At 41.6% G+C, this 57,671-nt stretch carries 54 protein-coding genes, 13 tRNA genes and 4 pseudogenes (1 of these 71 running past the window's edge); 66 read left to right on the forward strand and 5 right to left on the reverse strand.

Translation table 11 applies throughout. The features are described 5' to 3' along the window. From WMO43_RS05785 to WMO43_RS05900, 24 genes are all read left to right on the forward strand, one after another. Positions 1–72 (forward strand) — tRNA-Thr (locus WMO43_RS05785). A gap of 4 nt (positions 73–76) precedes the next feature. Continuing rightward, positions 77–150 (forward strand) — tRNA-Ile (locus tag WMO43_RS05790). Positions 151–169: 19 nt separating this feature from the next. After that, a tRNA-Asp gene (locus WMO43_RS05795) sits at positions 170–243 on the forward strand. A 26-nt stretch (positions 244–269) separates the two neighbouring features. Then, positions 270–342, forward strand: a tRNA-Val gene (locus WMO43_RS05800). Positions 343–361: 19 nt separating this feature from the next. After that, positions 362–445 (forward strand) — tRNA-Leu (locus WMO43_RS05805). Between the two features lie 15 nt (positions 446–460). Continuing rightward, a tRNA-Arg gene (locus WMO43_RS05810) sits at positions 461–534 on the forward strand. A gap of 76 nt (positions 535–610) precedes the next feature. Then, positions 611–1,543, forward strand: a complete 933-nt coding sequence (locus tag WMO43_RS05815) for an AEC family transporter (protein ID WP_353530536.1) — start codon at positions 611–613, stop codon at positions 1,541–1,543. A gap of 145 nt (positions 1,544–1,688) precedes the next feature. Continuing rightward, positions 1,689–3,995 carry a DUF8509 domain-containing protein gene (locus WMO43_RS05820; protein ID WP_353530538.1) on the forward strand — a complete coding sequence of 769 codons (2,307 nt, stop codon included), beginning with the start codon at positions 1,689–1,691 and terminating at the stop codon, positions 3,993–3,995. Between the two features lie 305 nt (positions 3,996–4,300). Continuing rightward, on the forward strand, positions 4,301–4,462 hold the full coding sequence (locus WMO43_RS05825; protein WP_353530540.1) for a hypothetical protein: 162 nt from the start codon (positions 4,301–4,303) through the stop codon (positions 4,460–4,462). Positions 4,463–4,624: 162 nt separating this feature from the next. Next, positions 4,625–4,936, forward strand: a complete 312-nt coding sequence (locus tag WMO43_RS05830) for a rhodanese-like domain-containing protein (protein WP_353530542.1) — start codon at positions 4,625–4,627, stop codon at positions 4,934–4,936. Between the two features lie 81 nt (positions 4,937–5,017). Then, positions 5,018–6,181, forward strand: a complete 1,164-nt coding sequence (locus tag WMO43_RS05835) for a THUMP domain-containing class I SAM-dependent RNA methyltransferase (protein ID WP_353530544.1) — start codon at positions 5,018–5,020, stop codon at positions 6,179–6,181. Beyond that, on the forward strand, positions 6,178–7,836 hold the full coding sequence (locus WMO43_RS05840; protein WP_353530546.1) for a lectin like domain-containing protein: 1,659 nt from the start codon (positions 6,178–6,180) through the stop codon (positions 7,834–7,836). Before WMO43_RS05835 ends, WMO43_RS05840 begins: the two co-directional genes overlap by 4 nt. Positions 7,837–7,843: 7 nt before the next feature. Further along, complete coding sequence (locus tag WMO43_RS05845) at positions 7,844–8,890, forward strand: N-acetylmuramoyl-L-alanine amidase family protein (RefSeq protein ID WP_177963822.1); 1,047 nt, start codon at positions 7,844–7,846, stop codon at positions 8,888–8,890. 2 nt (positions 8,891–8,892) lie between these two features. After that, a complete protein-coding gene (locus tag WMO43_RS05850; protein WP_353530548.1) occupies positions 8,893–9,489 on the forward strand; it encodes an XTP/dITP diphosphatase in 597 nt (198 codons plus the stop codon). A 3-nt stretch (positions 9,490–9,492) separates the two neighbouring features. Next, a complete protein-coding gene (locus WMO43_RS05855; protein WP_177963824.1) occupies positions 9,493–9,975 on the forward strand; it encodes a metallophosphoesterase family protein in 483 nt (160 codons plus the stop codon). A 155-nt stretch (positions 9,976–10,130) separates the two neighbouring features. After that, positions 10,131–10,205, forward strand: a tRNA-Pro gene (locus WMO43_RS05860). A 4-nt stretch (positions 10,206–10,209) separates the two neighbouring features. Further along, positions 10,210–10,280, forward strand: a tRNA-Gly gene (locus tag WMO43_RS05865). Between the two features lie 25 nt (positions 10,281–10,305). Continuing rightward, a tRNA-Arg gene (locus WMO43_RS05870) sits at positions 10,306–10,379 on the forward strand. Between the two features lie 5 nt (positions 10,380–10,384). Beyond that, positions 10,385–10,458 (forward strand) — tRNA-His (locus WMO43_RS05875). Positions 10,459–10,492: 34 nt separating this feature from the next. Further along, positions 10,493–10,564 (forward strand) — tRNA-Gln (locus WMO43_RS05880). A gap of 18 nt (positions 10,565–10,582) precedes the next feature. Continuing rightward, positions 10,583–10,655 (forward strand) — tRNA-Lys (locus tag WMO43_RS05885). A gap of 163 nt (positions 10,656–10,818) precedes the next feature. Then, positions 10,819–11,265, forward strand: coding sequence for a zinc dependent phospholipase C family protein (locus WMO43_RS05890; protein ID WP_353530550.1), 447 nt, complete (start codon positions 10,819–10,821; stop codon positions 11,263–11,265). A gap of 67 nt (positions 11,266–11,332) precedes the next feature. After that, positions 11,333–11,755: a hypothetical protein gene (locus WMO43_RS05895; RefSeq protein WP_353530552.1), complete on the forward strand. Its 423-nt coding sequence runs from the start codon at positions 11,333–11,335 to the stop codon at positions 11,753–11,755. A gap of 55 nt (positions 11,756–11,810) precedes the next feature. Next, complete coding sequence (locus WMO43_RS05900) at positions 11,811–12,851, forward strand: GNAT family N-acetyltransferase (RefSeq protein WP_353530554.1); 1,041 nt, start codon at positions 11,811–11,813, stop codon at positions 12,849–12,851. Here the strand turns inward: WMO43_RS05900 and WMO43_RS05905 are convergent. Continuing rightward, entirely contained in the window at positions 12,848–13,246 is a 399-nt protein-coding gene (locus tag WMO43_RS05905) for a CBS domain-containing protein (protein WP_177963827.1), read from the reverse strand. The genes WMO43_RS05900 and WMO43_RS05905 overlap by 4 nt on opposite strands. Positions 13,247–13,425: 179 nt before the next feature. Here WMO43_RS05905 and WMO43_RS05910 point away from each other — a divergent pair. From WMO43_RS05910 to WMO43_RS05970, 13 genes are all read left to right on the forward strand, one after another. After that, positions 13,426–13,505, forward strand: a tRNA-Leu gene (locus WMO43_RS05910). A gap of 345 nt (positions 13,506–13,850) precedes the next feature. Beyond that, positions 13,851–14,762: an ABC transporter permease gene (locus tag WMO43_RS05915; protein WP_353530556.1), complete on the forward strand. Its 912-nt coding sequence runs from the start codon at positions 13,851–13,853 to the stop codon at positions 14,760–14,762. A gap of 16 nt (positions 14,763–14,778) precedes the next feature. After that, positions 14,779–15,867 carry an ABC transporter permease gene (locus tag WMO43_RS05920; RefSeq protein ID WP_353530558.1) on the forward strand — a complete coding sequence of 363 codons (1,089 nt, stop codon included), beginning with the start codon at positions 14,779–14,781 and terminating at the stop codon, positions 15,865–15,867. Between the two features lie 12 nt (positions 15,868–15,879). Next, the gene (locus tag WMO43_RS05925) at positions 15,880–16,902 is read left to right on the forward strand and encodes an ABC transporter ATP-binding protein (RefSeq protein ID WP_353530560.1); all 1,023 of its coding nucleotides are present in this window, start codon (positions 15,880–15,882) and stop codon (positions 16,900–16,902) included. Further along, complete coding sequence (locus tag WMO43_RS05930) at positions 16,895–17,935, forward strand: ABC transporter ATP-binding protein (RefSeq protein WP_353530562.1); 1,041 nt, start codon at positions 16,895–16,897, stop codon at positions 17,933–17,935. Before WMO43_RS05925 ends, WMO43_RS05930 begins: the two co-directional genes overlap by 8 nt. Positions 17,936–18,003: 68 nt before the next feature. Beyond that, on the forward strand, positions 18,004–19,713 hold the full coding sequence (locus tag WMO43_RS05935) for a peptide ABC transporter substrate-binding protein (RefSeq protein ID WP_353530564.1): 1,710 nt from the start codon (positions 18,004–18,006) through the stop codon (positions 19,711–19,713). A 501-nt stretch (positions 19,714–20,214) separates the two neighbouring features. Continuing rightward, positions 20,215–21,330, forward strand: coding sequence for an ABC transporter substrate-binding protein (locus WMO43_RS05940; RefSeq protein WP_434784171.1), 1,116 nt, complete (start codon positions 20,215–20,217; stop codon positions 21,328–21,330). Positions 21,331–21,535: 205 nt separating this feature from the next. Further along, positions 21,536–22,417, forward strand: coding sequence for a branched-chain amino acid ABC transporter permease (locus WMO43_RS05945; RefSeq protein ID WP_353530568.1), 882 nt, complete (start codon positions 21,536–21,538; stop codon positions 22,415–22,417). A 9-nt stretch (positions 22,418–22,426) separates the two neighbouring features. After that, the gene (locus WMO43_RS05950) at positions 22,427–23,500 is read left to right on the forward strand and encodes a branched-chain amino acid ABC transporter permease (RefSeq protein WP_353530569.1); all 1,074 of its coding nucleotides are present in this window, start codon (positions 22,427–22,429) and stop codon (positions 23,498–23,500) included. Between the two features lies 1 nt (position 23,501). Further along, complete coding sequence (locus tag WMO43_RS05955; protein ID WP_353530571.1) at positions 23,502–24,260, forward strand: ABC transporter ATP-binding protein; 759 nt, start codon at positions 23,502–23,504, stop codon at positions 24,258–24,260. 13 nt (positions 24,261–24,273) lie between these two features. Continuing rightward, positions 24,274–24,984, forward strand: coding sequence for an ABC transporter ATP-binding protein (locus WMO43_RS05960; protein ID WP_353530573.1), 711 nt, complete (start codon positions 24,274–24,276; stop codon positions 24,982–24,984). Between the two features lie 8 nt (positions 24,985–24,992). After that, complete coding sequence (locus WMO43_RS05965) at positions 24,993–25,613, forward strand: cytidylate kinase-like family protein (protein ID WP_353530575.1); 621 nt, start codon at positions 24,993–24,995, stop codon at positions 25,611–25,613. Positions 25,614–25,615: 2 nt separating this feature from the next. Continuing rightward, on the forward strand, positions 25,616–26,080 hold the full coding sequence (locus WMO43_RS05970; protein WP_353530577.1) for a CYTH domain-containing protein: 465 nt from the start codon (positions 25,616–25,618) through the stop codon (positions 26,078–26,080). Positions 26,081–26,095: 15 nt separating this feature from the next. Here WMO43_RS05970 and WMO43_RS05975 read toward each other — a convergent pair whose 3' ends face one another. After that, the gene (locus WMO43_RS05975) at positions 26,096–26,647 is read right to left on the reverse strand and encodes a DUF1653 domain-containing protein (RefSeq protein WP_353530579.1); all 552 of its coding nucleotides are present in this window, start codon (positions 26,645–26,647) and stop codon (positions 26,096–26,098) included. Between the two features lie 24 nt (positions 26,648–26,671). Further along, positions 26,672–27,181 (reverse strand): hypothetical protein, encoded by a 510-nt coding sequence (locus WMO43_RS05980; RefSeq protein ID WP_353530581.1) that lies wholly within the window; start codon positions 27,179–27,181, stop codon positions 26,672–26,674. 165 nt (positions 27,182–27,346) lie between these two features. Here WMO43_RS05980 and WMO43_RS05985 point away from each other — a divergent pair, with 165 nt between their 5' ends. From WMO43_RS05985 to WMO43_RS06035, 11 genes and pseudogenes are all read left to right on the forward strand, one after another. Beyond that, the gene (locus WMO43_RS05985; RefSeq protein WP_353530582.1) at positions 27,347–27,892 is read left to right on the forward strand and encodes a DJ-1 family glyoxalase III; all 546 of its coding nucleotides are present in this window, start codon (positions 27,347–27,349) and stop codon (positions 27,890–27,892) included. A gap of 116 nt (positions 27,893–28,008) precedes the next feature. Further along, positions 28,009–28,230, forward strand: a complete 222-nt coding sequence (locus WMO43_RS05990) for an alpha/beta-type small acid-soluble spore protein (protein WP_353530584.1) — start codon at positions 28,009–28,011, stop codon at positions 28,228–28,230. Between the two features lie 604 nt (positions 28,231–28,834). Beyond that, a pseudogene (locus WMO43_RS14195) lies at positions 28,835–29,764 on the forward strand (methyl-accepting chemotaxis protein); the annotation flags it as partial. 51 nt (positions 29,765–29,815) lie between these two features. Then, positions 29,816–30,607 (forward strand): annotated as a pseudogene (clpX, locus tag WMO43_RS06000) (ATP-dependent protease ATP-binding subunit ClpX); the annotation flags it as partial. Between the two features lie 17 nt (positions 30,608–30,624). Further along, positions 30,625–32,943: an endopeptidase La gene (gene lon / locus WMO43_RS06005; protein WP_353530586.1), complete on the forward strand. Its 2,319-nt coding sequence runs from the start codon at positions 30,625–30,627 to the stop codon at positions 32,941–32,943. Positions 32,944–32,974: 31 nt separating this feature from the next. Then, entirely contained in the window at positions 32,975–33,586 is a 612-nt protein-coding gene (gene yihA / locus WMO43_RS06010; protein ID WP_353530588.1) for a ribosome biogenesis GTP-binding protein YihA/YsxC, read from the forward strand. Further along, positions 33,579–34,469: a metal ABC transporter substrate-binding protein gene (locus tag WMO43_RS06015; RefSeq protein WP_353530590.1), complete on the forward strand. Its 891-nt coding sequence runs from the start codon at positions 33,579–33,581 to the stop codon at positions 34,467–34,469. The genes yihA and WMO43_RS06015 overlap by 8 nt, the downstream gene beginning before the upstream one ends. Further along, entirely contained in the window at positions 34,469–35,212 is a 744-nt protein-coding gene (locus WMO43_RS06020) for a metal ABC transporter ATP-binding protein (protein WP_353530592.1), read from the forward strand. Before WMO43_RS06015 ends, WMO43_RS06020 begins: the two co-directional genes overlap by 1 nt. Beyond that, entirely contained in the window at positions 35,212–36,027 is an 816-nt protein-coding gene (locus WMO43_RS06025) for a metal ABC transporter permease (RefSeq protein ID WP_353530665.1), read from the forward strand. The genes WMO43_RS06020 and WMO43_RS06025 overlap by 1 nt, the downstream gene beginning before the upstream one ends. Then, complete coding sequence (locus WMO43_RS06030; RefSeq protein WP_353530594.1) at positions 36,027–36,176, forward strand: hypothetical protein; 150 nt, start codon at positions 36,027–36,029, stop codon at positions 36,174–36,176. The genes WMO43_RS06025 and WMO43_RS06030 overlap by 1 nt, the downstream gene beginning before the upstream one ends. Positions 36,177–36,331: 155 nt before the next feature. Next, positions 36,332–36,721 carry a hypothetical protein gene (locus WMO43_RS06035; protein WP_353530595.1) on the forward strand — a complete coding sequence of 130 codons (390 nt, stop codon included), beginning with the start codon at positions 36,332–36,334 and terminating at the stop codon, positions 36,719–36,721. A 79-nt stretch (positions 36,722–36,800) separates the two neighbouring features. On the opposite strand, the gene WMO43_RS06040 is transcribed toward WMO43_RS06035, so the two are convergent. Further along, positions 36,801–37,595: an enoyl-CoA hydratase-related protein gene (locus WMO43_RS06040; protein WP_353530597.1), complete on the reverse strand. Its 795-nt coding sequence runs from the start codon at positions 37,593–37,595 to the stop codon at positions 36,801–36,803. Positions 37,596–37,756: 161 nt separating this feature from the next. Between WMO43_RS06040 and mutY the strand changes: the two genes are divergently transcribed. The 6 genes from mutY (at position 37,757) to WMO43_RS06070 (ending at position 43,463) form a co-directional block, all read left to right on the forward strand. Beyond that, positions 37,757–38,821, forward strand: a complete 1,065-nt coding sequence (gene mutY / locus WMO43_RS06045; RefSeq protein ID WP_353530599.1) for an A/G-specific adenine glycosylase — start codon at positions 37,757–37,759, stop codon at positions 38,819–38,821. Positions 38,822–39,486: 665 nt separating this feature from the next. Further along, positions 39,487–40,638, forward strand: a complete 1,152-nt coding sequence (glf, locus tag WMO43_RS06050) for a UDP-galactopyranose mutase (protein WP_353530601.1) — start codon at positions 39,487–39,489, stop codon at positions 40,636–40,638. Between the two features lie 11 nt (positions 40,639–40,649). Continuing rightward, on the forward strand, positions 40,650–41,666 hold the full coding sequence (locus WMO43_RS06055) for a glycosyltransferase family 2 protein (RefSeq protein WP_177962979.1): 1,017 nt from the start codon (positions 40,650–40,652) through the stop codon (positions 41,664–41,666). 133 nt (positions 41,667–41,799) lie between these two features. After that, positions 41,800–41,931 carry a hypothetical protein gene (locus tag WMO43_RS06060; RefSeq protein WP_353530603.1) on the forward strand — a complete coding sequence of 44 codons (132 nt, stop codon included), beginning with the start codon at positions 41,800–41,802 and terminating at the stop codon, positions 41,929–41,931. 216 nt (positions 41,932–42,147) lie between these two features. Further along, positions 42,148–42,918 carry a phosphopantothenoylcysteine decarboxylase domain-containing protein gene (locus WMO43_RS06065; protein ID WP_353530605.1) on the forward strand — a complete coding sequence of 257 codons (771 nt, stop codon included), beginning with the start codon at positions 42,148–42,150 and terminating at the stop codon, positions 42,916–42,918. Further along, a complete protein-coding gene (locus WMO43_RS06070) occupies positions 42,915–43,463 on the forward strand; it encodes a flavoprotein (protein ID WP_353530606.1) in 549 nt (182 codons plus the stop codon). The genes WMO43_RS06065 and WMO43_RS06070 overlap by 4 nt, the downstream gene beginning before the upstream one ends. Before the next feature lie 198 nt (positions 43,464–43,661). On the opposite strand, the gene WMO43_RS06075 is transcribed toward WMO43_RS06070, so the two are convergent. After that, complete coding sequence (locus WMO43_RS06075) at positions 43,662–45,122, reverse strand: nicotinate phosphoribosyltransferase (RefSeq protein ID WP_177962982.1); 1,461 nt, start codon at positions 45,120–45,122, stop codon at positions 43,662–43,664. A 240-nt stretch (positions 45,123–45,362) separates the two neighbouring features. Here WMO43_RS06075 and WMO43_RS06080 point away from each other — a divergent pair, with 240 nt between their 5' ends. The 12 genes and pseudogenes from WMO43_RS06080 to WMO43_RS06135 all read left to right on the forward strand — a co-directional run. Beyond that, positions 45,363–46,052, forward strand: a complete 690-nt coding sequence (locus tag WMO43_RS06080; RefSeq protein ID WP_353530607.1) for a YjjG family noncanonical pyrimidine nucleotidase — start codon at positions 45,363–45,365, stop codon at positions 46,050–46,052. Positions 46,053–46,710: 658 nt separating this feature from the next. Further along, on the forward strand, positions 46,711–49,872 hold the full coding sequence (gene ileS, locus WMO43_RS06085) for an isoleucine--tRNA ligase (protein ID WP_353530608.1): 3,162 nt from the start codon (positions 46,711–46,713) through the stop codon (positions 49,870–49,872). A 25-nt stretch (positions 49,873–49,897) separates the two neighbouring features. Next, positions 49,898–52,372, forward strand: coding sequence for a glycogen/starch/alpha-glucan phosphorylase (locus WMO43_RS06090; RefSeq protein WP_353530609.1), 2,475 nt, complete (start codon positions 49,898–49,900; stop codon positions 52,370–52,372). 369 nt (positions 52,373–52,741) lie between these two features. Next, positions 52,742–52,879: pseudogene (locus WMO43_RS06095) on the forward strand (CatA-like O-acetyltransferase); the annotation flags it as partial. A gap of 174 nt (positions 52,880–53,053) precedes the next feature. Continuing rightward, entirely contained in the window at positions 53,054–53,401 is a 348-nt protein-coding gene (locus WMO43_RS06100; RefSeq protein WP_353530610.1) for a hypothetical protein, read from the forward strand. 98 nt (positions 53,402–53,499) lie between these two features. Next, positions 53,500–54,273, forward strand: a complete 774-nt coding sequence (locus WMO43_RS06105) for a DUF134 domain-containing protein (protein WP_353530611.1) — start codon at positions 53,500–53,502, stop codon at positions 54,271–54,273. Positions 54,274–54,461: 188 nt separating this feature from the next. Beyond that, positions 54,462–54,671: a DUF6219 family protein gene (locus tag WMO43_RS06110; protein WP_353530612.1), complete on the forward strand. Its 210-nt coding sequence runs from the start codon at positions 54,462–54,464 to the stop codon at positions 54,669–54,671. Positions 54,672–54,674: 3 nt separating this feature from the next. After that, positions 54,675–55,130 (forward strand): thioredoxin-dependent thiol peroxidase, encoded by a 456-nt coding sequence (gene bcp, locus WMO43_RS06115; RefSeq protein ID WP_353530613.1) that lies wholly within the window; start codon positions 54,675–54,677, stop codon positions 55,128–55,130. Beyond that, positions 55,130–55,879, forward strand: coding sequence for a peroxide stress protein YaaA (gene yaaA, locus WMO43_RS06120; protein WP_353530614.1), 750 nt, complete (start codon positions 55,130–55,132; stop codon positions 55,877–55,879). The genes bcp and yaaA overlap by 1 nt, the downstream gene beginning before the upstream one ends. A gap of 126 nt (positions 55,880–56,005) precedes the next feature. Continuing rightward, a pseudogene (locus WMO43_RS06125) lies at positions 56,006–56,201 on the forward strand (hypothetical protein). A gap of 23 nt (positions 56,202–56,224) precedes the next feature. After that, positions 56,225–56,767, forward strand: coding sequence for a rubrerythrin (rbr, locus tag WMO43_RS06130; protein ID WP_353530615.1), 543 nt, complete (start codon positions 56,225–56,227; stop codon positions 56,765–56,767). A 27-nt stretch (positions 56,768–56,794) separates the two neighbouring features. Beyond that, positions 56,795–57,671, forward strand: partial view of an L-lactate dehydrogenase gene (locus WMO43_RS06135; RefSeq protein WP_353530616.1) — the 5' portion only. Its footprint extends 68 nt past the window's final position; 877 of the gene's 945 nt are visible here — the first part of the coding sequence; it begins with the start codon at positions 56,795–56,797; its stop codon lies beyond the right edge, outside the window.

Here is a 57,671-nt window from a genome sequence, read left to right on the forward strand (position 1 = left end):
CCGATGTGGCTCAATTGGCAGAGCAGCTGATTTGTAATCAGCAGGTTATCGGTTCGAGTCCGATCATCGGCTTTTTGGACCTTTAGCTCAGTTGGTTAGAGCAACCGGCTCATAACCGGTCGGTCCTGGGTTCGAGTCCCCGAAGGTCCACTAATAAAAAAGTAAATATGGCCTCATGGCTCAGTTGGTTAGAGCGCCGCCCTGTCACGGCGGAGGTCGGGGGTTCGAGTCCCCCTGGGGTCGTTCGCATGAAGTTTTATAACATGCATGGGATCTTAGCTCAGCTGGGAGAGCATCTGCCTTACAAGCAGAGGGTCACAGGTTCGAGCCCTGTAGGTCCCATTTATGACGAAAGTCATATGCCGGCGTGGCGGAACTGGCAGACGCGCAGGACTTAAAATCCTGTTGTGGAAACACAGTATCGGTTCGATTCCGATCGCCGGCATTCAAAACAAAATATGTGTGTGTAGCTCAGCTGGATAGAGCACTTGGCTACGGACCAAGGTGTCGGGGGTTCGAATCCTCTCACGCACGTTGCAAAAGAATCCAAAAGTATTGCGATAATGCTTTTGGATTTTTTATGTCATAGATTACAGATGGAGGTTAAAAAATGAGTGCAGTCATTGTGTTGCAGCAAATGCTTGTATTATTTTCCATGATAGCAATTGGAGTATTTTTATGGAAGAAAAACTGGATAGATGTGAAAGGACAGAAAGCTCTTTCTAAAATGGTAGTCAATATTTTTAACCCATTGCTTCTTATATATAGTATCAGTGGATATGATTTTGAAAAATCGACGATGAATATCGGACAAAATATGGTCTTTGTGATCGTATATTTTGTGTTGTTGTTTTTGATGGGATTTGTAGTGGCATTTTTATTGCGTTTGAAAAAACCACAGAAGAATTTTTATCAGATGATGATGCTGTTTTCTAATATCGGATTTGTAGGGATTCCGATTGTAACTGCCTTATTAGGAAGAGAATATGTGTTATATATTGCATTTTATACACTGGTTTATAATGTACTTTTATACACTTATGGAATTTATCTGGCGATTAAAAGCAATGTGGACGAAGGTGGGACAAGCGTCTTCTTTCCAATTAAAAGGATTTTGAATCCGGGAGTGGTTGGCTGTGTCATAGCAATTTTGATCTTCTTATGCGGACTGGACATCCCGGCACCGGTAGAGACATTTTTAGATTATATGGGAAATACCTGTATTCCGTTGTCTATGATCCTTATCGGGATTTCCGTGGGACAGATGGAGCTTTCAAAGTTGTTTTCCAATTTGAAAATGTATGTATTTTTGGCAATCAAGATGCTGCTGATCCCAATCGGAGCCGCATTGATCTGTAAGCAGCTTCCGGTGGATGCAGGAGTGTATAAGGTGTTTGTCATTGAGTGTGCGGTACCGATCGGAAGTATTATCACCCTGATTGCACAGGAATATGGTGCAGAAGACGATAGTGCAACGATTGGAACGGTCTTAAGCACACTACTATCAGTAGTAACGATACCGATCGTAGCGATTTTTTTATAAGGTTATAGCGGCAAATAGAAATTCGCATAGATATTTATAGAAACAAATAAAAATCTATACAGATATTTTGCTTGTAAGACAGAAAAGATTCAGATATAATGAAAATAGTCAGAAAAGTGTTGTACGAAATTGAGAAGGGAAAGCGATGAGCATGGTTAGGATAGAAAAAGGAAAACATCTTATCCATAAGGATGATGCACAGGAAAAGTTAGAGATCATCTTGCAGGGGCGTGTAAATATGATCGTAGGGGATGAAGTAATTCCATTGGATACGGGGACCATCATTGGAATTGCTGCCTGTGAAAAACAGAGATATTGCTGTGATTATATTGCTGCAGAGGATACGGTGTTGATGGAATACCCATATAAACAGGTTGCAGATTTAGAAAAACTTTTTGCGGAACAGCCAAAGTATGCAACGGTATTTCCGATGGCGGCAGTGAAGCAGGCGAACACGGTACTGAATTATTATGGTAAAAGAACCGAATTAGCGAAGAAACTCTATTCTATGGGAGTTGGAATGTACAGAGATTATAAGTATCTGTGCAGTAAGTATGATTTAACAGAAAAACAGTTGATGAGTATGGAGCATTTGGTTCCATTAGAGCAGAGTTATATATTAGAAGAGTGGAAACAGGGATATTTTCAGGCATTAGCAGGAAAAGATATGCAGAGTGTCAATGCTTTTTTAGGCACGGATTTTGCAGTTGGAATCGGAACGATGCTCTATGCAGGCAAGGTGATCAATGAAGTGCTTGCAAAAATGGAAGGAGTCCGCGACTATCTGCATTACTGGCAGGATATTCTTTTAGAAGAGGGCGGTGATGATCTGTTCCAACTCTATTTTGATTTAGAGATACGGGCGACAAGAAAGGGTGCAGATACATCCGATATTCAGCAGCGTATGGAAAAACTGATGGAGTTTATCCATGTGTCAGAGTTGTATGATGAAAAATTTGTGCGTGAGAGATTCATAGAATATGAAGGCTATGATTTTACTGCGATCCCGGAAGAAGAGATAGAACCGGAAATAGAAGCAGAAGAAAATGCGGCAGAGGCAGCACAGGCAGAACTCGGAATTTCACCGGAGGCAGTGTCAGATCCGCTTGCTTACATTTTAGAATATGCTTCTTATGATGCGGAAAAGATTGAAGAAATCCGTAAGCAGATTGCTACATATCGTGATCTTCCGGATATTTATTCTACAGATGACCATGTGCGAAAACTCAGAAGATCCATTGCAGCGGTATATTATGAAGTTTATAAGGCAGCGATCAAACGGGCATTGCAGGAACAGGCAATTTCTCCGGTCTTAAGAATGTTTTTTGATTTCGGATTTATGGACAGTGGTCTGTTAGGGGAGGAATATACGGAGCAGTTGTATGCGGTAGCAGAAAGACTTTCCGAGTGCAATTCCGAACATGTATATACAATGTATGAGTGGCTGAAGAGTATTTATATAGGAAAAAATGAGCCTTCTAAAAATGAGTTTGATCTGGATTATCCGGCGTACTTAGCAGATCTGCGTCGAAATGGAACGATTACAAAGAAAGAACAGGAAGAGTGGAAGGATGACCAGTGGAAGAAGGTAGAGTATGAGATTGAGAATATGTTTACCTCTTCTAACAGAGCAGTTTATGGTAAGATTTCTACATTTATTCCGATTTTATGTGAATATGATATTGTAAATAGTGTAGAAACGATGCTGGTGACAGCCGCACGGATCAATGAAGCCTTAGACAAGATCCGCAGTGTGGATTTCTCTATTTTTTACCGCGATACGACATTCTCAGATCCGGCACATGACATTACAAGAGAATTTTTGAAAAAAGAAGTACTTCCGGATGTGATCCTGATGCCAAATGCCGGTACAAAGGCGATGATGTGGCAGGAAACAGCAGGAGGAAGACGCGATACATCTGCAAGATTTTTATTCCCGGTTATGACTGCCGGAAATCTGGATGAGTTGATGTTAGAGACTGCCGGAAGATTCCGGTGGGAGATGTGCCGTAAGGAACAGGGCGCACGTTGGAATGATATCCGTGAAATGTCATTGACCTCAGAATACTATGATTATGTTCAGTATTACAAAAAGAATCACGACCTTTCCCCGGAGGCAAAAGAAAAATTAAAGAATGCGCTCTGGAAAGCTAAAAATAATTACCGTGAAGTCTTTGTAAAGGATTATCAGGTATGGATTAAATATGAAGCAAAAGGCAGCTTTAGAATGAACCGGGTAGCGAGAGGAATCCTCTTCCGTTATTGTCCGTTTGTCAAAGAGATCAGGGACAGTCTGAAGGTAAGCCCGATGTACCAGGAGATGATCCAGAAGTACGATATCATTATTGGCAGGGAAAAACGTCATGTGGCTCTTTTTGAGGACAAATACCGGAAGGCTGGCGGTGAACTGACCGAGGAAATGATCGTAAACAAAGAATTTTATGAAATGTAGTAGGTTTATTACGAAATGCAATATTTTTCATGTGTAATATTAAAAAATAATAGTATGTAAGAATTTCTAATTCAGTATTTTTAGACTTATAATGGAAGTTTTAGATGAAGAAAGAACCGATGGAAAACCATCGGTTCTTTCTATGAGGGGAGTATAAATAATTAATAAGGGGTATAACTATAAAAGCATAAAAGCTTTTATAACCTACATTGTAATATAAAAAAATTTCAAAAACAATGTACATATGTGAATAATTGTACGAAATTCAGAGATACTATTTGTGCAATGAAAAGGAGGGAAAAATCATGGCAAAAAATTCTCAGAACAAAGCAAACAATGCAACAAATGCTCAGACAAGCAATGATGCAACTTCTAAAAACAGCACAAATAGTGCAAAGTCTAAAGCAAGCAATGCATCTAAGAACAAATCCACAGATTCTACTAAGGATGCAAATAACTGCTACTAGAACCGTTTGACACCAATCGTTGAAAGCGGAATAGTATATAGTAAGAACAGATTACAAAGTAACTTTTGTAATCTGTTTTTCTATATAAAAATGTCACAGGAATGGTTAACAGTATCAGGTATCAAATAATCAGTTCGAAATCCAGGGAGGGGGAGACAACAGATGTCACAGGAAGAGATCAGGACAATCGGAGTCAGGGATATTCCAAAGTATCAGGCACGGGAAGATGTGATATGGATCGATGTCAGGGAAAGAGAAGAGTATCTTCTTTATCATATACCGGGAGCAAAAAACCTTCCATATGATGATATGGAGCAGTGGGAAAAGCGATTGGATAAAAGTAAGATCTACGTTCTTTACTGTGAAAGAGGAAGTCTTAGCATGATGGCGGCAAAACAACTTTTAAAGGACGGATACTCTGTCTGTACATTGATCGGAGGAATCCGTGCCGTACAGGAGCGAAATCTGGATTAGGTGTGAAAAATGATTGACAGTAGAAAAAGGAACAGATAGTATAATAGTAGTTTCATGAGATTTATTAGAAAGAGAAGAAAGATGCAGAATTACCAATTAACAGCGCCTTGTCATTTTGGACTTGAGGCAGTATGTAAAAGAGAAATTTATGATTTAGGATATGAGATTACAAAGGTGGAAGACGGCAGGGTCACCTTTGCAGCAGATGCGGAGGGTATCTGCCGTGCAAATATTTTCCTGCGGACGGCAGAACGTGTACTTTTAGAGGTAGGAAGATTCCGTGCCACCACATTTGATGAACTTTTTGAAGGAATTAAGGCACTTCCATGGGAAAACTATATTCCAAAGGATGGAAAATTCTGGGTAACCAAGGCAACTTCGATTAAGAGTAAGTTGTTTTCACCTTCCGACATTCAATCGATTGTAAAAAAGGCAATGGTAGAGAGGATGAAACGTGAATATGACCTTACCTGGTTTCCGGAAGACGGAGCATCCTATCCTGTAAGGATTTTTTTGATGAAGGATGAGGTTACGGTAACGATCGATACGACCGGAGAATCCCTGCACAAGAGAGGATACCGTAAGATGACAAGTAAAGCTCCGATTACCGAAACTTTGGCAGCAGCACTTATTATGTTAACCCCATGGCATGCAGACCGTATTCTGGTTGACCCGTTTTGCGGTAGTGGAACATTTCCGATCGAAGCGGCAATGATGGCGGCAAATATCGCACCGGGACTGAACCGGGAATTTATTTCCGAAGAATGGACAAACCTGATTCCAAAACAGTTGTGGTATGATGTCATTGAAGAGGCAAATGACATGGTACATACGGACATCAAGGTGGATATTCAGGGATATGATATTGATGCGGATGTAGTAAAAGCTGCAAGGGAGAATGCGAAGAGAGCCGGAGTGGATCATCTGATCCATTTTCAGCAAAGAGCAGTGGCGGACATGCATCATCCGAAGAAATATGGCTTTATTATTTCAAACCCGCCATATGGAGAGCGGTTAGAAGAAAAGGAAAATCTGCCGGAACTTTACCGACAGATCGGAGAGATGTATCGTGGACTGGATGCATGGTCGATGTATCTGATCACGAGTTATGAGCAGGCACAGCAGTACATTGGAAGAAAAGCGGATAAGAACCGGAAGATTTACAACGGAATGTTAAAGACGTATTTTTATCAATTTTTAGGTCCGAAGCCGCCAAAGAGAAGAAATAATGAGGAGTCACATTGAAGTATTCAAAACGTTATATCTGTCTGACCATCATTTTGCTTTTGGTGGTTGCTTTAAAATTTAACAGGAACGGATCGGAACAGGTAGAGACTTTTCGTGGAGCACAAATGGAACCAAAGGTCTGGAATCCTCTGATCGCGGAAAGTGTCAATGAAAATCCGCTGTCTTTAGTCGTGGACAACCGTATCTATAGCAATGAGGATTATGATATTTATATGAACCAGAAATTAGATATCATGATCCCGGTTTCACTGGTAAGAGACAGCTTTAACTGTAGTGCCGGTCTGTATGACAAAGAAAAACTCGTGGTAGAAAAACATGAGGAAAGTGCGGATTTTTCATTAGAGGACAAACAGCTTACGAAAAAAAACGACAATTATTATGTCTCTGCCTCAAAACTTTCGAAATCATTGTCCTATGATTATTCCTGGGATATCCAGAAGAATACGGCATCTGCGGCAGATATTTCGGGAGCAACTTCCATTTATCCGAGTAAATATGATCTGCGGGAAAAAGGACGCGCAACAACGGTCAAAAATCAGGGAAGCCTTGGCACCTGCTGGACATCAGCGTCTGTCAGTGCGTTAGAGACCGCTCTTTTGCCGGAGGAATCCGTGCAGTTTTCTGTAGACCATATGACGTTAAAAAACAGCTTTTCGCAGACGCAGAACGATGGTGGAGAGTATACGATGGGAATGGCATACCTGACTGCATGGCAGGGACCGGTCTATGAAGCGGATGATCCATATGGAGATGGAGAATCCCCGGACGGATTAAAACCGGTGAAGCATGTGCAGGAAATGCAGGTGATCGAAGGAAAAGATTTTGAAAAGATCAAGGAAGCCGTATTTAAGTATGGCGGTGTCCAGACTTCGATCTACAGTGCACTTCGCAGTTCACAGAGCCAGTCGGAATTTTATAACAGCAGCAAGAATGCATATTGCTATATCGGAACGGAAAAACCAAACCATGATGTTGTCATCATTGGATGGGATGATAATTATTCCAAGGAGAATTTTTCAACGGCAATCGAAGGAGACGGAGCATTTATCTGTCAGAATAGCTGGGGCGGAGGTTTTGGCGATAACGGAGTATTTTATATTTCTTATTACGATACCAATATCGGTGTCCATAATGTCGTGTATACCGGCGTTGAGAGTACAAAGAATTACGACAGCATCTACCAGTCAGATCTGTGCGGCTGGGTAGGGCAGATTGGTTATAATAAGGAATCTGTCTATGGAGCAAATGTGTTTACTGCCCGGAAAAATGAAAAATTGCGTGCAGCAGGATTTTATGCAGTCGGCAAGGACACAACGTATCAGGTTTATGTAGTAAAAGATTTTAAAGATACCTCTTCTTTTGAAAAAAAGGAAAGGGTAGCACAGGGAAAATTAGACAATGCGGGCTATTACACGATACAGTTTGATAAGGAGATCAAAGTGGAGCCGGGAGAAAAATTTGCAATCGTGATCTTTGTAAATACGCCGGATGCCGTACATCCGCTTGCCATTGAATATACGGCAGATGCTACCACTGCGAAAGTGGATTTAAGCGATGGCGAGGGATATATCAGCCCGGATGGAAGAACATGGGAAAGTGCCGAGGATACACAGTCATGTAATCTCTGTATCAAGGCATATGCAGGAAAGTAGGCGTGTGATGCAGGAAAAAATACTGAAGATATCAGCCTGCTTTTGTGTGGCGTTAGCAATTGTGGCATGTGCATCTTTTTACTATCTGCCAAAACTGCATGATACGAGGCTGTCTTTTGGAATGGAACAGTTAGAGCAATTTATACTGACAAAAAGTGAAAATTCAGGGATCAGTGCCATTAATACCGATGTGAAGGCGAACTTCCCACAGCAGCTTCGGGTAGAGCTTCCGGCAGGCTGTGATGCAAGTCAGGTGGAGGTGCGTCAGAATTATAATTCGCAGACCGTGGATCTGATCATTCCGACCGATGAGCAGGAATTTTTGTATGAGAAACCTTTAGTCGGCAGCAGTAAAAATATCAGTGATGTGTTCATGGATTATGCAGGCGGAAAGGCAGTCATAGAGATTGTCTTAAACCAGGTGTTTGAGACGGAAAAGACCTGTGCAGGAAAATATCTCTATCTGGATTTTTTGTCACCGCATGAAATCTATGATAAAGTAGTAGTAATCGATGCGGGACACGGCGGGAGCAAGCCGGGAGCCATCAAGCAGGGAATCTGTGAGAAGGATATTGATCTGGCTATAGTGTTAGAATTGAAGAAACTATTAGAACAAAATAAAAAAATCGGTGTATACTATACAAGAGTAGATGACAGCAATCCGTCCTTTGACAGCAGGGTAGACCTTGCAAACAAAGCGGATGCGGATCTGTTTATCAGCGTTCATAACAATTCCACGACAGGACCGGGACTCTCTAAGGTACAGGGAACACAGGTCATGTACGATGAGAAGAAACCCGATAAAGATTCTAAGGATTTTGCGCAGATCTGTTTAGAAGAGGTAACGAAATCCTGTGGCAGTGTCGATAAAGGTCTGGTGGCAGGAAATGATATTTTTATCATCCGAACGGCAGCAGTACCGGTCGCACTCATCGAAGTGGGATTTATGACAAATGAAGAAGAACTGACAAAATTAAATTCAAATGATTATCAAAAGAAAGTGGCAGAAGGCATTTATCAGGCGATCCTGCGGGCTTTTGAGGAAGGATACTAGAAATGAACAAGATTATTTTTGCAACCGGAAATGCCGGAAAGATGAAAGAGATCAGAGAAATTTTGCAGGACATGAACATGGAGATCCTGTCGATGAAAGAAGCCGGAATTGAGGCAGACATTATCGAGGATGGAAAGACGTTTGAAGAAAATGCCATGATCAAGGCAAAAGAAATCGCAAAATATACAGACGAAATCGTCTTAGCAGATGATTCCGGATTAGAAATCGATTATCTGAACAAGGAGCCGGGTATTTATTCTGCCCGCTATATGGGTGAGGATACGCCTTATGAAGTAAAAAATGCCAATTTATTGGAGCGTTTAAAGGGCGTAGAGAAGGACAAACGTACCGCACGGTTTGTCTGTGCGATCGCAGCAGTTCTTCCAAATAAAGAAGTCCTTACAACGAGAGGCACGATTGAAGGCTACATTGGAGAGAAACCGGTAGGTAAGAACGGATTTGGCTATGACCCGATTTTTTATGTAGAGGAATACGGCTGTTCTACGGCAGAGTTGTCGATGGAGCAGAAGAATGAGTTGAGCCACCGTGGAAAGGCGCTGCGGGCAGTAAAAGAGGAATTAAAGAAAAAAGGATTTTAGCGTATGAAAAAAATTATGGTTGTAAGCGATACCCACAAACATCATAGAAATCTTGCAAGGGCGTTAGAGCAGGCAGGTACACCGGATCTGCTGATCCATCTTGGCGATGCTGAGGGATATGAGGATTACATAGCAGACATGGCAGGCTGTCCATTAGAGATCGTATCGGGAAATAATGATTTTTTCTCCATGTTGGACAAAGAAAAGGAGATACGGATCGGAAAATACAAGGTGCTGCTCACACATGGACATTATTACTATGTCAGTGCGGGACTGGACACACTGCGCAAAGAAGCCTATAGCCGTGGCATGGATATTGTGATGTTTGGGCATACGCACAGACCATTGATCGAATACGATAAGGAGCTTACCGTTATCAATCCGGGAAGTCTGTCCTATCCGAGACAGCCGGGAAGAAAACCGTCTTATATTATGATGGAACTCGACCGTGAGGGAGAAGCGCATTTTACGATCCACTATTTATAAGGGCGCTAAAATATCTACAAAAGTACAAAAAATTCAAAAACATGAAAAAATTTTTAAAATTTTTAAAATTTCAAAAAAAATGTTGACAAGCATGAATGTCTATTATATAATATGTCTTGCGTCACGAGTGATGCAGAAATGAATATTGTGAATTACGGGGTGTGGCTCAGCTTGGCTAGAGCGCCTGGTTTGGGACCAGGAGGCCGCAGGTTCGAATCCTGTCACCCCGACTCTGCGGGTGTAGTTCAATGGTAGAACACCAGCCTTCCAAGCTGGATACGTGGGTTCGATTCCCATCACCCGCTTTGTATTTGCAAAATTCGATAACATGTGTTCGTAGCTCAGCTGGATAGAGCAACGGCCTTCTAAGCCGTGGGTCGGGGGTTCGAATCCCTTCGAGCACGTTATGGTGGGTATAGCGCAGTTGGTTAGCGCGCCAGATTGTGGCTCTGGAGGCCCAGGGTTCGAATCCCTGTATCCACCCTTGATGCGATAAGTTCAGCATCTGAAAAAATGATGGGCTATCGCCAAGCGGTAAGGCACAGGACTTTGACTCCTGCATTCGCTGGTTCGAATCCAGCTAGCCCAGGTCTTACAAATTAAATATGGGGTATTAGCTCAGTTGGCAGAGCACTTGACTTTTAATCAAGTTGTCCGGGGTTCGAATCCCCGATGCCTCAGTAACATGGACTTACTACAGTTTTGTGGTAAGTCTTTTTACATTTATTTTACCGAGTTTTTTTCAAAGCATGATAGTAACGTTTTTTCGGGCATACTATACTGAGATGTGAAAAGAAAATGAGGAAAGAGAGAAAGAAACGTGCCATCTACTTATGCACATGATTGCTTTGGAAAAGCAGTTTACAAACAGTTACCAAAAGAGATACAAAAAGAGATCAAAGCATATGGTCCGCTTTACATGCCAGACCGGCGGCAGAATTCTTTGAACAGGCATGGAAGAAGAGAAAGGAGCTGCCGGCGAACCGTGGCGGATTTGCCTATCTGTATGGGTTCATCTGTCACTTTGCGTTAGACCACAGCTGTCATGGATATATTGAGGAAAAGATGCAAAAGAGCGGGGTGACGCATGCGGAGATCGAAGTAGAATTCGACCGGATGTTATTGGAAAAACACGGACACAATCCCATCACTTCGCACCTGACAAACCATATCCCGACAGATGCAACCTGTGCCGGTGTCATTGCGGAATTTTTTCCGGAAGTAACAAAGCAGGAGGTGCAGCAGGCTGTATCAGGATGCAATTCCGTTAGCAGTACAGTTGATCTGTGAATATCGGGATAAGGGACCGTGTGATGAGGTATATCAGTGTACCTTTGGCGTGGAATAGGAGTATACGATGGAAAAAGAGAAAATGACAAAATTAGAAAAACAATGGGTATTATATGATGTGGGTAATTCGGCATTTGTGATGCTGGTATCCACGATCATACCGATTTATTTTAAAAATATGGCAACGGCAAGTGGAATCTCCGCAGCAAATTCAACCGCATATGGAAAAGATGTGGGCATCAGCGACAGCAGTATGCTGCTCGCGCTGCTCTTGACACAGGTGGTTGCATTTCCGTGTTCCATCCTGTTTGGAAAATCAGCACGGAAATATGAATCGGAAAAACTGATCTCTGTCTGCATCGGTGCCTATTTTCTGATCGCGCTGATGTTTGTGCTTGGATTTATAACCTTCCGGCTTCAGCGGAGTGGCAGTTTTTACGGAAGATGGAAAACTTCGGTTTTTCCGATGTTAGGAAGAAAACCTCTATAGAATTTGAATCGATAATATGGTAAAATGCATCCAAAACAAAGACAGGAGAGCAGCTATGACAGAAAAAGAAAAAATGTTAGCAGGCATGGTCTATGAAGCCGTTTTGGATGAAGATTTAAAAGAGGACCGGTTAAAGTGCAAGGATCTGTGCTTTGCAGCGAACCAGCTTCCGCCTTCTAAGATCAAAGAGCAGAGTGAGATCTTTGTGTCACTTTTTGCAAAGGCGGGAGAGGGCTTTTATATTACCACACCGTTCTGGTGCGATTACGGATATAATATTGAAATTGGAAAAAATTTCTACAGCAATCACAACTGTGTCATTTTAGACTGTGCAAAAGTAACATTCGGTGACAATGTATTTGTAGGACCAAATTGCTGCTTTGCAACGGCAGAGCATCCGTTGGATGAAACAGAGCGTAACCGCGGACTGAAGACAGCCAGACCGATACAGGTGGGCAACAGTGTGTGGTTTGGTGCAGGCGTTACGGTCCTGCCGGGCGTTACGATCGGAGATAATGTAGTAATCGGTGCGGGAAGTATCGTGACGAAAGATATTCCATCGAATGTGGTCGCAGTGGGAAATCCGGCGCGTGTCATCCGGAGTCTGGAAAACAGTGGTCTGTATCGGATCGTACCATTAAAAGAAGTATATGCAAAAGACATCTGCGGTTGGAAATATGAAGGAGAATATTCCCTGTACAGTTATTCTTCCTGGGAAATGGCGGTCAGAAATCACTGGGAGATTGCAGATGCGAAAGTACGCGGGCAGGAGTACCGCGGAGTGCTAAATAAAGCAGGAGAACTGACAGGCTATTTTAAGATGCATCAGGATGAAAACGGCGAGGTTGAGATAGGACTTGGAATGCGGCCGGAAGAGTGCGGTCAGGGCAAAGGGGCAGACTTTGTAAAAACCATTACGGATTATGTAAAAAAACAGTATCCGGAAAGCCTTGTCTATCTGGAAGTTCGCCTATTTAATCAAAGAGCCGTGAAGTGTTATGAAAAAGCAGGCTATCAGGTGGTCTGTGAACATGACAGCATCAAACCATGGGGAATTTTCCGGTATAAAAGAATGGAGTTAAAAAAGGAGGATTAAAGTTCCTTTAAAATGCTTCGGATGATATCCTGTCTGGTTACAATGCCGATGAAAAAGTTACGGTCATCCACGACGGGGATAAAGTTCTGGTTCATGGAGCGTTCTAATAACTCATCCATGGAAACATCGATTTTAACGGCAGGGTTAAAGTCCTTGCGCAGAATGTCGCTGACCTGATAATTTTCCTGTACCCGTAAGTCGTTGTTGCGGTATTCTAAGATATGCCAGAGAAAATCGCCTTCGCTGACACTTCCGACATAGGTGCCATCCTTAGAAAGCACCGGAATGGCAGAATAACCGTGGGCATGCATTTTTTCAATACCCTGACGGAGTGTGTTGGTGTCATAGACAAAAGCGACTTCGGATTTATTTTTTAATAACATTAATACGTTCATTGATTGTTCCCCCATAAAATACATATTGACGTTCCTAGTGTATGGCATTTTCTGACATTTTTCAACTGCCTTGCAGCAGTTATAAGAAACTTTTAAGGAAGTTTAGAGTTGGTTTAGAATTACGAAAAGAATTGACAAGGAGTTCAGAATCCATTAGAATAGGAAAACGGATATGTTAAGCGGGCATGGCGGAATTGGCAGACGCGCTAGATTTAGGTTCTAGTGGGAGACCGTGCAGGTTCAAGTCCTGTTGCCCGTATTCAATGATGACAAAAGAGGGTTTCCTGAAGTATTTAAGGAAGCCCTCTTTGTGTATAAAAAACCCAAAATCATGCATGAATATGAATTTTATGGAATATGCCCAAATTTATTGACAAACTGGCGGTCAAAATGATAAAATACAACAAAGCTATGAGTTAAAAAATAGATTATATTTTGGGGTGCGATGAAGCGGGAAAAATCTCGCCCTTTTTTTATTTCAAGATAACACTTTGCCATAGTAAAATGGAAAAGTACATACCTGTCAGGAAATAAAAATCCTGTCGTACAAAAGTGAGAGGAAATGCTCATATAAAATATAATCTGGAAACAAGGAGTGAAACCAATGAAAGAATATATTGTCAAACGAGTGTTTCTTGCCGTCGTGACGATATTCGTAATCAGTGCGATTACGTTTTTTGCGATGAACCTGATACCGGGTGGACCGTTCAATACGGAAAAAGCATTAAGCCCGGCAGTTCAAAAAACTTTAGAAGAACGTTACAATCTGGACAAACCGGTATATGTTCAGTTCGGTATGTATCTGAAAAATCTGATGCATGGTGACTGGGGCGTGAGCTTAAAGAGCGGACGTGACATCTGGACAGATATGTGGTCCAAATTCCAGATATCAGCAAAATTAGGAGGAATGGCAGCGATTGTTGCGATTATCGTGGGAATTGTTCTGGGAAGTATCGCAGCGCTGAACCGAAATAAGTGGCCCGACCGTGTCATTATTTTCTTTACGACACTGGCAACGGCAATGCCGTCTTTCGTATTGGCAACCCTGCTGCTGTTAGTATTCTGTTTACAGTTGGAATGGGTTCCGGTCTGGTCATCGAGTGATCCGAATTATGTACTGCCTGTCATTGCTTTGAGCCTTTATCCAATGGCATATATCACAAGACTGACAAAAACAAGTATGTTAGACGCATTGAATCAGGATTATGTGCGTACAGCAAGAGCGAAGGGTGTAAGTACCAGAAGAGTTATTTTTAAACATGCACTTCGTAATGCATTAATCCCGGTCGTTACATATGTAGGACCAATGGTAGCCTATATTCTGGTAGGTTCCATGGTAGTAGAGAATATCTTTACCATCGGTGGTCTTGGAACAGCGTTTGTTACAAGTATTACAAACCGTGACTATACGATGATTATGGCAACGACAATTTTCTTAGCGGTTCTCATGGTAATTGCAAACCTGCTTACGGATATTGCTTATAAGATTATCGACCCGCGTATCACATTTGAATAAGAGAGGATAGAGATTTATGCAGAACGAAAATGGAAGTCCGAAAAAGAGTCTGTTGTCCGCTCAGGTCGATTTATCAAAATTTGACAGTTCCTATTTCAGAGCGGCTACGGAAGAGGAAAAAAAGCAACAGGATGTTATGAGTGAATCCACAACATTCTTTAAAGATGGTATCAGACGTTTAAAAAAGAACCCGTTGGCAATGGGAAGTCTGGTCGTGTTGATTTTAATTCTTTTAATTATTATCATTGCACCGCACATCGTGCCTTACAGCTATGATCAAATCATAACGGTAAACGGTGTCCGTGATAAGAGTGCAAAGAACCTTGGTATGATGGAATACTCCCCAAGAGAACTCCAGTATATGGAAGAAACCGGTGAAAAATTATTCCCGCATATCTTTGGTACAGACAGTTTGTGCCGTGATTACTTTATCCGTGTTATTTACGGAACAAGAGTCAGCCTTGCAGTAGGTCTGGTAGCATCGATCATGGTATTGATCATCGGACTGCTATATGGTGCGATCGCAGGATACTGTGGTGGAAAAGTCGATATGGTAATGATGCGTATCGTCGATGTCATCTATTCCCTGCCGGATATGTTGATGATCATCTTACTTTCCGTTGTATTGAACGTAACGCTGGCACCGGCAATTGAAGGTACGGCACTTTCAAAACTGGGAACGAATATGATCTCCATATTTATCGTATTCGGACTGCTCTACTGGGTAGGTATGGCACGTCTTGTCAGAGGACAGGTGCTTTCCATAAAAAGCAGTGAGTATGTATTAGCAGCAAGATGTATCGGAACAAAAGGAAGTAAAATCTTAAGCATACATATCATTCCGAACTGTCTGTCTGTTATCATTATTACAACGGCACTTCAGATCCCATCTGCAATCTTTACAGAGAGTTATCTGAGTTTCTTAGGACTGGGTGTTGCAGCTCCGCTGACATCGTTAGGAAGTCTTGCAAATACAGCCAGAGCAGGAATGCAGTCCTATCCGTCCAAACTGGTTATCCCGGCAGTCACGATCTGTCTGATCGTACTGGCATTTAACCTTTTAGGTGATGGATTAAGAGATGCGTTTGATTCAAAATTAAAGTAAGGAGATGCAGAGATGAGCGAAGAAGTAAAGAATACAGATTATGTGCTGGAAGTCGAAAATCTCCATACATGTTTCCATACAGAGTCAGGAGATGTCAATGCCGTAAACGGATTGTCCATGACCTTAGAAGCAGGAAAGACGTTAGGAATCGTTGGAGAGTCCGGTTCAGGAAAATCCGTAACCGCATATTCTATCATGCAGATTTTAGCAGAGACAGGAGAGATTACGGAAGGTTCCGTGAAATATAAGGGTGAGGATATTACAAAGTGGAGTGAAAGAGAACTGCATAATTTCCGCGGTTCTAAGTGTTCTATTATTTTCCAGGACCCGATGACCAGTCTGAACCCTGTATTTACTGTAGGAAATCAGTTGTGTGAGGCAATTCTGCTTCATACGGATAAAAATAAAAAAGAAGCAAAAGAAAGAGCGATCGAAATGCTCACACTCGTAGGAGTGAATGAGCCGGAAAGCCGTATGAAACAATATCCGCATGAGTTATCCGGTGGTATGCGTCAGCGTGTGATGATCGCAATGGCATTAGCCTGTGAGCCGGATATTCTGATCGCAGATGAACCGACCACAGCACTTGACGTAACCATTCAGGCACAGATATTAGAACTGATGCAGGATTTACAGAAAAAACTTGGAATGGCGATCATCATGGTAACACATGACCTCGGTGTCATCGCAAGTATGTGTGATGAGATCATCGTTATGTATGGTGGTCGTGTCTGTGAACGTGGAACGGCAGATGATATTTTCTATCGTCCATGTCATGAGTACACCAAGGGACTGTTACGTTCCATTCCGAGAAAAGACAACATGAATGAACGATTGGTTCCGATTGGCGGTACGCCGATCAACCTTTTAAATATGCCGAAAGGCTGTGCATTCTGCCCGCGTTGTGAGGCAGCAATGAAGATCTGTTTAGATGAAGTACCACAGGAGATTCGCATGAGTGACACACATTTGGCGAGCTGCTGGATGAATGTAAAGAAAATGTATGAAGCACAGGAGGAAAATAAGAATGAGTGAGGAAAAGAATCTGCTGGAAGTCAGCCACTTAAAACAGTATTTTCCGGTGCGTAAAGGATTTCACACCATTCCGTTAAAGGCAGTGGATGATATTTCATTTGCCATCAAGCCGGGAGAGACTCTTGGATTAGTCGGTGAGTCAGGATGTGGAAAAACCACAGTAGGACGTACACTGCTCCGTCTGTATCAGCCGACAGCAGGACGTATCGTTTTTGATGGAGATGTTCTGTTCGACAGCGGAGAGCAGTACGATGAAGAAGGAAAGATCATTGTTGATGCAAATGGAAAACCGGTAAAAAATAAGAGCATTGATGTAGATATGCTTCCATACCGAAAGAAAATGCAGATGGTATTTCAGGATCCATATTCTTCCCTGAATCCGCGAATGACCGTAGAGGACATTATCGGAGAACCGCTGGATGTACATAAACTGTATAGCAGCCGTGCAGAGCGAAGAGACAGAATTTTGGAATTGATGGGATATGTAGGATTGAATGCAGAACATGCAACACGTTATGCACATGAGTTTTCCGGTGGACAGAGGCAGCGTATCGGAATCGCAAGAGCATTAGCAGTAAGACCAAAATTTATCGTCTGTGATGAGCCGGTATCTGCATTGGATGTATCCATTCAGGCACAGGTTGTCAACATGTTTGAAGATTTACAGAAAAAATTTGGCATGGCATACCTGTTTATTGCACATGACTTGTTGATTGTTCAGCATATTTCTGATAGAATTGCAGTAATGTATCTTGGAAAAATGATGGAGATCGCTCCTTCCGATGAGCTGAATAACCATCCGATCCATCCGTATACACTGAGCCTGCTTTCCGCAGTTCCGATTCCGGATCCGGAAACTGCAAGAAAAAGCCATCGTATCGTATTAGAGGGTGACGTTCCAAGTCCGTTGAATATGCCAAGCGGATGTCCGTTCCGTACCAGATGTGCGTATGCAACAGAGCAGTGTGCAAAGGAGATGCCACCGTTAACAGACCGAGGCGGAGAGCATTTTGTAGCATGCTGGAATAAATAATCTGAGCAGGGTTTCTATCTCCACAGTGGAGTGAAACATAAAAAGAAAACAGGAGGGAAAAATTAGAAATGAAGAAAAGACTTATTTCTACCTTATTGGTGGCAGCCATGGCAGTCAGCCTCGTAGCATGTGGCGGCGGCGACAAAAAGGATGCAGCCAAGAAATCTGATTCAGAGTCTAAAAAGAGCACAAACACAGATGTGTTAAACATCAACTTAGCTTCTGAACCAGCGCACCTTGACCCGGCATTAAACAGTTCTGTAGATGGCGGATGTTTAGCAGTGAACTCTTTCGTAGGTCTTTATACCTATGACAAAGACGGAAAATTAGTACCGGCATTATCTGACGGTGAGCCGGAGATTTCCGAAGACAAGACAACTTATACATTTAAGCTGATCAAGTCTAAATGGAGTGACGGAAGCGAGCTGACAGCAAAAGATTTCGCATACAGCTGGAATCGTGCAGCAGCAGAAGCAACAGCATCAGATTATTCTTATCTGTTCGATGTAATTGACAAAAATGATGATGGTACATTAAAGGTTACAGCTGATGACGATTATACATTAACCGTACAGCTTGCAAGTCCATGTGCATACTTCTTGGATTTATGTGCATTCCCTACATTCATGCCGGTACCACAGGCATCTGTAGAGGCTGCTGACAAAGATGGTTCTAATCCTGGAGCTTGGGCTCAGGAAGCAGGATTTGTCTGCAACGGTGCATACACCTTAGACAAATGGAGCCACAACGAGAGCATGGTATATGTTAAAAATGATAACTACTACGATGCAAAGAATGTAACCATGAAAGAGCTTCACTTCATGTTAAGTGATGATATGACAGCAGTATATGCTGCATACAACAGCGGTGACTTAGATTTCATCGATGAAGTTCCTACTGATGAGATCGCAAAAGCAAAAGAGAGCGATGAGTTCCATGTAATCGATACTCTTGGAACATACTATGTAGCATTCAACGTAAACAGCGAAATGTTCAAAGACAAGACTCCGGAGCAGGCAGCTAAGATGCGTGAAGCAATGAGCCTTATGATCGATCGTAAATACATCGTTGAGACTGTAGCTCAGACAGATCAGAAACTGGCTAACTCTTTCATCCCGGCACTTGTAGCTGACGGAAACGGCGGAAAATTCAAGAAAGACGGATATTTCGATGCAGAGAAGACAGGCGCAGACAACGCAAAAGAAGCAATCAAGCTTTTAGAGGACTGCGGATATACATTTAAAGACAATGGAGACGGATCTTACAAGATTTCTCCTGCACTTACAGTAAACTACATCCTGAATACAATGGACAGCCATCAGAAGATCGCTGAGGCAATCCAGCAGGATTTAGCAGTAATCGGTATCGACATGAAGATTTCTTCTGAGGACTGGAACGTATTCTTAGAGGATCGTAAACAGGGTAAATATGACGTTGCCCGTGAAGGTTGGTTATTAGACTATGATGATCCGATCAACATGCTTGAGATCTTTACAACAGATTCCGGAAACAATGACCCACAGTTTGGTAAAGATGTAAAATCCTGGGCTCCACAGAACTGGGATAAATATGATGAGCTGATCAAACAGATCCGTGTAGAGACAGATTCTGATAAACGTATTGATCTGATGCATCAGGCAGAGGATATGTTAATGGATACATGGGCAGTTGTACCACTTTATGAATACAACGATATGTACATGGAAAAATCTAACGTATCCGGCGATTATGCAAACCTCTTTGGTATGAAGTACTTCATGTACACAACAAAGAAATAATAGTAGTCGTGTGACGATAAGGAAAAGGACTTTGGGAGAATTCCCGAAGTCCTTTTTGTATGGGATAGGGTGTTGGAAGAATAGCTGAATCATTGTGGGGAATTGCCCAAATGAATATTTCAGGTTTCCTTGTGCAGGACATTCCGATGAACCTCTGAATGCAGAAATCGTGTTCGCCAGTGGGCTTCACGATTTCTTGAGTTTCATCTCCATTGCACAAAAGGAAATCTTCCATATTCATTTGGGCAATTCATTTACAGTGTGAATGGGGATTAAAATTAGTCAAATATAAAACGGATATAAACATTGGTTATGGGTACCATACCAGGGAGTTATGGACTGTGAAAAAATGCGGAAAATTGCACGAATTTCCTTGAATTTTCGTGAAAAAGTGTATTGACAGAATCGTTTAGATGGCATAAGATTTTTGTTAAGAAATGTCAAGAGAACAAGGAGGAATTTATTATGAAAAAGGCAGTAAGTATCTTTTTGGTACTCGCTATGGCAGTTGGATGTTTTGCCGGATGCGGTTCTAAAGAAGCAAAGAAAGATGCAGACAAATTCTATATCGGAGGTATCGGACCTACTACCGGTGATGCAGCAATTTACGGAACAGCAGTTATGAACGGAGCACAGATCGCTGTTGATGAGATCAATGAAGCAGGCGGCATCAATGGAAAGAAGATTGAGTTCAACTTCCAGGATGACCAGAGTGATGCAGAGAAATCCGTTAATGCATACAATACCTTAAAAGACTGGGGTATGCAGGTACTTATGGGAACCGTTACAACAACACCATGTGTTGCAGTAGCAGATAAGACAGCACAGGATAACATGTTTGAGGTTACACCATCCGCATCTTCTACAGATGTTATTGCCGGTGAGAATGTATTCCAGGTATGTTTTACAGACCCGAACCAGGGAACAAAATCTGCACAGTATATCGGTGAGAACAAGTTAGCAAAGAAAGTTGCAGTCATCTACAACAGCTCTGATGTATATTCATCAGGTATTGAAGCAAAATTCATTGAAGAAGCAAAGAACCAGGGACTTGAAGTAGTAGCAGAAGAAGCATTTACAGCAGATTCTAAGACAGACTTCTCCACACAGTTAAAGAAAGCTCAGGACGGAGGAGCAGAATTAGTATTCCTTCCAATCTACTACACAGAAGCATCTATCATTTTAACGCAGGCAGATCAGATGGGTTATCAGCCAAAATTCTTCGGATGTGATGGTTTAGACGGACTGTTAGCAGTTAAGAACTTTGATACAAAACTTGCAGAAGGCGTAATGCTCTTAACACCATTCGCAGCAGATGCAACAGATGATTTAACAAAGAAATTCGTAAAAGAGTACAAAGACAAATATGACGAAGTACCAAACCAGTTCGCAGCAGACGCTTACGATGCAATCTATGCGATCAAAGCAGCTATGGAAGAAGCAAAAGTAACACCTGATATGAGCGTAACCGATATGGGAGATGCATTAAAGAGTGCAATGACAAAAGTTACCATCGATGGTTTAACAGGTGATAAGATGTCATGGTCTGACAGCGGTGAAGTAAACAAAGATCCAAAAGCAGTCGTAATTGAGAATGGTGAATATGTAGGAATGTAAATTCCGGATTTCAAAAAGACCAATGGTGGGGGATGCCGTAAGGCACCCCCTTTGTTGCTTTTTCTGAAAAGACTGTGTTATAATAAGACGTTACCACATAAAAGTAATGATACAAGATAGAACCGTCTGCTTTGTATCATTACTTTTATCAAAGAGTTTGTTATGGAAAACGCAAGAAAAAAATAAGAAAGCAAGAGGTGTCCATATGAGTTTTATATCGTATTTGATTAACGGCATCAGTTTGGGCAGTATTTATGCAATTATCGCACTTGGTTATACGATGGTGTATGGAATTGCAAAAATGTTGAACTTTGCCCATGGTGATGTCATCATGATTGGATGTTATGTAGTATTTACCATGATGAGTGGTATGGGAATGCCGGCATTGCCGAGCGTGATCGCAGCGACAGCAATCTGTACGGTATTAGGTGTCGTGATTGAGAAGATCGCATATAAACCGTTGCGAAAAGCAACACCGTTAGCGGTTCTGATCACAGCAATCGGTGTCAGCTATCTGCTTCAGAATATCGCATTGCTGATATTCGGTGCAGATACAAAATCCTTTACTTCTGTAGTATCACTTCCGGCACTGAAATTAGCCGGTGGAAGTCTGGTAATTTCAGGAGTAACAGTTGTAGCAGTTGCAGCCTGCATCATTATTATGATCGCATTGATGCTTTTTATCAAAAAATCCAAAGCAGGTCAGGCAATGTTAGCTGTATCGGAGGATAAAGATGCAGCACAGTTAATGGGAGTAAATGTCAACGGAACGATTTCTTTAACATTTGCGATCGGTTCCGGTTTGGCAGCCATTGCAGGTGTACTGCTCTGCTCTGCATATCCGACACTGACTCCATATACAGGAGCAATGCCTGGTATTAAAGCATTTACCGCAGCAGTATTCGGAGGAATCGGTTCTATTCCGGGAGCATTTATCGGAGGAATCCTGTTAGGTGTCATTGAAATCCTTGGAAGAGCCTATGTATCTTCCCAGCTTTCCGATGCGATCGTGTTTGCCGTATTGATTATTGTTCTGCTTGTAAAACCTACCGGTATTTTAGGTAAGGCAGTAAATGAGAAAGTGTAGGTGGGCAGGATGAAAAGTAAAATGAATTTTAAGACAATGAAGAAATCTTCAAAGGATGCATTTATTACATATGCAATGGTGGTAATTGTCTATCTGATCATTCAGGCAATGGTCATGAGTGGTTCCATGTCCAGTCTGATGCAGGGAATGTTAGTACCGCTGTGTACCTATTCTATTGTAGCGATCGGATTGAATCTCTGTGTCGGCTACTTAGGAGAATTGAGTCTGGGTCATGCAGGATTTATGTGTGTCGGAGCATTTTCCAGTGCATTTTTCACAAAATGTATGGAGGATTCATCCATGAACCCGACCGTTCGTTTTATCATTGCATTATTGATCGGAATCGTGTTTGCAGCATTTTTCGGATTCCTGATCGGAATTCCGGTATTGCGTCTGCGTGGTGACTATTTAGCAATCGTAACACTGGCGTTTGGTGAAATTATTAAAAACGTTATGAACGTACTTTATGTAGGACGTGATTCAAAAGGATTTCATTTTTCCATTAAGGATGCAACAGCATTAAACATGGATACAGACGGTGAACTGATCGTTAATGGTGCAAAAGGAATTACCGGAACACCACACCAGTCCACATTTACCATCGGTGTGATCTTGATCATTCTCTCTTTGATCGTTGTATACAATCTGGTAAATTCCAGAAGCGGACGTGCGATCATGGCAATCCGTGATAACCGTATTGCAGCAGAATCGGTTGGAATCAATGTAACCAAATTTAAACTGATGAGTTTTACAATTTCAGCAGCCATTGCAGGAGCCGGCGGTGTGCTCTATGCACATAACCTGTCAACACTGACAGCGCTTCCGGCAAACTTCGGATACAATATGTCCATTATGATCCTGGTATTCGTGGTACTTGGAGGAATCGGAAACATCAGAGGTTCTATCATTGCAGCAGTGATCTTAACCTTATTACCGGAGTTATTGAGAGGACTGAGCGATTACCGTATGTTGATTTACTCTGTTCTGTTGATCGCAATGATGCTTTTTAACTGGGCACCGGGAGCAAGAGTGTTCAGAGAACGCATGAAGAGCAAATTAAAAAAGACAAAGGAGGAAGCATAAGATGGCATTATTAGAAGTAAAAAGTCTTGGAATCTCCTTTGGAGGACTTCGGGCAGTAGATGATTTTAATCTGAAAATAGAAAAAGGTCAGTTGTACGGTTTGATCGGACCAAACGGTGCCGGCAAGACCACGGTATTCAATATGCTGACCGGTGTATACAAACCAACCGATGGAAGTATTTTCCTAGATGGAGAAAATATCACAGGTAAAAAGACGATCGATATCAACAAACATGGAATCGCAAGAACGTTCCAGAATATCCGTCTGTTCCATCAGCAGAGCGTCATTGATAATGTAAAAATCGGACTTCACAATGAGCATACTTATTCCACACTCAGCGGAATCCTGCGTCTGCCGTCCTATCGTAAGACGGAAAAAATAATGAATGAGAAGGCAATGGAGCTGCTAGAGGTTTTTGACCTTCAGGATGAAGCAGATATCCTTGCTTCCAACCTGCCTTATGGAAAACAGCGAAAATTAGAGATTGCAAGAGCATTAGCCACAGACCCGAAACTATTATTGTTAGATGAACCGGCAGCCGGAATGAATCCGAATGAGACAAAAGAATTGATGGAAACGATTCGTTTTGTGAGAGATAAGTTCGATATGACCGTACTTTTGATTGAACATGACATGAAGCTGGTTTCCGGTATCTGTGAGGAACTGACGGTACTCAACTTCGGACAGGTGCTTGCACAGGGAAAAACCAGTGATGTACTGAATAACCCGGAAGTTATCAAGGCATATCTGGGAGAATAGGAGGAAATTTGAAATGTCAATGCTTGAAGTAAAAAATTTAGAAGTATATTATGGAGTGATTCAGGCAATCAAGGGAATTTCCTTCCATGTAGAAGAGGGGGAAGTCATTGCACTGATCGGAGCAAACGGAGCCGGAAAGACGACGACATTGCAGACCATTACAGGAATGCTGAATGCAAAAGCAGGAAGCATTCAGTTTGAAGGAACGGAGCTTACAAAGATTCCGGGACATAAGATCGTATCCATGGGAATGGCACACGTTCCGGAAGGAAGACGTGTATTTGCACAGTTGTCCGTGTTAGAGAACTTAAAGCTCGGAGCTTATACCAGAAAAGATAAGACCGAGATCGAAGAGAGTTTAAAGCGGGTATACAAGAGCTTCCCACGTTTGGAGGAAAGAAAGAACCAGTTAGCAGGAACTCTTTCCGGTGGTGAGCAGCAGATGCTTGCCATGGGACGTGCGTTAATGAGTAAACCGAGAATTGTGTTGATGGATGAACCGTCCATGGGATTGTCACCGATTTTTGTAGAAGAGATTTTTAACATCATCAAAGAGATTTCAGCAGAAGGTACGACTGTCTTACTGGTAGAGCAGAATGCGAAAAAAGCACTTTCCATTGCAGACCGTGCATATGTACTTGAGACAGGAAAGATCGTACTTGAGGGAGATGCAAAAGATCTTTTGAATGATGAATCCATTAAAAAAGCATATTTAGGAGAGTAGGTGTTTGTATGGGCAATACGGTAATTACAATTGCAAGAAGTTACGGAAGTGGCGGAAGAACGTTAGGAAAACTTCTCGCAAAAGAGTTGGGGATCAACTACTATGACAGAGAGCTGATCCGTATGGCATCTGATGAGAGCGGAATCAATGAAGCTTTATTTGGCGAGGTGGATGAAAAATTAAAAAAATCTCCGCTTTTCAGAATCGTCAAAAAAACATACCGGGGGGAAATCATTCCACCGGAAAGCGGTGAGTTTGTATCCGATGACAACCTCTTTAACTATCAGGCAAAGGTCATCAGACAGCTTGCAGAAGAAGAGTCCTGCGTTATTATAGGAAGATGTGCGGATTATGTACTGAAAGAATTTGACCATGTCATCAGTCTGTTTTTCTATGCACCGCGCGAAGACTGTATCAGACGTGTACAGGAGATTTCCAGTGAGCCGGAAAAAGAGATTATCAAAAAAATCGAAAAGACCGACAAATATCGTGCAGAGTATTACAGATACTATACGGGCAAAGAGTGGAACGATGCCAGAAACTATGATTTCTGCCTGAACACAACCTCCATGAGTTACGAAAAGCTGGTGGAAGTAGTAAAATCTTATATTGATATCTGTAGGAAATAAAAATGGAAGCATTAGAAATTGAGCGAAAGTTTTTAGTAAAAAAACTGCCGGAAGATTTAAAACAATATGAATGTCGGCAGTTAGAACAGGGTTATCTGTGTATAGAGCCGGTGGTGCGTATCCGACGTTCTGATGACACCTATACACTGACCTATAAAGGAAAAGGTCTGTTAGTACGAGAGGAGTACAATCTGCCACTGACCAAAGAGGCATATGAACATCTAAAGCCAAAGGCAGACGGTATTCTTATCACAAAAAAACGCTATAAGATACCCTATCAGAGCTATATGATCGAACTGGATATTTTTGAAGGAGAATTAGCATCTTTGCAGCTTGCAGAAGTGGAGTTCCCGACAAAAGAAGAGGCGGAAGCATTTGAGGCACCGGAGTGGTTCGGTGAGGATGTGACATTTTCCGGTCAATACCAGAACAGTTCTTTGAGCCGGAGACATATCGCAAAAGAATAAAAAAAGATTCCCATGTCAGGAAATGTGACGTGGGAATCTTTTTGATTCATATTGGATTCTGGTGCGGATGCAGCGTTTTAGTTCCTGAAAACGCTGACTGATCGGACCGTCTTCAATGACAAGGTCCGATACAACCGCCATCGTATCAATCATGTGGTCATCTACAATGTCTTCCATTTCATTTAAAATAGTATAACGTTCTTCGTCAGAATCTGCATCTAAGAAAGCTATCAGTTTTGGAGAAATGCCATCCGGAAGCTCTTCTGTAGTTTCTTCAAAGGAAGGTTCACAAGAGGTGGTTTCCAAAGGCTTTGGAACGTTCCGGTCATCCTCCGCATCTACCCGCTCAAAACGCATCGGCTGTGTGCTGTCCGGATATTTTACAAAATCTGTCTCGCTCAGAAACATCGAAAGTGGTCTGACGTAGACCTTAAAATCATCATAAAGTGCCTGATAGACTACCATATCCTCGCCTGTTTCCGTGTTCAGCGCGAGTGTGACAATCTGGTAAAGTCCGCCTTTAAAATGCCGGTATCTCCAACCGGGCTGTGGTAATTGTTTTTCCATAAATCATGCCTGCTTTTCTAATAATTAATATCTGTTTAGAAGTTCCATGCCCTCTGCTACAAAATCCCGCTCAAACGTAAGATGCGGTTCATAGCCTTTGACCATCAGATCATCTAAAGTACGCATCAGGTCTTCAGAGGTTTCATCAGAAGTTGTGGAGTCAGCAAGTACGGAGTTCATGGCCGGATTCCCGGAAGAGTCAGCGACCGGAACTGTAACGGTCTTCGTAACCTTAGTATCCATATTCTGCGGGACATCTTTTGAAAATTCTGTCGGATTTGAAAGTTTGTCTTTTGAAAAATCTTCAGAGACATTTCGTTTTGCTCTCGTAAAGACATTTTCCTTTGGTTCCTGCGGTTTAGAATGTTTTCTGGATACAGGGGAAGATTTCGGGTAACTTTCGGTTGGATGTGTTTTTGGATAAGTATAGCCTTTCGTATTTTTGGCATTTTTTGCTTTTTCCTGTTTATTCTGGCGAGCTGATCTTAAAAGAATCAAAGCTACGATAACCAGCCATATGATAAACGTACCCATAAATCACCTTTCCATTTCTCTGAATGATCTGTCTGATGCTACGACTCTATTATAATGAATTTGCATCAAAGAAACAACTGTAAAATCAAAGAAGCATAACTGGACAAACAAAAGGGGACAGTCTATAATGAAGAAAATAAAAAAGTCAGTACAGGAGGAAAGAGCATGGCAAAAGTAGGAATCTTTTTTGCGGACGGTTGTGAAGAAATTGAAGGACTTGCTGTTGTGGATATTTGCCGGAGAGCAGGATTAGAAATAGAGACCATTTCCATTATGGGAAGAGATATTGTGGCTGGTTCCCATCGGATCAAATTCCAGACAGATGCGGTATTTGAAGATGTGGATTTTGATACATTAGATGGAGTGATCCTGCCGGGCGGAATGCCGGGAACATTGCAGTTAGGGGATCACGAAAGAGTGAACGGGATCATCCGGGAATTTGCAGAGCAGAAAAAACTGGTGGCTGCAATCTGTGCCGCACCGAGTGTCTTAGGAGCAGCAGGGATCTTAGAGGGAAAGACTGCTGTCTGCCATCCGGGATTTGAAGGCGAATTGAAAGGTGCCAACGTCATTTATGAAAATGTGGCAGTGGATGAAAATATCATTACCAGCCGCGGCATGGGAACGGCATTTGACTTCGGACTTGCCATTGTCAGCTACTTCATGGATGACGAAGTTGTTGCAGATGTCAGAACACATATGATCTATTAATTGAATTTGTAAAAACTTACCAACATATTTTTATTGTAAACAACCATACTAGTATCAAGACAAGCGGCAACGCAGTCTTAGAATAGATTACAGTAAAAATTATGGAGGTGAAACCTATGAGCTCAAATACAAGTTCAGGTTCTAACACAAGCAGCATGGCAGTGCCAGAAGCAAAAGAAGCAATGAAACGTTTTAAAGAGGAAGTTGCATCCGAAATCGGAGTACCGTTAAAAGAGGGTTACAACGGAGAGTTAACCAGCAGACAGGCTGGTTCTATCGGAGGCGAGATGGTCAAGAAAATGATCATGAAGCAGGAAGAGCAGATGTCCGGAAGATAGAGGAGTGATGAGAAGTCCGAAATGTGGAAACCCATATTTCGGACTTCTTTGTTTGAAAGAAAATAATTTTGTTCTGTGTTTATAAAAGAAAAACGCATGAAGAAGCGTGGATTTATCAAAAATAGATATTTTATTGACAAGAATATACAAAAAAAAGCTAAATTATCTTGGAAAAATCACAAATATGTATTATAATAAAGGCAATATATATAAGAGAAAGTGTACGCATAAAGGAGGAATTAGTATGTTTGGAAATAAAAATGCCGGTTCAAAAGCGCATACGGGTTCTGGAAATACAGGGGAAGCGTTAGAAAAGTACCAAAAGATCTATGGTGAAATGGGACATATGATGGAGACAATTGGTTTTGATACCCAGCAGCTCTCCTGGCTTGCAAAGAAGAACAAAGAAGCCTTTGCAACACTCGTAACGAAAAACCATAAGATTGCAGAATTTTCAAATGAGAATCTGACGAAAGTAGAAGAAGTAGAGAACGGCATCCGTCAGGTTAGCAGTAGCAGTGAAGAGATCAACAGCAGTATTACCAAGGTTGAGGCAGAGGCTGACAAGACACTGGATCAGGTAAATGGCGGACGTAATACCGTCATGGAGACTTATGAGATCTTAAAAGAATTAGATAATACTTTTAAGGTAACACAGGAGACCAATGAAAATCTGTTAGAATCCTCTAAGAGCATCCAGAAGATTGTAGAGTACATAAAAAATATTTCAGAGCAGACCAACCTGTTATCCTTAAATGCAAGCATTGAAGCAGCCCGCGCAGGTGAGCATGGAAAAGGATTTGCCATTGTAGCAGGTGAGGTAGGAAAACTTGCAAATGAGACAGACAGCTTTATCGGAGAGATCGAGCAGATCGTCAAGAAATTAGAAGAAAATGTCAGCAGTGCACATCAGTCCATCGAACATTCAGGAGATTCCATCAATCGTCTGAATGATATGATGAGCAAGACCGTAGAGGTTTTAAACCAGACACAGGGCTCTGTTGATAATATGAAAGAGAGCATGGCACAGCTTACCAATGTTTCTAACAGAAACGTAAGTGTGTCCGCAGATATGGAAAATGCACTGAATGATTTAGTGGATCACATCTCATCCAGTGATAATGAGACAAGAGAATCCATTGCGATGATCGAGAGCCATCAGGCAAAGAATGATTCCTTATTAGAAGGCTGTGATAACTTGAACAACATGTGCGAGAAACTGCAGTATCTGATGTGTGAGATCAAGGATAAAGATGAGATCACGATCGGAATCAATCCGTTTACTTCTCCGGAAGACATTAAACAGATGTATGCTCCGATCTTAGAGAGAATTTTTAAATCCATTGGCAAGAAAGCAAAAGTTATGATTGTTAAGGACTACGATTCCCTCGGTGTTCATATCAAAGACGGTATTTTAGATGGTGGATGGTTCTCACCAATGGCATATACAACTGCATGTGAGATTGCAGACATTACACCGGTAGCAACACCAAAAGTAAACGGTAAAGATTATTACAACGGATATATTATTACAAGAGCAGATTCCGGAATTAATTCCATCAGTGATCTGGAAGGAAAGCATTTCGGATATGTAGGTGAGGATGTGGAAAATATCCTGCTTAAGATCATTCAGGCAGCAGACTATGATGTGGAACGTGCACAGTACGGTATCATCTATATTGACGAAATTGATAAGATTACGAAAAAATCCGAAAATGTGTCGATTACAAGAGATGTTTCCGGTGAGGGTGTACAGCAGGCGCTTTTAAAGATTTTAGAAGGAACAATGGCAAGTGTACCACCACAGGGTGGAAGAAAGCATCCGCATCAGGAGCTGATCCAGATCGACACCACAAATATCCTGTTCATCTGCGGAGGTGCGTTTGACGGATTAGAAAAAATTGTGGATGCCAGAACAGAGCAGGGTTCGATGGGATTCAATGCAGAAATTGCAGATAAGAACCACCAGAAGATCAGCGAAGCATTCCAGAAAGCAATACCGGAAGATTTCATTAAGTTTGGCTTGATACCGGAGTTTATCGGACGTGTGCCGGTTACCGTATCCTTGAATGAATTAGATGAAGAGGCAATGATCCGCATTTTGAAAGAGCCAAAGAATGCACTGGTAAAACAGTATCAGAAACTCTTTGAATTAGACGGAGTGCGTCTGAACTTTGAAGAAGAAGCATTAGAGGCAATTGCGAAAAAAGCAATCGAGAGAAAAACCGGAGCCAGAGGACTTCGTGCGATCGTCGAAGGCATTCTGCTCGATCTGATGTATCGTGTGCCGTCCGATGAATCGGTAATCGCATGTACGATCACAAAAGATTCTGTAGAAGAAGAAAAGGAACCAATGATTGAAAAAAATATCGCATAAACAGGGGTTGATATTTGATGAGTAGTATTATAAAACAATTACCAACTGTTGCGTTAAGAGGGCTAACCATACTGCCAGGCATGGTAGCCCATTTTGACGTTAGCAGGGAAAAATCAATAAAGGCAGTAGAAGAGGCAATGATGGATGAGCAGGAGATTTTTCTTCTGACTCAGAAAAATCCGGAAGAGGAAGAGCCAACAGCAGAAAATCTGTACAGCATCGGATTAGTGGCAGAGATCAAACAGGTCATTAAAATGCCGAATGATCTTGTGCGTGTATTAGTCGAGGGGATCGAGCGTGCAGAGCTGAATTGTTTTACGGAGACGGAAGAATATCTTTTAGCGGAAGTGATCCGTTTTACAGAGGATGGCTTAGAGGATATCCCGGAAAATGCCAGAGAGGCGATGATCCGCTGCTTAGAAGAAAAATATGAACAGTTTTGCACTTACAATTCCAAGAATGGCAAAGAGGCGGCAAAACCGATCCAGGAGATCCATGAATTAGACCGTCTGATGGATGCGATCGCAAACAGCATTCCAATCGGCTATGAGGAGAAACAGAGGATATTAGAAGCAGTTACCATTACCGAGCGTTATGAAGTTCTGATGGCAATTCTCTTACGGGAAATTGACATTGCAACGATCCGTAATGACCTTGCGATGAAGATTAAGAGTAAGGTAGAGAAGAATCAGAGAGAATATATTTTAAGGGAACAGTTAAAAGTCATCCGTGAGGAATTAGGGGAAGACAATACCCAGAGCGATGCAGAACAATACGAAGAGTCCTTAAAGAAGTTAAAGGCACCGAAAGAAGTAAAGGAACGGATCCAAAAAGAGATTGACCGTTTTAAGAATATTTCTTCGAGTTCTTCGGAGAGTGCGGTAACACGCGGCTATATCGAGACATTGTTAGAACTGCCGTGGAATAAGGCATCAAAAGACAATAAGGATTTAAAGAATGCAGAGCGTATTCTTGATGAGGACCACTATGGCTTAGAGAAGGTCAAGGAGCGAATGTTAGAATTTTTAGCAGTCCGTAACCTGACGAGCAAGGGAGACAGCCCGATCATCTGTTTAGTAGGACCTCCGGGAACAGGAAAAACCAGTATTGCACGTTCAGTAGCCAAGGCTTTGGATAAAAAATATGTCCGTATCTGCTTAGGCGGTGTCCGTGATGAAGCAGAGATCCGTGGACATAGAAAGACTTATGTCGGAGCAATGCCGGGACGTTTAGTGAACGGATTGCGCAGTGCAGGCGTGAAGAATCCGCTGATCTTATTAGATGAGATCGACAAGATCAGCAGTGACTACAAAGGAGATACGGCTTCCGCACTGTTAGAGGTGCTGGACTCCGAACAGAATAACAAGTTCCGTGACCACTATGTAGAGATTCCTATTGATCTATCGGAGGTGCTTTTCATAGCAACGGCAAATTCCGTACAGGATATCCCAAGACCGCTGCTAGACCGTATGGAGCTGATCGAAGTCAGCAGTTATACGGAAAATGAAAAAGAGCATATTGCCAAAGAGCATCTGATCCAGAAACAGATGAAGAAAAACGGTCTCAAAGACGGGGAGCTTACGATCAGCAGTTCCGCACTGCGCCGCATGATCTCCGGATATACCAGAGAAGCCGGAGTGCGTAATTTAGAGCGTAAGATCGGAGAAATCTGCCGGAAGGCAGCCAGAGAGATCTATCAGGGAGATAAGACAAAGATCAAGATCACCGAGAGTAATTTAGAAAAATATCTTGGAAAAGAAAAATACAGCTTTGACAAGGCGAATGAACAGGATGAGATTGGTATTGTGCGTGGACTGGCATGGACAAGCGTCGGTGGAGATACCCTGCAGATAGAGGTCAATGTTATGCCGGGCAAGGGCGATATTAAATTGACCGGGCAGCTTGGCGATGTGATGAAGGAGTCCGCTCAGATCGGACTTAGTTATATCCGTGCCATCAGTAAAAAATGGGGCATTGACAAAGAATTTTTTAAAGAAAACGATATACACATCCATGTTCCGGAAGGGGCTGTGCCAAAAGACGGACCTTCTGCCGGAATCACGATGGCAACAGCAATGCTTTCAGCGGCGACTGGTAAGAAAGTACGGGCTGACATTGCGATGACAGGAGAGATCACACTGCGTGGAAGAGTGCTTCCGATCGGAGGTTTAAAAGAAAAACTATTAGCAGCGAAAAATGCGGGAATTAAAACCGTATGTGTTCCGAAGAAAAACGAAAAAGATGTAGAAGAGGTTTCAGCAGAGATTACCAAAGGACTTGAAATCGTCTATGTGGAAAGCATGGATGAGGTTTTAGAGCAGGCTTTTACAGCATAGAAACATCAGGATATGGAAAGCAGGAGAAATCATGATTATCAAAGAGGTAAATTTAGAGACTGTCTGCGGTTATACAAGTAAACTGCCGGACAACCAAAAACCGGAAATTGCGTTTGCAGGAAAATCAAATGTCGGAAAATCATCTCTGATCAATGCGTTGATGAACAGAAAGTCGTTAGCAAGGACATCTGCACAACCGGGAAAGACACAGACTATTAATTTTTATAATATCAATGATGTGATGTATTTAGTAGACCTTCCGGGATATGGTTATGCGAAGGTGGCAGAATCAGAGAAAAAAAAGTGGGGACAGATGATCGAGAATTATCTGCATAACTCAAAGCAGCTTCGGGCAGTATTTTTATTGATTGATATCCGTCATGCGCCTTCTGCGAATGATAAGATGATGTATGACTGGATCGTCTATCAGGGATACGAGCCGATCATCATTGCAACGAAGATGGATAAGCTCAAAAGAAGCCAGATCTCGAAACATGTGAAGTTAGTCAGAGAAGGACTTGGATTGAAAAAAGAGAGTATCGTCATTCCGTTTTCTGCAACCAGCAAGCAGGGAAGAGAAGAAATCTGGAATCTGATGGATTCCATTTTAGAGAGTGAAGTTTCGGAGAATGAAGATGAATAGAAAAAAGTATGGATTTGTATTCTGCCTGTTGGTCGTGATCGCAATGATCTCCCTTGGTACGGTTTCGATTTATGTTAACCATGAGGAGAAAAAAGAGGCGACAGAACAGCTTCGGGTAGTCACCTCTTTTTACCCGATGTATGTTGCTGCGATGAATGTCACAGACAGCTGTGAATCAGTCACTTTGGAAAATCTGAGTGAACCACAGACCGGATGTTTACACGATTATCAGCTGACACCGGAAGATATGGTGCTGCTTTCAAAAGCAGATGTATTTATCATCAATGGTGGAGGTATTGAAAACTTTTTATCGGAGGTTGCTTCGCGTTATCCAAACCTGACGATCATCGAGGCAGGAGAAGGTATCGAAATGTCCGGTGAAAATGCACATCTGTGGATGGATACAGAGAAATATCAAAAGCAGGTGCAAAACATTGCCAAAGGTCTGTCAGAAGTGGATGAGACAAATAAAAAAATCTATCAGAAAAATGCAGATGCCTATTGTGAACAGATAGCTGATCTGACAGAAGAATATCGTGATACCTGTAATGGCAACGGTCAGAAAGTAGTTCTTTTCCATGAGGGATTAGAATATGCGGCAAATGAGTGGAATCTGAATGATGTCTATACACTGAATCTTGACGAGGAACGTCAGGTCAGTGCTGGCGAAGTTGCCGATGTGTTGTCAGCGATTCAAAAAGACGGTGCAAAGATGATTTTAGCGGAACGGACTTACGGCGAAGAATTAGCTGAAAGTGTAAAAAAAGAGACAAATGTTCCGGTAGTCTATTTAGACACCTGTGTACGGGGAAAATATGAAAAGGATGCCTATTTAAAAGCGATGCGCAGCAATTTAGAGGCGTTAAAGGAGGCATTGCAGTGATGAAAAAAATTATCGAACCCTGTGGGCTGCACTGTATCAAGATGAACCACTTAGGTGTAACGATTGGAAATCAGACTATTTTAGAAGATGTCAATATGCACATTCACTGTGGGACACTAAATGCAGTCATCGGACGCAACGGTGCAGGCAAGACTACTCTGATCCGGGCCATTTTAAATGATATCCCGCATGAGGGAAGCATTGATTTTCGTGATACGGAAAACGGTCATATGCGGCGCATGAAGATCGGTTATGTGCCGCAGTCTTTAAATATTGAAAAAAGGACACCACTCAGTGTCTATGATCTGATGGCGTCCTATCAGGGAAAGGCACCGGTATTTTTATATAAGAAAAAGCGGCTCTATGAAGAAATTCAGGAAGCCCTGCGTATTTTTGAGGTAGAAGATCTGATCGACAGACAGGTGTGCAATCTTTCCGGCGGTCAGCTTCAAAGGGTGCTGTTGTCAATGGCAATTATGGATGAGCCGAATCTTTTATTATTAGACGAACCGGTGTCCGGTATTGACCAGAACGGTATGGAATTATTCTATCGGACCATGGATTATTTAAAGAAAAATTTTGATCTGGCAATTATCCTGATCTCCCATGATCTGGACTATGTGGCAAAATATGCAGACAAAGTCCTGTTGTTAGATAAAAAGATCCTAAAGCAGGGAACACCGAAAGAAGTCTATGCGAGCGAGGAGTTCGGACGTATCTTTGGAATGGAGGGAAGAGCGTGATGCAGGCTGTTTTTACCGAATGGTTAGAATACGATTTTATGAAAAATGCACTGCTGGCAGTTCTGATCATTACTCCGTTATTTGGAATTCTTGGAACGATGATCGTAAATAAAAAAATGGCATTTTTCTCAGATTCATTAGGACATTCCGCATTGACCGGAATTGCGATCGGAGCCGTGCTTGGAATGAAGGATACGACACTTTCCATGATCCTTTTTGCAATCGTATTTGCGCTGCTTTTAAATAAGATCGCGGAAAAGAGTACCGCATCTACCGATACGCTGATCTCTGTTTTTTCTTCCGCAAGTATGGCACTTGGACTTGCTATTTTGTCAAAGGGAGGCAATTTCAGCAAATATTCATCATTGCTGGTGGGAGATATTTTGAGCATTACCAGACGGGAAATTCTCTATTTAGTAGCTATTTTTGCAGTAACATTAGTCTTCTGGGTGCTGGCATTTAACAAACTGTGCGCCGAGAGTGTCAATGTGACACTGGCAAAGAGCAAGGGGATTCCGGTAAAAGTCATAGAGAATCTGTTTTCCATATTGATCGCTCTTATCGTTATGCTTTCCATCAAATGGATCGGGATTCTTTTGATCAATGCACTGTTGATCCTGCCGGCAGCATCCGGCCGGAATATTTCGCAGAATATGCGAGAATATCATTTTTTTTCTGTGGTATTTTCCATTTTTTCCGGAGTGCTGGGACTTCTGGTGTCGTACTATACAAATGTTGCGACAGGTCCGATGATCGTGTTGATCGCATCGGTGATTTACTTTTCTACTTATGCCTATGGACGGAGGTTTGCGTAGTGAATAAGGACCCATTTAAAGAATATGTGAAACAGTCAGAACCGGGGAAGCGTGATAAGGGCTATGCGTGGTATACTGCAATCGGACTTCAGGCAGTAGATGGGTTACAGCCATCCCAATATTTGCTGGATACGGCAATTGAAACATAGAGGGGAATACAAGGACAACAGCCGTTTTTTTAATAAAATATCTCAGGACACTGGGATTCGATGCAACGAACGAGATTTTTGCTGAAAATGCATGGTACTTTAGAAATGCACTTGTGCGGGCAAATTATAATAATCTAACTAAAGGTGTCCATGAGATGATGGAATGCTTAGAGTTGTTTTTGTGGAATCTGTTACTGGGTGAAAAAAATGAGCTTCGGAATCGAACGATGCATATCAATGGTAAGTTCTTCGTAGCGGAAGAAACGAATATTGGATTTGGAAAAGCGGACATTGGGACCGAAAAAGCAGAGATTGATAAATGGCGGGTAGATATGTTACCGGATATATCTGATAAGACCGTAGGGCATATCGAGATCTTATTTGAGAAATATGGAACAGAAGAGGTCTTTGGCAGAACCGGTGTAGAGAGCACGACCGGTTTGAGGTCAACGAGAGCATCAGAACTGTTAAAACTGTTGGTAGAAAGAGGACTTGTCGAAAATGTAAAGGGACAGGGGAAAGGAAAATATCGGTTTCGGGAATAAGGTGTGATATATAAAAAATGGGGCTGTCCACATAAAGTGTGACAGCTCCATTTTCTATGTCTATGTAAGAATCAAATTCTTAGAAGTCTGTTAAATCAGCAGCTCTTCTCTCTAAGAAAGCAGTCATTCCTTCTTTCTTGTCATGTGTAGAGCAGGTAATACCGAATAAGTTTGCTTCCATCTCAACTGCGTTCTGGATATCCATGTCATAACCATTGTTAATTGCAGCTTTTGCGATAGATACAGCATAGCTTCCTTTAGAGATGATCTTCTTAGCCATGTCTTTTGCAGTGCTCATTAATTCTTCCTTAGCTACTACTTTGTTTACAAGACCGATTCTGTAAGCTTCTTCAGCGTTGATGTTGTCACATGTGAAGATTAATTCTTTTGCTCTTCCCATTCCAACTAAACGAGCAAGTCTCTGTGTTCCACCGAATCCAGGGATGATTCCAAGACCTGTCTCAGGCTGTGCGAAAGATGCATTGTCAGAAGCGATGCGGATATCACATGCCATAGAAATCTCACATCCACCGCCAAGAGCGAATCCGTTTACAGCAGCGATAGTAACCTGACGCATGTTCATTAATTTGAAGAAAGGAACAGATGCTTTCATACCAAATGCTCTTGCCTCTGCAGCAGAGAAGTTAACCATTTCAGAGATGTCAGCTCCTGCAACAAAAGATTTGAACTCGTTGCCCTTCTTGTCAGGACCACCTGTTAAGATAACAACCTTAACATCATCTCTTGCTTCGATTTCTGTTAATGCTTCGTTTAATTCATCCAGTGTTTCGCTGTTTAAAGCATTTAATGCAGCCGGTCTAGAGATAGTAAGAACGGCAATTTCGTCTGCAACTTCAAGTTTTAAATTGTTCATGAAAAACCTCCTAAATAAAATGTCTTTGTGTACATTACTATGTAAGTTCATTCTATAACTTTGACAAAAAATTGTCAATCCTTTCCTGTACTTTTCTGCCCTTTCTAAATATGTTATACTGTATACATAAAAATCGTAGAAAAAATGGAATGAGGAAGCGAATGTTATCAGAAATCCAGTTAGAAAAAATAAATGAACCGTTACTGTCATGGTTTGAGACTCATAAAAGAGTTCTTCCATGGAGAGAAAATCCGACACCTTATCGCGTATGGGTGTCGGAAATTATGTTACAGCAGACCCGAGTAGAGGCCGTCAAGCCATATTTTGAACGTTTTACGAAAGAGCTGCCGAATGTCCGCCATCTTGCAGAATGTGACGAGGAACGTCTTTTAAAGCTGTGGGAAGGGCTGGGGTACTACAACCGCGTGCGGAATATGCAGATCGCAGCAAAAACAGTGATGGAAGAGTATCAGGGAAAACTTCCGGCAGATTATGAAAAATTGCTGACGTTAAAGGGAATCGGTCATTATACGGCAGGTGCAATTGCTTCGATTGCTTATGGGATACCTGTTCCGGCGGTGGATGGCAATGTACTGCGGGTCATCACAAGGATCACTGCCGATGATACAGATATTATGAAGCAGGCGTTCCGTACACAAATGGAGCAGCAGTTGAAAGAATCCATGCCAAAAGAAGCGGCAAGTGCTTACAATCAGGCATTGATGGAATTAGGAGCAACGGTCTGTGTCCCGAATGGGGAGCCGGACTGTGACAACTGCCCTGTACAAAATATCTGTATGGCTAAAAAAGAAGGGAGCCAGATGGCATATCCGGTGAAGTCCAAAGCAAAACAAAGACGGATTGAGAAAAAAACGGTTTTTGTAATCCGGGACGGCAGCCGTGTAATCCTGAATAAACGTCCGGAGAAGGGACTTTTAGCCGGACTCTATGAATTTCCAAATGTAGAGGGGCATCTGAGTGAAGAAGAGGCATTAGAATATGTAAAAGAAATGGGACTGCTTCCGATGCGGATACAGGAGTTAGAGGAGGCAAAACATATTTTTTCACATATTGAATGGCAGATGGCCGGTTATGTGATCAAGGTTGCACAGCTAGAGGAGGACGATTCGGGATTGCTGTTTTTAGAGGCAGAGGACTGCATTCAGAATTATCCGGTCCCATCTGCATTTGAACGATATAAGAAATATATACGAAAACTGTTTTAGGGATTATTTCGTAATACGATTCGGGTGTCAAAAGGCGGTTTCCAGTTTTTTGATTGGCAACGTGCACAAAGCCGAGTCTATTTTGTTCCGTTGTACGAAAATAAGAAAATCTAAGTCTGCCTGAGTTAGATTACGCTAGAGTGACGTGTACGTCTTAAACACCCCGTCCATGGGATGCTAAGACTTTTGCTGCCGTCCATGGCAGCAAAACACTATACATCAACAGCCAGACTAAGATTTACTAATTTTCTCCCAAAGTCACAAAAGCAGTCCCAGGTTTGTGCAAGTTGCCAATTACTAAGATGTGAGCCGCCTTTTGACAACCTAATGTAATAAAAAATACAGGCATTCTCATAGAATAGAATGTCCTGTAAAAGTCTTATAAAAAGAGGGAGCCGATGTCTTTCGACATCGGCATACATATGAAAAAGAATGTATTATAATGGATTTAACCTCATTACGCTGTCTAGTATATATGGCAAATGTGAAAAGATTGTGATTACATTATGATAAATAAGTAAAAAAAAAATGAACAAAAAATGAACAAATTATGTAAACCGAAATCCTAAAATATTCTTAAGTTTCCAGAAAGAAGTTGGAATTAGAAGCATGAGTGTGTATAATAGACGAAAGAGAGAGGGGCACATCGCCCGGAGGAAAGTAATATGTATGACAGCATTATCGTTGGCAGTGGAATTGCAGGAAGTACGGCGGCAAGGAGACTGGCAGAAGAAGGAAAACGTAACGTTTTAGTAATAGAGAAACGCAGCCATATCGGCGGGAACTGTTATGACTGCATGGATGAACATGGTATCTGGATCCATCAGTATGGACCTCATATTTTTCACACGGAAATGAAAGAGGTTTATGAATTTTTCTCAAGGTTTACCATGTGGACATCTTTCCGGCATGAAGTGGTAGCACAGGTGGGCGAGCAGTTGATCCCGGTTCCATTTAATCTGAATACACTACATATGGTCTTTGAAAAAGATAAAGCAGAGGAACTGGAAAAGAAGCTGACAGATACTTACGGTTATGGAAGTAAGGTCCCGATCATGGAACTTAGAAAAAGTGAGGATGCAGGGATCCGCGAGATCGCAGATTATGTCTATCAGAATATTTTCCTATATTATACAATGAAGCAGTGGGGACAGAAGCCGGAAGAGATCAGTGAGGAAGTAACCGGACGTGTACCGGTACTGATCTCGCGAGATAACGGATATTTTACGGACCGCTATCAGGGAGTTCCCAAGCAGGGATTCCACCGGATGTTCCGAAACCTGTTAGACCATCCGAATATTACGATCGTGTTAGATACAGATGCAAAAGAGATTTTAAAATTTCAGGAAGATGAGATTTTATTGCATGGCGAGCCATTTCAGGGTGAGGTGATCTATACGGGAGCAGTGGACGAATTATTTGACTGCTGTGATGGAAGACTTCCGTATCGTTCCCTGGATTTTGCATTTGAACATTATGATAGGGACTCCTATCAGGGCAGAAGTGTGGTCAATTATACGGTCAGTGAAGATTTTACAAGGATTACCGAGTTCAAATATCTGACGAAACAAAAAGACACGGATGGAACCACGATCGTGAAAGAATATCCGTTTGCATATACAGGGAAAGATGGAGAAATTCCTTATTATGCAATTTTAAATGAAGAGAACCGGAAGCTGTATGAGAAGTACCGAAAGCGGACGGAGCATTATAAGAACTTTTATCTGTTAGGAAGACTGGCAGAATATCAGTACTATAATATAGATGCCATGACAAAGAAGGCATTGGATCTAACTGAAAAAATTATCAATCAATAGGAGCAGAACAGATGAAATTATTAACGGTAGCTATCCCATGTTACAATTCACAGGATTATATGGAAAAATGCATTGATTCGCTGTTAATCGGGGGCGAGGATGTGGAGATCATCATTGTCGATGACGGTTCAAAGGACATGACACCGGAGATTGCAGATTCCTATGCAAAAAAACATCCGGAAATCGTGCGTGCCATCCATCAGGAAAACGGAGGACATGGAGAGGCGGTCAATACCGGAATACGAAACGCACAGGGAATTTTCTTTAAAGTAGTAGACAGTGATGACTGGGTAGATGCAGAGGCATATCAGAAGATATTGGCAACACTGCGTGAATTAGTCGGCAACGGAAGCCAGTTGGATATGCTGATCAGTAATTTTGTCTATGAAAAAGAAGGTGCAAAGCATAAAAAAGTCATGAAATATACTTCGGCGATCCCGAAAGAAAAATTGTTTACCTGGAAGGATGTGCGGCATTTTTCAAAGGGACAGTATATTTTGATGCATTCGGTTATTTACCGGACACAGCTTTTGAGAGACTGTGGATTAGAATTGCCAAAGCATACGTTTTATGTGGATAATCTGTTTGTCTATGTACCACTTCCTTATGTAAAAAATATGTACTATCTGGATGTGGATTTTTACCGTTATTACATCGGCAGAGAGGATCAGTCCGTCAATGAGAGCGTGATGATCAAACGGATCGACCAGCAGATCAAGGTCAATAAAATCATGGTAGATTCCTATGATCTATGGAAATTGCAGGATCGAAAGCTCAGAAAATATATGTTTAATTACTTAGAGATCATTACCGTGGTATCTACGGTTATGCTGATCCGTTCCGGCACAGAAGAGAACCTTGAGAAAAAACGGGAGCTGTGGAATTATATCAAGCAAAAGGATCTGCGGTTATTCCATCATCTGAGAAATGGAATTATGGGTGGAACGATGAACCTTCCGGGTAAGGGAGGCAGAAAGATTTCGATTGCGGCATATAAGATTTCTCAAAAAGTAGTTGGATTTAATTAGTATTTGGATAATTATGAAAGGAACGAGTAGCAATAACTGTGGAAATTCGGTTTTTGACTGCTCGTTTTTGTTGCAGTATAGTAAATCCACGTTGCTACAAATGTGAGGTCACTTCATATTATCTATACATAAAATGAAATGTATTTTTGATTTTGAACTGACGGCAGAGGAAATGCACCAGATCGAAGAACTTGATACCGGAAAGAGTCTTTTCTTCTCACATCATAATCCGGAGATGGTGGAATGGTTTATGAGTTTTGTGTAAGGATGTGGCATAATTGGCATTTAAAGGGATAGTAATATAGTAGGTTAAGGGAAGAAACATAAAAGTGTGAGATGCTAATTCTTTGTAAAATCAAAAGAGAAATCCCTCTATGCAGTATTGCCGTTTTTGTGATAAGATATATAAAAACTAATGCCGCGTCAAACAGTACCTGTATGGAAGAATGTTTGGACAAAGGCATCAGATTAGGAGCATAGGATGATAACTGAAAGATCAATGAATATAATTGTTACAGCCGGAGGAACGAGCGAACCGATCGATAATGTCAGAAGGATCGCAAATACGGGAACCGGCAGACTAGGAAGTCTGGTCGCGGATGAATTAGCAGAGGCAGACTGGACAGGCCATATATTTTATGTCTGTGCAAAGGACTCGATCCGCCCGGTATCAAAGCGGGTAACCTGTGTGGAAATACAGAGCGTTGCGGATCTGCAGGAGGCTGTAACAGAGCTTACAAAAAAATATGTGATCCATGGAGTCGTGCACAGCATGGCAGTCAGCGATTACAAAGTCCGTTCGGTATCAACGATTGATAGTTTATCAGAGTATTTAGAGAACCGGAGCGCAGAGACAGGTGATCTGCAGAAAAAAATCGTACAGGGAATGGATGAGACCGATTTACGGGAAGGGGTAGGAAAACTGTCCTCACAAATGGGAGCACCGTTACTTTTGTTAGAGCCGACACCGAAAATCCTTCCAATGTTCCGGGAAATGGCACCACAGGCGGTAATTATCGGTTTTAAGCTGCTAAGTCAGGTTTCCGTGGAGGAGCTTTTCGATACAGCGCATCGTTTACTTGTAAAAAACCGCTGCGATTTTGTACTGGCGAATGATATGACAGAGATTGATGAAAACCATCATCGTGGTTATCTGATCGATCCGGAAAGAAACATACAGACCTTTGACACGAAGCAGGAGATCGCAAAGGGAATTGTTCAAACAATATACAGTGAGGTGGAACACAGATGAAGAAAAATATAATATTAGGTGTTACCGGAAGTATTGCAGCTTATAAGGCAGCCGATATTGCAAATACATTGACAAAAGAAGGACACAGCGTTCATGTGATCATGACAAAGGCAGGCATGGAATTTATCACACCGCTGACCATGCAGACCTTGACAAAAAACAAAGTTCACACAGACCAGTTTGCACCTTATGTGCCTTCGGAAGTAGAACATATTTCACTTGCACAGAAGGCAGATCTGTTTCTGGTGGCTCCGGCAAGTGCAGATTTTATCGCAAAAGCTGCTGCAGGGATAGCAGATGATATGTTGACGACGGTATTGTTAGCAACCCGGAACGTTCCGATTCTGGTTGCCCCTGCTATGAATACTGCGATGTACGAAAATCCGATCACACAGCGCAATATCAGAACACTGTCAGAGTTCGGGGTTAAGATGATCGAACCGCGTGAGGCATTACTTGCCTGCGGAGATTTAGGAAAGGGCGCATTAGCAGATACGGAGGATATTATCTCCGCGGTTCAAAAAGCATTATGCAAAGGAATTTGAAAAGCAGGCAGAGTAAAAGTCGGCAGAAAAATGGCAAAAGAAAAACAGAAGAAAACAGCTTCTGATAAAAGAGTCATATAAAAAATAATAAGTAGTGAAAAAGAAAGCCCCCATGGTAATCATACGAATCTGAAATCTGACGATTGGAGATCCGTACCATACCACGGGGGTTTTTGATTTAAAATGGCAGGAAAAAATTTAATCTTCCTGTAAATTATGTAGTTCGTTTAACAGATCATTTTTCAGATCATAGAGCTTCTTACTTAAATCTACATGGATCTCATGCGGATTGACAAAACGCTTGGTCTCATCCCAGATCGTGTCTTTTTCTTTGTTACAGATCTCCTGGATCTCCATAACGCTTGGAGATTCATAGATACATTTTCCATCTTTAAAGACCGGCACAAGAAGCTCGCGTAACGTATAGCTTCCACCGGCTAAACGTGTCTTTTTCCAAGGCTCGTTCGGGTCAAAAATGGTCATATCTTCCTCCGGGTCAAAGACTTCGCCGACTAAACAGATCAGGTCAGCACGGATCTTTCCGGTATTCTTGTCATAGATACGATAAATCGTCTTATTTCCGGGATTAGTAACTTTTTCCGTATTCTCGGATAACTTGATCTTAGGAATAAAAGTACCGTTCTCATCCCGGATAGCAGCTAATTTGTATACACCGCCAAAAGCAGGATTGTCTTTTGCCGTGATCAGGTTTGTTCCAACACCCCAGGAGGTGATCACAGCACCCTGAAGTTTCAGGCTCTCGATCAGGTATTCGTCTAAATCATTAGAAGCAGAGATGACTGCATCCGGGAAACCGGCTTCGTCTAACATTTTTCGTACTTTTTTAGAAAGATAAGCTAAGTCGCCGCTGTCCATACGGATTCCGTAGAAAGTAAGAGGAATACCGGCTTCACGCATTTCTTTAAAGACGCGGATGGCATTTGGCATACCGGATTTTAAAGTGTCATAAGTATCGACTAATAAGATGCAGGCAGACGGATATAATTCTGCATATTTCTTAAATGCCGTATATTCATCCGGAAAACTCATAATCCAGCTATGTGCGTGGGTACCTTTGACAGGAACATCAAAAAGCTGTCCGGCGAGGACATTAGAAGTTCCGGTACAACCACCGATCACGGCAGCTCTTGCACCATAAGTTCCGGCATCCGGTCCCTGTGCACGGCGAAGACCAAATTCCATAACGCCGTCACCTTTTGCTGCATAGCAGACTCTGGCTGATTTTGTAGCGATCAGACACTGGTGGTTTAAAATATTTAAAATAGCTGTTTCTACTAACTGTGCTTCCATGATCGGAGCAACCACCTTAATGATCGGCTCACGCGGGAAAATAACGGTTCCCTCCGGAATGGCATAAATGTCGCCGGAAAAATGGAAGTTGGCAAGGTACTCTAAGAAGTCATCATCAAAGATGTTCAGACTTTTCAAATAGGCAAGATCATTTTCATCGAAATGAAGGTCCTTGATATATTCAATGACCTGATCGAGTCCTGCGCAAATTGCATATCCGCCGTCACATGGATTGTTGCGGTAGAAAGCATCAAATACAACTACTTCGTGGTTCTGTGTCTTGAAATATCCCTGCATCATTGTCATCTCATACAAATCTGTCATCAGGGTCAGGTTTAATGTACTCATAATAATTTACATGAAAAAAACATGTACTCCTCTCTTTTTCTTGTGGTACAGACCGTAGTCTGTGCTGTGACAGCAAGCTGTCTTGTCAGTCTAATTAACAGAAATTATACCACATTCTGCTATTTTTACAAGGTTGCATTTGGTTTTTCGCAGGAATGGTTGAGGAAAACAGGGATAACATGATATAATTTTCAAAAGTTGTGAGCCGACATAGGAAACAGTCAGGAGAAAAAACAGGTCATGATACAGCACATATTTTTGGATTTAGACGATACGATATTTGATTTTAAGAAAGCGGAGCGGATTGCCTTGAGCAGAACCCTGCGTGAAGAGGGGATCAAGCCGACGGAACATATTCTAAATCGCTACAGTGAGATCAATCTTTCGCAGTGGAAACTATTAGAATTAGGAAAACTGACGCGTGAGGAAGTGTTAGTAAGGCGTTATGAGATATTGTTTCAGGAAGTGGGAATGTCCTGTGATGCAAAAAAAATTTCAGAAAAGTATGAGGATTTTTTAGGAGAAGGACATTATTTTATTCCGGGTGCAAAAGAACTGTTAGAGGATCTGTCAAAAAAATATCATTTGTATCTGGCATCGAACGGAGCCGTGAAAGTGCAGATGAGCAGGATCCAAAGTGCCGGAATTGAAAAATATTTAGAGAAGATATTTTTATCGGAACAGATTGGATACGAGAAACCAAGTCCGCAGTTTTTTGAAAAATGTTTCGCACAGATTCCGGATTTTAAAAAGGAAGAAGCACTGATCTTAGGTGACAGTCTGACTTCCGATATCCGGGGCGGAAAAAATGCCGGGATCCTGACCGTGTGGTTTCATCCATCTGGAAAAAAGGTCGAAGAGGAGATCGTGCCGGATTATGAGATTGGAAAGTTAGAAGAACTGAAAACGATTTTGTCCTTTTATTCCTGAAAAAATGCAAGGGAACGGTTGACAATCCTGGCCGTTAGGATTTATAATTCTAACGAATCAGATAAAGAATTAAAAAGACAATGACGAAGACAGTAGGATATTGGCAAAAGTGACAGCGAGCCGGAGCAGGTGAAAGCCGGTATGAGTAGCCATTATTACGAACATCACTTCTAAGTTGCAGCCTGAACCCGGCATTAAAAATATATAGAAGGTATATATTAGGAAGAGATTATTTTTAAGGCAGGCAGTAGGTGCTGACGGAGGTCTCCACGTTATGGAGAACATGTATGCAGGAGCAGGGCTTCTAAGTACAAGGTAACAGGTGGTAACGCAGAAAATATGCTCGCGTCCTTTTACAGGACACGGGTTTTTTTATTTTATAAGTGCGGATGCCAAAGCTATATTTTTATATAGGTATATGGTACAAATCCAATATTCCAAGTTTCCTTGTGCAGGACATTCCGATGAACCTCAAAAAACAGACATCGTGTTCGCCAGTGGACTTCACGATGTCTTGAGTTTCATCTCCATTGCACAAAAAGAAACTTTCCATATTGGATTTGTACCAATTACTACGATATCTGAAAATATAGCTTTGGCATCCGAAGCATAAAAAAAGAAACCACTTTATGTAGTGAATATAATAGGAGGAACACAGATGTACAACAAAGTATCAACTAACATGAACTTTGTCGAGCGTGAAAAAGAAATTGAAAAATTCTGGCGCGACAATGACATTTTTAAAAAAAGTATGGAGAACCGGAAAGAGGGAGAAACCTATACCTTCTATGACGGACCGCCGACTGCAAATGGAAAACCGCATATCGGTCATGTATTAACGCGTGTTATCAAAGATATGATCCCAAGATACCAGACGATGAAGGGCAAGATGGTTCCGCGAAAAGCCGGCTGGGATACTCATGGACTTCCGGTAGAGTTAGAGGTAGAAAAACTCTTAGGTCTGGATGGAAAAGAGCAGATCGAAGAATACGGATTAGACCCATTTATCAAGAAGTGTAAGGAAAGTGTCTGGAAATACAAGGGAATGTGGGAAGATTTTTCTGAAACCGTTGGTTTCTGGGCAGATATGGATAATCCGTATGTTACCTATGATGATAATTTTATTGAGTCCGAATGGTGGGCATTAAAACAGATCTGGGACAAAAAGCTGTTATACAAAGGCTTCAAAATCGTACCATACTGCCCACGATGCGGTACACCTCTGTCCTCCCATGAGGTTGCACAGGGATATAAAGACGTAAAAGAGCGTTCCGCAATTGCAAGATTTAAGGTAAAAGATGAGGATGCTTACATTCTGGCATGGACGACAACTCCTTGGACACTGCCTTCAAACGTGGCACTTTGTGTAAACCCGAATGAAACCTATGTAAAAGTAAAAGCAGGCGACGGATATACCTATTATATGGCAGAAGCACTGTTAGATTCCGTTCTTGGAAAACTTGCCGATGAGGAAAATGGTGTAAAAGCCTACGAAATCTTAGAGACCTATAAGGGCAGTGATTTAGAAAATAAAGAGTATGAGCCACTCTTTGATTTTGCAAAAGACATTATCGCAAAACAGCATAAGAAAGCATATTATGTAACCTGTGACACCTATGTAACGATGGGCGATGGTACCGGAGTTGTACACATTGCACCGGCATTTGGTGAAGATGATGCACAGGTAGGAAGAAAATATGACCTTCCGTTTGTACAGCTTGTCAATGGAAAAGGTGAAATGACCGAAGAGACACCATACGCAGGCGTATTCTGCAAAAAGGCAGATCCAATGGTGTTAAAGGATTTAGAGGAAAAAGGCCTGTTATTTGATGCACCAAAATTTGAGCACAGCTACCCACACTGCTGGAGATGTGATACACCGTTAATCTACTACGCAAGAGAGTCCTGGTTCATTAAAATGACCGCAGTAAAGGATGACTTGGTACGCAATAACAATACGGTTAACTGGATTCCGGAATCGATCGGAAAAGGACGTTTCGGTGACTGGCTGGAAAATATCCAGGACTGGGGAATTTCCCGTAACCGTTACTGGGGAACACCACTCAACGTATGGGAATGTGAATGTGGTCATCAGGAGTGTATCGGAAGCCGCGCAGAGTTAGCAGAAAAGAGTGGAAACCCGGATGCTGCACAGGTAGAGCTTCACAGACCATACATTGATGCCGTAACCATCAAATGCCCGGATTGTGGAAAAGAAATGCACCGTGTACCGGAAGTGATCGACTGCTGGTTTGATTCCGGAGCAATGCCATTTGCACAGCATCATTATCCATTTGAAAATAAAGAAGTGTTTGAGCAGCAGTTCCCTGCAAAATTCATTTCCGAGGCAGTAGACCAGACGCGTGGATGGTTCTATTCCTTAATGGCAGAGTCCACACTGTTATTTAACAAAGCACCTTATGAAAATGTTATCGTTTTAGGTCACGTTCAGGATGAGAACGGACAGAAGATGAGTAAGTCCAAAGGAAATGCCGTAGATCCGTTTGAAGCATTAGAGCAGTACGGAGCAGATGCAATCCGCTGGTACTTCTATATTAATTCCGCACCATGGCTGCCAAACCGTTTCCACGGAAAAGCAGTACAGGAAGGACAGAGAAAATTCATGTCCACACTGTGGAATACCTACGCATTCTATGTACTGTATGCAGAGATCGATCAGTTCGATGCAACGAAGTATACTTTAGACTATGAAAAATTACCGGTTATGGATAAATGGTTATTGTCCAAACTGAATACACTGGTTAAGACGGTCGATGAGAACCTTGGAAATTACAGAATCCCGGAGGCAGCAAGAGCATTGGATTCCTTTGTGGATGAGATGAGTAACTGGTATGTCAGAAGAAGCCGTGACCGTTTCTGGGCAAAAGGCATGGAGCAGGATAAAATCAATGCATATATGACCTTGTATACCGCATTGGTAACTGTTGCTAAGACAGCAGCACCGATGATCCCGTTCATGACAGAGGATATCTATCAGAACCTTGTCAGAAATCTGGACCCGACAGCACCGGAAAGTATTCATCTGTGTGACTTCCCGGTTGCAAATGAGCAGCACATTGATAAAGAATTAGAAGACAATATGGAAGCTGTTTTAAAAATTGTCGTAATTGGCCGTGCATGCAGAAACACAGCAAACATTAAGACAAAACAGCCGATCGGAAAGATGTATGTCAAAGCAGATTTTGCACTGTCAGAGTATTTTGTTGAGATCATCGAAGATGAGCTGAATGTAAAGAGCGTGGAATTTACAGAAGATGTCAGTGCATTTACAAGCTACACCTTCAAACCACAGCTTCGTACCGTAGGACCAAAATACGGTAAATATTTGAAACAGATCCAGCAGACTTTAGCATCCTTAGATGGCAATCAGGCAATGGCGAAACTCAAGGCAGAAGGGGCGCTCAAGCTTGACAATATCAGCGACGAGGTTGTATTATGTGAAGAGGATTTACTGATCAGTATGGCACAGAAAGAAGGCTATGTTTCTGACAGTGAAGGTGGGGTTACCGTGGTACTTGACACGAATCTGACACCGGAACTGATCGAAGAAGGAATGGTAAGAGAGATCATCAGTAAATTACAGACCATGAGAAAAGAAGCAGACTTTGAGGTAACAGACCGGATCCATGTAACCTACAGCGGTTCCGACAAGGTAGGCGAGATCTTTGAAAAGTATGGTGAAAATATCAAGACAGTAGTCCTTGCAGATACTGTCACAGAGGGAATGACAGACGGATATCAGAAGGAGTGGAAGATTAACGGAGAAACAGTTCTTCTTGGTGTTCAAAAGGCACAGTAAACAATTATAAAAGAGGAGTTTGCTTATGAATAATGAGACTTTTGACAAAGCGCAATTTATAAAAGATGTACAGGACAACGTGAAGAACCTGTACCGCAAAACCATCAAAGAGGCAACCCAGCAGGAGATTTTTCAGGCTGTATCCTTTACGGTAAAAGATGTCATCATTGATGAGTGGTTAGCAACACAGAGAAGTTTTGATAAACAGGACCCGAAAATGGTTTATTACATGTCCATGGAGTTCTTAATGGGTCGTGCTCTCGGCAACAACCTGATCAACTTAAAGGCATACAAACAGGTAAAAGAAGCACTCGAAGAGATGGGACTGAATCTGGATGTCATTGAGGATCAGGAGCCGGATCCGGCACTTGGAAACGGTGGACTGGGTCGTCTTGCAGCCTGCTTTATGGAATCCCTCGCAACACTGGGCTATGCAGCATATGGCTGTGGAATCCGTTACCGTTACGGAATGTTCAAACAGAAGATCAAAGATGGTTTTCAGGTTGAGGTACCGGACAACTGGTTAAAAGACGGTTATCCATTTGAATTGCGTAGACCAGAGCATGCCTGTGAAGTAAAATTTGGCGGATATGTCCGTGCAGAAGCAGGTGAGAACGGAAGAACCCGTTTTATTCAGGAAGGATATCAGTCAGTAAATGCCGTACCATACGATATGCCGATCATCGGATATGGTAATAACGTGGTAAATACTCTGATGATCTGGGATGCAGAGCCGATGAACTGCTTCGAGTTAGATTCCTTTGATAAAGGAGATTATCACAAAGCAGTAGAGCAGGAGAACCTTGCTAAGAACTTAGTAGAAGTTCTTTATCCGAACGATAACCATATCGCAGGAAAAGAGCTGCGTTTAAAACAGCAGTACTTCTTTGTATCTGCAAGCGTACAGCGTGCCGTAGCACGTTTTAAAAAGAATCATCCTGACATTCATCAGTTACCGGAAAAAGTAACGTTCCAGTTAAACGATACACATCCGACCGTAGCCGTAGCAGAGTTGATGCGTCTCCTGTTAGATGAAGAAGGTTTAGAGTGGGATGAGGCATGGGAGATCACAACCAAGACCTGTGCATACACAAACCATACGATCATGGCAGAAGCATTGGAAAAATGGCCGATTGAGATCTTCTCCAGATTACTGCCTAGAATCTATCAGATCGTAGAAGAGATTAACAGACGTTTCATCCTTGAGATAGAGAAAAAATATCCGGGCAATCAGGAAAAAGTCCGCAAGATGGCAATTGTCTATGACGGACAGGTAAAAATGGCACATCTTGCAATCGCAGCAGGATATTCCGTTAACGGTGTGGCAAGACTTCATACAGAAATCTTAAAGAACCAGGAATTAAAGGATTTTTACGAGATGTTCCCGCAGAAATTCAACAATAAGACCAATGGTATCACACAGCGCCGTTTCTTAATGCATGGAAACCCACTGTTAGCAGACTGGGTAAGCAATAAGATTGGCGAGGACTGGATTACGAACTTAAAACATTTAAAGAAATTAGAGATCTATGCGGATGACAAGAAAGCACAGCAGGAGTTCATGCAGATCAAGTACCAGAACAAGCTGCGTTTGGCAGAGTACATCCAGAAGCACAACGGAGTGGAAGTAGACCCACGTTCTATTTTCGATGTACAGGTTAAGAGACTGCATGAGTACAAGAGACAGTTATTAAATATCCTTCATGTGATGTATCTGTACAATCAGTTGAAAGAGCATCCGGAAATGGAATTCTACCCAAGAACCTTTATCTTCGGAGCAAAGGCAGCAGCAGGATATAAAAATGCAAAGCTAACGATTAAACTGATCAATAGCGTTGCAGATGTGATCAATAATGACCCGAGTATCAATGGAAAGATCAAAGTTGTATTCATTGAGGACTACAGGGTATCGATTGCAGAGTGGATCTTTGCGGCAGCAGATGTATCTGAGCAGATTTCTACAGCAAGTAAGGAAGCCTCAGGAACAGGTAACATGAAGTTTATGTTAAATGGTGCTTTAACACTTGGAACTATGGATGGAGCCAATGTAGAGATCGTAGAGGAAGTCGGAGAAGAGAATGCATTTATCTTCGGTATGAGTTCCGATGAAGTCATTGAGCATGAGCAGAAACGTGATTACAATCCGATGGATATTTTCAATCAGGATCAGGATATCCGCAAGGTATTAATGGAACTGATCAACGGATTCTATTCACCAAATGATCCGGAGTTATTCCGTGATCTGTATAACTCACTGCTGAATACACAGTGTACACAGTTTGCAGATACCTATTTCATCTTAGCAGATTTCCGTTCCTATGCAGAAGCGCAGAAACGTGTGATGGAAGCATATAAAGATGAAGAAGGCTGGGCAAAGAGTGCAATTTTAAATGTTGCAAATTCAGGAAAATTCTCATCAGACAGAACCATCCAGGAATATGTGGATGACATCTGGCACTTAGATAAAGTAACAGTAGATATGAGTGTCGTTGAGGATTAATCGGCATTAATAGAATATAGGGATCGTGTGAAAAACCGGAACAGAAGGCTGGGAGGGCTGGATGTTTCCGGTTTTTTGATCAGCAAATTACACAAAGCCGAGTCTATTTTGTTCCGTTGTACGAAAATAAGAAAATCTAAGTCTGCCTGAGTCAGGCTGTGATAGAGTGACGTGTACGTCTTAAACGCCCCGTCCATGGGGCATTAAGACTTTTGCTGCCGTCCATGGCAGCAAAACACTATATATGAACAGCCAGACTAAGATTTACTAATTTTCTCCCAAAGTCACAAAAGTAGTCCCGGCTTTGTGCAAGTTGCCAGCCACTAAATTGTGAGCCGTCTTTTGACACCCTAATCTTAATAGGTAAAAGACTGGGGAAAATATTATGAGAAAAATGGAAGAATTATGATACCAATATCGGTACAAGTACATCATTCGTTTGTGGATGGAATACATATTGGACGATTTGTGAATAAATTACAGGGGTATTTTGATAGAACAGATTAATGAATGCCACAGATTTGGACAATTGTAAGTATGACACGATCCGTATCGTACATGTGACAGGACGATTCTTACTATTTTCTGTAGAGTATGTTACCTTCTGATCAGCCATTAGGCAGTCAAATACCTGTGATATTTGACCCTCGCGGCAATAAAGCAAAAGGAAGGTTAGATAAGATGAACAGAAATGGAAAGAAATTATTGACTTTAGGAATGGTGTTGCTTGTAATGTTTGTAATCTGGACATTTCAGACATATTTAGTTGGTGCCGGAGCATCATCCTTGCGTGAAGCCATCAAATTATTCTGGACCTTCCGTGTTCCGTGGGGATGGACATACACTGCCGGAACAGTAGCTGATTGGGTGGCACAGTTTAGTTTTGGATTTTATAGTTTGATGCTTACATTTTTGTTGTTAGAGTTGATTGTAATGGTGTTATATAAGCCACGAACCTGGTGTACATTTTGTCCAATGGGAACAATGACGCAGGGTATCTGTAAATTAAAAAATAATGAAAAGAAGTAATATTATAAGGTGATTCATAAAAGGCATATGTCAAAAACGTTATTGACATATGCCTTTTATAGGACTATTATATAAGAAAAGCGAGAAAGGAGCAGTTTATGCCGAGACCAGTAAAATGCAGAAAAGTTTGCCATTTCCCCAATGTTTTAGAATTTCTTCCGGCAGATGATACTGAGAAAAAAACGCCCATTGTTCTGACGGTAGATGAGTACGAGACAATCCGTCTTTTGGACAAGAAAGGTTACAGTCAGGAGCAGTGTGCAGAATCTATGCAGATCGCAAGAACGACGGTCCAACGGATTTACGAGATTGCCAGAAAGAAAATAGCAGATGCTCTCATTGATGGACATCCGCTTAAAATTGAGGGCGGGGATTTCATAATCTGTGACGGTCAGAGCAGCGACTGCAGCTTTGGAGGATGTTACAAACAGGAGATTTATCAAAAATATGCAGTAGAAAAAGGAGAAGGTATCATGAGAATAGCAGTAACATATGAAAATGGACAGATTTTCCAACACTTTGGACACACAGAGACATTTAAGATTTACGATGTAGAGGAAGGAAAAGTGCTACATTCAGAAGTAGTAGATACGAATGGAAGCGGACATGGTGCATTGGCAGGAGTTCTTAATGCCTTAAATGCCGATGTTTTGATCTGCGGTGGAATCGGAGGAGGTGCTCAGACCGCATTAGCGGCAGCAGGAATTAAGCTTTTCGGAGGAGTTTCAGGAGATGCAGATAAAGCGGTAGAAGCTTTTATCAATGAAACACTTGAGTATAATCCGGATGTGAAGTGTTCTCACCATGAGCACAACCATGGGGAAGGACATACATGTGGTGAGCATGGATGTGGAAGCCATAGCTGTCATTAAGAAGAATAAAAAAATACAACACGAAAGGATGCGTCAAGGTAATGCCAGAATTATCGTGATACATCCTTTTGTATTTGGATTGATTATTTTTTCCCTGCTTGTCGAAAGTAATGGATGGAATGTATAATATTGTTAATGATCCAGAGATATTTATTTTGGAAACAGCTTAATCAATTTGGAGGTATAAAATGAAAGCACATAAATATTGGTCAATCGGAGCAATAGTTACAATGGTTGGAACTTTTTATACAGGATATAAAGGGTTAAAAGCAGCACACAAATACTTTGCGTTTGGCTCTCTGATATGCATGATTATGGCAGTCTATTCTGGTCATAAAATGATTTCTGGCAATAAGATGACAAGAAAACAGATGGAATTGAAAGAAGTGGAGGAATAAAATATGTTAGAAGTAGGAAAAAAAGCACCGGACTTTGAATTGCCGGATCAGAATGGAGAAATGCATAAATTAAGTAATTATTTAGGTAAAAAAGTAATTTTATATTTTTACCCAAAGGATAATACGCCAGGCTGTACAAAACAGGCATGTGGTTTTTCAGAGCGTTATCCTCAATTTACCGAAAAAGGTGCGGTGATCCTTGGAGTAAGCAAGGACTCTGTAGCGTCTCACAAGAGATTTGAAGAAAAATACGGACTGGCATTTACGCTATTAGCAGATCCGGATCGTAAAGTTATTGAAGCATATGATGTCTGGAAAGAAAAGAAAAATTATGGAAAAGTATCTATGGGTGTAGTAAGAACTACATATCTTATTGATGAGCAGGGAATCATTATAAAGGCAAATGATAAAGTCAAGGCGGCAGATGATCCTGAAAATATGCTTAAGGAATTGGCATAATGAAGATTATTTTATCACCTGCAAAAAAGATGATTGTAGATACCGATAACTTAGCACCGGTTGAACTGCCTGTCTATATTGATAAGACAGCAGAAGTATTAAACTGGATGAAAAGCAAATCAAAAGAAGAACTGAAAGCTATCTGGAAATGTAATGACAAGATTGCAGAGCAGAACTTTAACAGATTGGAAAATATGGATCTTTATAACAGGCTTACTCCGGCTGTTTTGGCATATGAAGGGATTGCATTTCAATATATGGCACCATCTGTGTTTGAAATCCAGCAGTTTGAGTATTTGCAAAATCATTTAAGAATCCTGTCTGCGTTTTATGGCATTTTAAAACCAATGGATGGTGTGACTCCTTATCGTCTTGAAATGCAGGCAAAGGTTGGAATTGGAGATACAAAAAATCTGTATGAGTACTGGAGAGACTTGTTATACCGCTCAGTAATCGATGACAGTAGGATTATCATTAATCTTGCATCAAAAGAATACTCAAAATGTATAGAAAAGTATCTGACACCACAGGACAGATATATTACGATTGTATTTTGTGAGTTATCCGGAGATAAATTGGTAACAAAAGGTACCTATGCCAAGATGGCTCGTGGTGAAATGGTCAGATTCATAGCGGAAAATAATATTGAAAATCCGGTGGAGATTCAGAAATTTGACAGACTCGGATATTCGTTTAGGTCTGATTTATCTTCAGATTCAGAATATGTATTTGAACGCAAAATAAAATAGTTATTCAGGTAAAAGATGCTTGGTTTGGTAGTTTTATAATAATGAGAATTATTACTACTTTTATTGACAACAGGATGATAGTAGTATATAATCCTTATTAAGAACTAATCCTAATAAGGAGGACGAATGACAAGTAGGAGAAATACCATTCAAAAAGATCTTGTAAGAAATACCGTATACGAAATGAGAAGACACGTTACGGCAAATGAAGTGTATGAATTTATATTTGCTGGAAAGAATTCATAACACTCATGGAATTGAATTTGTGGATTATGATATTTCATTTAAAGGCATTTGCCCGAAATGTAGGGAGAAAAAGTAGTAAAGAAAACGGAGGTAAAAGAGATGGCAGCAAACAAATATGCAGGAACACAGACAGAGAAGAATTTACAGGAGGCATTTGCAGGGGAATCACAGGCAAGAAATAAGTATACCTTTTTTGCTTCTGTAGCAAAAAAGGAAGGTTACGAGCAGATGTCAGCATTGTTTTTAAAGACTGCAGATAATGAGAAAGAACATGCAAAGATGTGGTTCAAGGAATTAGCAGGAATTGGTGATACAAAGGAAAACCTGGCGGCAGCGGCAGAAGGCGAAAATTATGAGTGGACAGATATGTATGAAGGCTTTGCTAAAACAGCTGAGAAAGAAGGATTCCCTGAGCTGGCAGCAAAATTCAGGGAAGTAGGTGAGATTGAGAAGCACCATGAGGAAAGATATCGTGCACTTCTTAAGAATATTGAAACTGCACAGGTATTTGAAAAGAGCGAAGTTAAGGTATGGGAATGCCGTAACTGCGGACATATTGTGGTAGGAACTAAGGCGCCTGAAGTATGTCCGGTATGTAATCATCCACAGAGCTATTTTGAAGTACATGAAGAGAATTATTAAGGGGATGAGATTATTACGAAGAAGAAAGTGATTAATTCAAAAAAAGCAGTAATGATAGGCTGTGGCTTTGTTGGTTCTGCATCGGTATTTGCTCTGATGCAGAGTGGCTTGTTTACAGAGATTGTCCTTATCGATGCAGATAAGAACAAGGCAGAAGGAGAAGCGATGGATATCAGTCATTGTATTCCATTTGCGAGTCCGATGAAAATATATGCCGGAGATTATGATGATGTGGCTGATGCTGCAATTGTTGTCATATCTGCCGGAGCCGGACAGAAACCGGGAGAGACAAGGCTTGATCTCGTAAATAAAAATGTAGCAATATTTAAGTCAATCATTCCTGAAATAGCAAAGAGAAATTTTTCAGGTATCATGCTTGTAGTTGCGAATCCGGTAGATATCCTGACTCAGGTAGCCATAAAGTTATCAGGACTTCCAGAAAACAGGGTTATTGGATCGGGTACTGTGTTAGATAGTGCCAGATTAAGATATAAGCTTGGTGAGCATTTATCTGTGGACAGCAGGAGTGTTCATGCATTTATAGTAGGTGAGCATGGAGACAGCGAAGTTGTAGCATGGTCATCAGCCAATGTATCTGGTGTTCCATTAAGTGAAATGTGTGAAATGCGTGGACATTACAAGCACAAGGAAAACACGGCAGAAATAGCTACAGCAGTCAAGAATAGTGCTTATGAGATTATAAACAAAAAGCACGCTACATATTATGGAATTGCAATGTCTGTAAAAAGAATCTGCGAAGTGATTATGAGAGATGAAAAATCAATACTTCCTGTATCACACATGATTCATGGAGTATATGATATTGACGGAGTATCGTTAAGTATGCCAGCTATTGTAGGTGCAGATGGTATTGAGTCTGATATACCTATTAATTTAAGTGGCG

It is taken from the genome of Maccoyibacter intestinihominis (genome assembly GCF_040096355.1).
Taxonomy (GTDB): Bacteria; Bacillota; Clostridia; order Lachnospirales; family Lachnospiraceae; genus Maccoyibacter; species Maccoyibacter intestinihominis.

Excerpts from the sequence above, each read along its gene's own strand:
- WMO43_RS05815 (WP_353530536.1), top strand. The coding sequence starts at position 611 with ATGAGTGCAGTCATTGTGTTGCAGCAAATGCTTGTATTATTTTCCATG.
- WMO43_RS05820 (WP_353530538.1), top strand. The coding sequence starts at position 1,689 with ATGAGCATGGTTAGGATAGAAAAAGGAAAACATCTTATCCATAAGGAT.
- WMO43_RS05825 (WP_353530540.1), top strand. The coding sequence starts at position 4,301 with ATGGCAAAAAATTCTCAGAACAAAGCAAACAATGCAACAAATGCTCAG.
- WMO43_RS05830 (WP_353530542.1), top strand. The coding sequence starts at position 4,625 with ATGTCACAGGAAGAGATCAGGACAATCGGAGTCAGGGATATTCCAAAG.
- WMO43_RS05835 (WP_353530544.1), top strand. The coding sequence starts at position 5,018 with ATGCAGAATTACCAATTAACAGCGCCTTGTCATTTTGGACTTGAGGCA.
- WMO43_RS05845 (WP_177963822.1), top strand. The coding sequence starts at position 7,844 with ATGCAGGAAAAAATACTGAAGATATCAGCCTGCTTTTGTGTGGCGTTA.
- WMO43_RS05850 (WP_353530548.1), top strand. The coding sequence starts at position 8,893 with ATGAACAAGATTATTTTTGCAACCGGAAATGCCGGAAAGATGAAAGAG.
- WMO43_RS05855 (WP_177963824.1), top strand. The coding sequence starts at position 9,493 with ATGAAAAAAATTATGGTTGTAAGCGATACCCACAAACATCATAGAAAT.
- WMO43_RS05895 (WP_353530552.1), top strand. The coding sequence starts at position 11,333 with ATGGAAAAAGAGAAAATGACAAAATTAGAAAAACAATGGGTATTATAT.
- WMO43_RS05900 (WP_353530554.1), top strand. The coding sequence starts at position 11,811 with ATGACAGAAAAAGAAAAAATGTTAGCAGGCATGGTCTATGAAGCCGTT.
- WMO43_RS05905 (WP_177963827.1), bottom strand. The coding sequence starts at position 13,246 with ATGAACGTATTAATGTTATTAAAAAATAAATCCGAAGTCGCTTTTGTC.
- WMO43_RS05915 (WP_353530556.1), top strand. The coding sequence starts at position 13,851 with ATGAAAGAATATATTGTCAAACGAGTGTTTCTTGCCGTCGTGACGATA.
- WMO43_RS05920 (WP_353530558.1), top strand. The coding sequence starts at position 14,779 with ATGCAGAACGAAAATGGAAGTCCGAAAAAGAGTCTGTTGTCCGCTCAG.
- WMO43_RS05925 (WP_353530560.1), top strand. The coding sequence starts at position 15,880 with ATGAGCGAAGAAGTAAAGAATACAGATTATGTGCTGGAAGTCGAAAAT.
- WMO43_RS05930 (WP_353530562.1), top strand. The coding sequence starts at position 16,895 with ATGAGTGAGGAAAAGAATCTGCTGGAAGTCAGCCACTTAAAACAGTAT.
- WMO43_RS05935 (WP_353530564.1), top strand. The coding sequence starts at position 18,004 with ATGAAGAAAAGACTTATTTCTACCTTATTGGTGGCAGCCATGGCAGTC.
- WMO43_RS05940 (WP_434784171.1), top strand. The coding sequence starts at position 20,215 with ATGGCAGTTGGATGTTTTGCCGGATGCGGTTCTAAAGAAGCAAAGAAA.
- WMO43_RS05945 (WP_353530568.1), top strand. The coding sequence starts at position 21,536 with ATGAGTTTTATATCGTATTTGATTAACGGCATCAGTTTGGGCAGTATT.
- WMO43_RS05950 (WP_353530569.1), top strand. The coding sequence starts at position 22,427 with ATGAAAAGTAAAATGAATTTTAAGACAATGAAGAAATCTTCAAAGGAT.
- WMO43_RS05955 (WP_353530571.1), top strand. The coding sequence starts at position 23,502 with ATGGCATTATTAGAAGTAAAAAGTCTTGGAATCTCCTTTGGAGGACTT.
- WMO43_RS05960 (WP_353530573.1), top strand. The coding sequence starts at position 24,274 with ATGTCAATGCTTGAAGTAAAAAATTTAGAAGTATATTATGGAGTGATT.
- WMO43_RS05965 (WP_353530575.1), top strand. The coding sequence starts at position 24,993 with ATGGGCAATACGGTAATTACAATTGCAAGAAGTTACGGAAGTGGCGGA.
- WMO43_RS05970 (WP_353530577.1), top strand. The coding sequence starts at position 25,616 with ATGGAAGCATTAGAAATTGAGCGAAAGTTTTTAGTAAAAAAACTGCCG.
- WMO43_RS05975 (WP_353530579.1), bottom strand. The coding sequence starts at position 26,647 with ATGGAAAAACAATTACCACAGCCCGGTTGGAGATACCGGCATTTTAAA.
- WMO43_RS05980 (WP_353530581.1), bottom strand. The coding sequence starts at position 27,181 with ATGGGTACGTTTATCATATGGCTGGTTATCGTAGCTTTGATTCTTTTA.
- WMO43_RS05985 (WP_353530582.1), top strand. The coding sequence starts at position 27,347 with ATGGCAAAAGTAGGAATCTTTTTTGCGGACGGTTGTGAAGAAATTGAA.
- WMO43_RS05990 (WP_353530584.1), top strand. The coding sequence starts at position 28,009 with ATGAGCTCAAATACAAGTTCAGGTTCTAACACAAGCAGCATGGCAGTG.
- lon (WP_353530586.1), top strand. The coding sequence starts at position 30,625 with ATGAGTAGTATTATAAAACAATTACCAACTGTTGCGTTAAGAGGGCTA.
- yihA (WP_353530588.1), top strand. The coding sequence starts at position 32,975 with ATGATTATCAAAGAGGTAAATTTAGAGACTGTCTGCGGTTATACAAGT.
- WMO43_RS06015 (WP_353530590.1), top strand. The coding sequence starts at position 33,579 with ATGAATAGAAAAAAGTATGGATTTGTATTCTGCCTGTTGGTCGTGATC.
- WMO43_RS06020 (WP_353530592.1), top strand. The coding sequence starts at position 34,469 with ATGAAAAAAATTATCGAACCCTGTGGGCTGCACTGTATCAAGATGAAC.
- WMO43_RS06025 (WP_353530665.1), top strand. The coding sequence starts at position 35,212 with ATGCAGGCTGTTTTTACCGAATGGTTAGAATACGATTTTATGAAAAAT.
- WMO43_RS06035 (WP_353530595.1), top strand. The coding sequence starts at position 36,332 with ATGATGGAATGCTTAGAGTTGTTTTTGTGGAATCTGTTACTGGGTGAA.
- WMO43_RS06040 (WP_353530597.1), bottom strand. The coding sequence starts at position 37,595 with ATGAACAATTTAAAACTTGAAGTTGCAGACGAAATTGCCGTTCTTACT.
- mutY (WP_353530599.1), top strand. The coding sequence starts at position 37,757 with ATGTTATCAGAAATCCAGTTAGAAAAAATAAATGAACCGTTACTGTCA.
- glf (WP_353530601.1), top strand. The coding sequence starts at position 39,487 with ATGTATGACAGCATTATCGTTGGCAGTGGAATTGCAGGAAGTACGGCG.
- WMO43_RS06055 (WP_177962979.1), top strand. The coding sequence starts at position 40,650 with ATGAAATTATTAACGGTAGCTATCCCATGTTACAATTCACAGGATTAT.
- WMO43_RS06060 (WP_353530603.1), top strand. The coding sequence starts at position 41,800 with ATGAAATGTATTTTTGATTTTGAACTGACGGCAGAGGAAATGCACCAG.
- WMO43_RS06065 (WP_353530605.1), top strand. The coding sequence starts at position 42,148 with ATGATAACTGAAAGATCAATGAATATAATTGTTACAGCCGGAGGAACG.
- WMO43_RS06070 (WP_353530606.1), top strand. The coding sequence starts at position 42,915 with ATGAAGAAAAATATAATATTAGGTGTTACCGGAAGTATTGCAGCTTAT.
- WMO43_RS06075 (WP_177962982.1), bottom strand. The coding sequence starts at position 45,122 with ATGAGTACATTAAACCTGACCCTGATGACAGATTTGTATGAGATGACA.
- WMO43_RS06080 (WP_353530607.1), top strand. The coding sequence starts at position 45,363 with ATGATACAGCACATATTTTTGGATTTAGACGATACGATATTTGATTTT.
- ileS (WP_353530608.1), top strand. The coding sequence starts at position 46,711 with ATGTACAACAAAGTATCAACTAACATGAACTTTGTCGAGCGTGAAAAA.
- WMO43_RS06090 (WP_353530609.1), top strand. The coding sequence starts at position 49,898 with ATGAATAATGAGACTTTTGACAAAGCGCAATTTATAAAAGATGTACAG.
- WMO43_RS06100 (WP_353530610.1), top strand. The coding sequence starts at position 53,054 with ATGAACAGAAATGGAAAGAAATTATTGACTTTAGGAATGGTGTTGCTT.
- WMO43_RS06105 (WP_353530611.1), top strand. The coding sequence starts at position 53,500 with ATGCCGAGACCAGTAAAATGCAGAAAAGTTTGCCATTTCCCCAATGTT.
- WMO43_RS06110 (WP_353530612.1), top strand. The coding sequence starts at position 54,462 with ATGAAAGCACATAAATATTGGTCAATCGGAGCAATAGTTACAATGGTT.
- bcp (WP_353530613.1), top strand. The coding sequence starts at position 54,675 with ATGTTAGAAGTAGGAAAAAAAGCACCGGACTTTGAATTGCCGGATCAG.
- yaaA (WP_353530614.1), top strand. The coding sequence starts at position 55,130 with ATGAAGATTATTTTATCACCTGCAAAAAAGATGATTGTAGATACCGAT.
- rbr (WP_353530615.1), top strand. The coding sequence starts at position 56,225 with ATGGCAGCAAACAAATATGCAGGAACACAGACAGAGAAGAATTTACAG.